General features: G+C 58.1%; 45 protein-coding genes. 34 read left to right on the forward strand and 11 right to left on the reverse strand.

Annotation, left to right across the window (positions count from 1 at the left end):
• Window positions 1-209 precede the first annotated feature (209 nt).
• Both DWX75_RS07610 and DWX75_RS07615 read left to right on the forward strand, forming a co-directional pair.
• Window positions 210-5774 (forward strand): hypothetical protein, encoded by a 5565-nt coding sequence (locus DWX75_RS07610; RefSeq protein ID WP_118015742.1) that lies wholly within the window; start codon window positions 210-212, stop codon window positions 5772-5774.
• A 17-nt stretch (window positions 5775-5791) separates the two neighbouring features.
• A complete protein-coding gene (locus DWX75_RS07615) occupies window positions 5792-6469 on the forward strand; it encodes a hypothetical protein (RefSeq protein WP_147671558.1) in 678 nt (225 codons plus the stop codon).
• Window positions 6470-6520: 51 nt separating this feature from the next.
• Here DWX75_RS07615 and DWX75_RS07620 read toward each other — a convergent pair whose 3' ends face one another.
• Window positions 6521-6808 (reverse strand): hypothetical protein, encoded by a 288-nt coding sequence (locus DWX75_RS07620; RefSeq protein WP_118015744.1) that lies wholly within the window; start codon window positions 6806-6808, stop codon window positions 6521-6523.
• Between the two features lie 235 nt (window positions 6809-7043).
• Between DWX75_RS07620 and DWX75_RS07625 the strand changes: the two genes are divergently transcribed.
• Window positions 7044-7544 (forward strand): hypothetical protein, encoded by a 501-nt coding sequence (locus tag DWX75_RS07625; protein WP_118015745.1) that lies wholly within the window; start codon window positions 7044-7046, stop codon window positions 7542-7544.
• A 126-nt stretch (window positions 7545-7670) separates the two neighbouring features.
• Here DWX75_RS07625 and DWX75_RS07630 read toward each other — a convergent pair whose 3' ends face one another.
• The gene (locus tag DWX75_RS07630) at window positions 7671-8222 is read right to left on the reverse strand and encodes a phosphoribosyltransferase family protein (protein WP_118015746.1); all 552 of its coding nucleotides are present in this window, start codon (window positions 8220-8222) and stop codon (window positions 7671-7673) included.
• A gap of 107 nt (window positions 8223-8329) precedes the next feature.
• Between DWX75_RS07630 and DWX75_RS07635 the strand changes: the two genes are divergently transcribed.
• On the forward strand, window positions 8330-8575 hold the full coding sequence (locus DWX75_RS07635) for a hypothetical protein (RefSeq protein ID WP_118015747.1): 246 nt from the start codon (window positions 8330-8332) through the stop codon (window positions 8573-8575).
• A gap of 83 nt (window positions 8576-8658) precedes the next feature.
• Here the strand turns inward: DWX75_RS07635 and DWX75_RS07640 are convergent, their stop codons facing one another.
• The 3 genes from DWX75_RS07640 to DWX75_RS07650 all read right to left on the reverse strand — a co-directional run bounded on the left by DWX75_RS07640 (window position 8659) and on the right by DWX75_RS07650 (window position 12906).
• Window positions 8659-9897 carry an aspartate aminotransferase family protein gene (locus tag DWX75_RS07640; RefSeq protein ID WP_118015781.1) on the reverse strand — a complete coding sequence of 413 codons (1239 nt, stop codon included), beginning with the start codon at window positions 9895-9897 and terminating at the stop codon, window positions 8659-8661.
• A gap of 112 nt (window positions 9898-10009) precedes the next feature.
• Window positions 10010-11965, reverse strand: a complete 1956-nt coding sequence (locus DWX75_RS07645; protein ID WP_118015748.1) for a peptidase U32 family protein — start codon at window positions 11963-11965, stop codon at window positions 10010-10012.
• Window positions 11966-12099: 134 nt separating this feature from the next.
• Window positions 12100-12906: a LysR family transcriptional regulator substrate-binding protein gene (locus DWX75_RS07650; RefSeq protein ID WP_147671560.1), complete on the reverse strand. Its 807-nt coding sequence runs from the start codon at window positions 12904-12906 to the stop codon at window positions 12100-12102.
• Between the two features lie 92 nt (window positions 12907-12998).
• On the opposite strand from DWX75_RS07650, the gene DWX75_RS07655 reads away from it, so the two are divergent.
• From DWX75_RS07655 to ftsH, 14 genes are all read left to right on the forward strand, one after another.
• Complete coding sequence (locus DWX75_RS07655; protein ID WP_199497551.1) at window positions 12999-13919, forward strand: SLC13 family permease; 921 nt, start codon at window positions 12999-13001, stop codon at window positions 13917-13919.
• A gap of 305 nt (window positions 13920-14224) precedes the next feature.
• Window positions 14225-15616 (forward strand): ethanolamine permease, encoded by a 1392-nt coding sequence (gene eat / locus DWX75_RS07660; protein ID WP_199497552.1) that lies wholly within the window; start codon window positions 14225-14227, stop codon window positions 15614-15616.
• Between the two features lie 2 nt (window positions 15617-15618).
• A complete protein-coding gene (locus DWX75_RS07665; RefSeq protein WP_118015750.1) occupies window positions 15619-17025 on the forward strand; it encodes an ethanolamine ammonia-lyase reactivating factor EutA in 1407 nt (468 codons plus the stop codon).
• 57 nt (window positions 17026-17082) lie between these two features.
• Window positions 17083-18480 (forward strand): ethanolamine ammonia-lyase subunit EutB, encoded by a 1398-nt coding sequence (locus DWX75_RS07670; protein ID WP_118015751.1) that lies wholly within the window; start codon window positions 17083-17085, stop codon window positions 18478-18480.
• Window positions 18477-19265: an ethanolamine ammonia-lyase subunit EutC gene (gene eutC / locus DWX75_RS07675; protein ID WP_118015752.1), complete on the forward strand. Its 789-nt coding sequence runs from the start codon at window positions 18477-18479 to the stop codon at window positions 19263-19265. The genes DWX75_RS07670 and eutC overlap by 4 nt, the downstream gene beginning before the upstream one ends.
• Window positions 19266-19290: 25 nt before the next feature.
• A complete protein-coding gene (locus DWX75_RS07680; RefSeq protein ID WP_118015784.1) occupies window positions 19291-20298 on the forward strand; it encodes a nicotinate-nucleotide--dimethylbenzimidazole phosphoribosyltransferase in 1008 nt (335 codons plus the stop codon).
• Between the two features lie 140 nt (window positions 20299-20438).
• The gene (locus tag DWX75_RS07685) at window positions 20439-22154 is read left to right on the forward strand and encodes a diguanylate cyclase (protein WP_158558778.1); all 1716 of its coding nucleotides are present in this window, start codon (window positions 20439-20441) and stop codon (window positions 22152-22154) included.
• 177 nt (window positions 22155-22331) lie between these two features.
• Window positions 22332-23876, forward strand: coding sequence for a ribonuclease Y (gene rny, locus DWX75_RS07690; RefSeq protein WP_118015754.1), 1545 nt, complete (start codon window positions 22332-22334; stop codon window positions 23874-23876).
• A 75-nt stretch (window positions 23877-23951) separates the two neighbouring features.
• Window positions 23952-24500 carry a hypothetical protein gene (locus DWX75_RS07695; RefSeq protein ID WP_118015755.1) on the forward strand — a complete coding sequence of 183 codons (549 nt, stop codon included), beginning with the start codon at window positions 23952-23954 and terminating at the stop codon, window positions 24498-24500.
• A 35-nt stretch (window positions 24501-24535) separates the two neighbouring features.
• Window positions 24536-25312 carry a TIGR00282 family metallophosphoesterase gene (locus DWX75_RS07700; protein WP_199497553.1) on the forward strand — a complete coding sequence of 259 codons (777 nt, stop codon included), beginning with the start codon at window positions 24536-24538 and terminating at the stop codon, window positions 25310-25312.
• Window positions 25313-25476: 164 nt separating this feature from the next.
• A complete protein-coding gene (locus DWX75_RS07705) occupies window positions 25477-25737 on the forward strand; it encodes a stage V sporulation protein S (protein ID WP_118015757.1) in 261 nt (86 codons plus the stop codon).
• 25 nt (window positions 25738-25762) lie between these two features.
• Complete coding sequence (locus DWX75_RS07710; RefSeq protein WP_118015758.1) at window positions 25763-26593, forward strand: PHP domain-containing protein; 831 nt, start codon at window positions 25763-25765, stop codon at window positions 26591-26593.
• 25 nt (window positions 26594-26618) lie between these two features.
• Window positions 26619-27452, forward strand: coding sequence for an Asp23/Gls24 family envelope stress response protein (locus DWX75_RS07715; RefSeq protein ID WP_118015759.1), 834 nt, complete (start codon window positions 26619-26621; stop codon window positions 27450-27452).
• Between the two features lie 55 nt (window positions 27453-27507).
• Window positions 27508-29496, forward strand: a complete 1989-nt coding sequence (ftsH, locus tag DWX75_RS07720; RefSeq protein WP_233519520.1) for an ATP-dependent zinc metalloprotease FtsH — start codon at window positions 27508-27510, stop codon at window positions 29494-29496.
• A 121-nt stretch (window positions 29497-29617) separates the two neighbouring features.
• On the opposite strand, the gene DWX75_RS07725 is transcribed toward ftsH, so the two are convergent.
• The gene (locus tag DWX75_RS07725) at window positions 29618-30997 is read right to left on the reverse strand and encodes a hemolysin family protein (protein ID WP_118015760.1); all 1380 of its coding nucleotides are present in this window, start codon (window positions 30995-30997) and stop codon (window positions 29618-29620) included.
• A gap of 97 nt (window positions 30998-31094) precedes the next feature.
• Entirely contained in the window at window positions 31095-31682 is a 588-nt protein-coding gene (locus DWX75_RS07730) for a BsuPI-related putative proteinase inhibitor (RefSeq protein WP_118015761.1), read from the reverse strand.
• Between the two features lie 195 nt (window positions 31683-31877).
• On the opposite strand from DWX75_RS07730, the gene ylqF reads away from it, so the two are divergent.
• The 13 genes from ylqF (at window position 31878) to DWX75_RS07795 (ending at window position 45417) form a co-directional block, all read left to right on the forward strand.
• Window positions 31878-32792 carry a ribosome biogenesis GTPase YlqF gene (gene ylqF, locus DWX75_RS07735; RefSeq protein WP_118015762.1) on the forward strand — a complete coding sequence of 305 codons (915 nt, stop codon included), beginning with the start codon at window positions 31878-31880 and terminating at the stop codon, window positions 32790-32792.
• Window positions 32789-33568: a ribonuclease HII gene (locus DWX75_RS07740; RefSeq protein ID WP_118015763.1), complete on the forward strand. Its 780-nt coding sequence runs from the start codon at window positions 32789-32791 to the stop codon at window positions 33566-33568. The genes ylqF and DWX75_RS07740 overlap by 4 nt, the downstream gene beginning before the upstream one ends.
• A 107-nt stretch (window positions 33569-33675) precedes the next feature.
• Entirely contained in the window at window positions 33676-34029 is a 354-nt protein-coding gene (locus tag DWX75_RS07745) for a YraN family protein (protein ID WP_118015764.1), read from the forward strand.
• A gap of 21 nt (window positions 34030-34050) precedes the next feature.
• Window positions 34051-35580 (forward strand): YifB family Mg chelatase-like AAA ATPase, encoded by a 1530-nt coding sequence (locus DWX75_RS07750; RefSeq protein WP_118015765.1) that lies wholly within the window; start codon window positions 34051-34053, stop codon window positions 35578-35580.
• Between the two features lie 57 nt (window positions 35581-35637).
• A complete protein-coding gene (priA, locus tag DWX75_RS07755) occupies window positions 35638-38052 on the forward strand; it encodes a primosomal protein N' (protein ID WP_118015766.1) in 2415 nt (804 codons plus the stop codon).
• Between the two features lie 128 nt (window positions 38053-38180).
• The gene (gatC, locus tag DWX75_RS07760) at window positions 38181-38471 is read left to right on the forward strand and encodes an Asp-tRNA(Asn)/Glu-tRNA(Gln) amidotransferase subunit GatC (RefSeq protein ID WP_118015785.1); all 291 of its coding nucleotides are present in this window, start codon (window positions 38181-38183) and stop codon (window positions 38469-38471) included.
• A 14-nt stretch (window positions 38472-38485) separates the two neighbouring features.
• Window positions 38486-39955, forward strand: a complete 1470-nt coding sequence (gene gatA / locus DWX75_RS07765; protein WP_118015767.1) for an Asp-tRNA(Asn)/Glu-tRNA(Gln) amidotransferase subunit GatA — start codon at window positions 38486-38488, stop codon at window positions 39953-39955.
• Window positions 39955-41397: an Asp-tRNA(Asn)/Glu-tRNA(Gln) amidotransferase subunit GatB gene (gene gatB, locus DWX75_RS07770; protein ID WP_118015768.1), complete on the forward strand. Its 1443-nt coding sequence runs from the start codon at window positions 39955-39957 to the stop codon at window positions 41395-41397. Before gatA ends, gatB begins: the two co-directional genes overlap by 1 nt.
• Window positions 41398-41466: 69 nt before the next feature.
• Window positions 41467-42132: an HAD family hydrolase gene (locus DWX75_RS07775; protein WP_118015769.1), complete on the forward strand. Its 666-nt coding sequence runs from the start codon at window positions 41467-41469 to the stop codon at window positions 42130-42132.
• 5 nt (window positions 42133-42137) lie between these two features.
• Entirely contained in the window at window positions 42138-43529 is a 1392-nt protein-coding gene (rlmD, locus tag DWX75_RS07780) for a 23S rRNA (uracil(1939)-C(5))-methyltransferase RlmD (protein ID WP_118015770.1), read from the forward strand.
• A gap of 269 nt (window positions 43530-43798) precedes the next feature.
• Window positions 43799-44455 carry a DUF3298 and DUF4163 domain-containing protein gene (locus tag DWX75_RS07785; protein ID WP_158558779.1) on the forward strand — a complete coding sequence of 219 codons (657 nt, stop codon included), beginning with the start codon at window positions 43799-43801 and terminating at the stop codon, window positions 44453-44455.
• 54 nt (window positions 44456-44509) lie between these two features.
• Window positions 44510-45007, forward strand: coding sequence for a MazG nucleotide pyrophosphohydrolase domain-containing protein (locus DWX75_RS07790; protein WP_233519521.1), 498 nt, complete (start codon window positions 44510-44512; stop codon window positions 45005-45007).
• Window positions 45004-45417 (forward strand): peptide deformylase, encoded by a 414-nt coding sequence (locus DWX75_RS07795; protein ID WP_118015773.1) that lies wholly within the window; start codon window positions 45004-45006, stop codon window positions 45415-45417. Before DWX75_RS07790 ends, DWX75_RS07795 begins: the two co-directional genes overlap by 4 nt.
• A gap of 117 nt (window positions 45418-45534) precedes the next feature.
• Here DWX75_RS07795 and DWX75_RS07800 read toward each other — a convergent pair whose 3' ends face one another.
• The 3 genes from DWX75_RS07800 to add are packed head-to-tail and all read right to left on the reverse strand — an operon-like array spanning window position 45535 to window position 49729.
• Window positions 45535-47313, reverse strand: coding sequence for an adenine deaminase C-terminal domain-containing protein (locus tag DWX75_RS07800; protein WP_118015774.1), 1779 nt, complete (start codon window positions 47311-47313; stop codon window positions 45535-45537).
• Between the two features lie 11 nt (window positions 47314-47324).
• Entirely contained in the window at window positions 47325-48659 is a 1335-nt protein-coding gene (locus DWX75_RS07805) for an NCS2 family permease (RefSeq protein WP_118015775.1), read from the reverse strand.
• Window positions 48660-48712: 53 nt separating this feature from the next.
• Window positions 48713-49729, reverse strand: a complete 1017-nt coding sequence (gene add, locus DWX75_RS07810) for an adenosine deaminase (RefSeq protein ID WP_118015776.1) — start codon at window positions 49727-49729, stop codon at window positions 48713-48715.
• 324 nt (window positions 49730-50053) lie between these two features.
• On the opposite strand from add, the gene DWX75_RS07815 reads away from it, so the two are divergent.
• Together DWX75_RS07815 and DWX75_RS07820 are read left to right on the forward strand one after the other, a co-directional pair.
• The gene (locus DWX75_RS07815; RefSeq protein WP_118015777.1) at window positions 50054-50608 is read left to right on the forward strand and encodes a flavin reductase family protein; all 555 of its coding nucleotides are present in this window, start codon (window positions 50054-50056) and stop codon (window positions 50606-50608) included.
• A 215-nt stretch (window positions 50609-50823) separates the two neighbouring features.
• The gene (locus DWX75_RS07820; protein ID WP_118015778.1) at window positions 50824-51003 is read left to right on the forward strand and encodes a hypothetical protein; all 180 of its coding nucleotides are present in this window, start codon (window positions 50824-50826) and stop codon (window positions 51001-51003) included.
• 109 nt (window positions 51004-51112) lie between these two features.
• Here DWX75_RS07820 and deoC read toward each other — a convergent pair whose 3' ends face one another.
• Window positions 51113-51802, reverse strand: coding sequence for a deoxyribose-phosphate aldolase (gene deoC, locus DWX75_RS07825; protein WP_118015779.1), 690 nt, complete (start codon window positions 51800-51802; stop codon window positions 51113-51115).
• Window positions 51803-52095: 293 nt separating this feature from the next.
• Here deoC and DWX75_RS07830 point away from each other — a divergent pair, with 293 nt between their 5' ends.
• Window positions 52096-52866, forward strand: coding sequence for a DeoR/GlpR family DNA-binding transcription regulator (locus DWX75_RS07830; RefSeq protein ID WP_118015780.1), 771 nt, complete (start codon window positions 52096-52098; stop codon window positions 52864-52866).
• Window positions 52867-53056 lie beyond the last annotated feature (190 nt).

The raw sequence follows: 53056 nt of genomic DNA on the forward strand, positions 1-53056 counted from the left end.
GCTTGGGGAAATCGTGTAAGACGCCAATTCTTCGGAGGCGGTGCAGTGGTTGTCGAACCAAGAATCTCCTGCCTTCAGGCATGGGGAGTGTCAAGGTCTGGGCTATTATCAAGCGGGCGTGTGGTCAGGACTTGCATTGGCATCGATTTGGGATACATATTGATGTAACATGGAAATGAGAATGTGTTGTATTGACGGGAGGTGATATTATGTGGCGAGCGAAGCTGCAGATTGAAATCTATCGGTTTCAGGATGGTGATGGCAACGTCATCCTGAAAGCTGTGAATCGAAAATATGCTCAATTTATTTTGCATGCGTTCCGTAATGCTGGACTGGATGTGGAAGCTGGTGTGTTCCTGGATGCAGAGAATACGCTGCGCCTGCGCTGCCTGCCGGAGCCTGCCCGCACGTATTTTCAGAAGGAACAGCAGGAACACCGGGTGGACTGGTACAGAGTCCTGATGGCTGATATGAAAGAGCACCTGGCGTCTGACCGTTTTGAGGATGAGGAGACGATGACAGCGGCTTACGAGCGTTTGTTCCCAAAAGAATACTGGCCGTATTTTGAAGTCATGGTGCGTTATGCGTATCGTCGTTTTTATCGCGGCATCACGGCAGGAACGTCATGGCAGCAGGACTTTTATGATATGACGGACGGGCGGTGCCTGCGTATCTGCCGCTGCTATGATGAGGTTTGTCAATCTTTGCTCGAGCAGGCCTGCCAGCGGGAATATCCTCATGGCAGCTTTGCCTGGCTGGATACTTCGACGAATGATACGGCTCTGCAGGACGAGCAGATGCTTGCGCTCATCCTGCCGGGAGAAGATGAGCGGGCGAAGGAGTTTTATCAGGAATTGCTCCGCTGGGTACAGAAAAACAAAAAGAAGTACAATTCAATCTTGTCGCTGCAATCGGCTTTTGATGAGCAGGCAGCTATCCTTGCGTATGATTTGGATTTTCCGGATTTCAACGCTGTTGCTGCGAAAGCCTGGCTGCGGATTTTTGCCTTATATCAGGAAAAACAGAATGAGGAGAAAGTCCATCATGTACATACATCCAAATTACGGGAACAGCTGGAGCATTATTTTAACGTAACGGATTCTGGCATATATCAGCCGGCGAAGACTCCGGATTCTGGAGCCTTGCCTAAGCCAATCGTGAAAAAGGAAAAAGAAAAGGAAGAGGATGCAATGCCGCAAACGTTTGGTCAGCGCCGCTATTATGCCGTGGCACGGGGGAAGGTTTGCGGGATTTTCCTGAATGAGGAATTTTACCAGCAGGCTTTGGGCAAAGATGAAGACTGTGTCAGTGAGATTTTCTATTCGTACAAAGAGGCCAAACGCTGGCTGCGTGAGAAGCGTGAAGAGCTGCGGGCAGACAGAAAAGAAGCTGCTGCCGGGACGCGTGTGCAGCAGTCGCTGCTGGATATCGCGCCGGTTCCCCAAAAAGCGGACGGGGAAGCCGCACTGACGAAGAAGAACATCAGCAGTGACAGGCATCAGTATCTCTTGGATATCCTTGCGGATATGCCGCTGGGCTCCGAGATCCTGCCCGATGATCGGTATTTGCCGAAAAATAGAGCGGCCATGCGGCAGGAGACGTGCGATTTCCTTACGCATGCCCGTCAGCAGGGCGTCGCGGTCATGGCACGGCTTCAATATTTTGCCAGCCAGCATGACGATGCCAGGCATTCTTCCAAGCAGCTGGCGACGGCATTCCGCAAGGAGAAACAGATCCCGGCGAGCTACAAGCTGCTGCTGCAGGATCTCTTTGCGCAGTTGAATCCAGCTCCTGACGGGAAGGGGAAAGCTCCTGCCGTGACTGTGGAGGCTACCGATAAAAACGATGCGGAAGATCAAGCATTCCTTGTACAGCTGGCGGCAGACCGAACATATTTCCTGACACTCGCTGTTGATGCGGATGAAGCGGTGAGCCAGGCGGATGCCATGCGCGCTTATGAAGTGTCGCGTCACTGCCCGCTGCGGACGGCAGCGGATGCGTATCTGTTTGCCGCTTCCTTTTCGCTGCTGTTCGCGTATAACGGGCGGCCGCAGCAGCTCCCGCGCTACATGACCTGCATGCTCAACCGTTTGAAGACGGCGCGCTGTATGCGGACGCATGAAGCTATTTACATGTATCGTCAGGATTTTTGCTACGTGGTGGTCTACGGCCTGCGGTTCTGTATTGCTCCGGTCGATCCGGATGATGCGTTTTCTCCGCTGGCAGATTTGCTGGCGCAGAGCGAGAAGCTGGATGTCAGCGCGTTCCCGCTTCGTGCCTGGCAGCGGGCGTTGGCTTGCCAGAAGGTTTGCGGGAACAGCATGGTGACGCAGAACATCGAAACGGCCCTCATCCGGCTGAACGATTTTATCGCGCAAGGACGCATCAGTTTGAATGAGCGCGGCTTCCAGTATCTCTGGCAGCCGGATCCGCAATTTCGCGCGCGGGCGCAGCAACTGTTGCCGTATCTCGTGTGCGATGCGGCGGACCACTCTGTGCTCGGCTGGTTCCGCTGCCGGCAGGAAGCGGAACTCTTCCGGCAGGTGCTCTTCATCTGTCTGTCCGCAAAGCATTGTGATGTCCTGGATGCGGCGGACCATCGCGTTTCGCGGCCTCCATCTTATGGTGTGTATGAGACGAGGGGTCAAAGACATCTTCTGATGGCTGCAACACTTGGAGAAGATACCGCCCAGCAGATCCGGGCGGCCTTCAAGATACAGCGCAAGAACCGGGGCTATCGTGTGATCCTGCTCGACCAGGAACGCGAAGCGGCGATTGAGGCGTATTATACCTGTTTTTCCAATGACTTCCTGCATTTGCCGGGGTTCCTTGATACGAGCCGCAGCCTTTATGAGGAGCTCTATGATTTCGTGTCCGAGCAGGAGCCGAGGCTGGTGAGTGAGCAGTCTGTGCCGGTACTGACGGAACAGTACCGTTCGTTGCTGACGGCTGCTGATCAGGAGGACTGGCCACAGGAAATCGAGGCACTTCTGACGGCTATTGTAAAGCGTGTCCGCTATGAGCGAAATTATAAGCCTGTCCCGTTCACGCCCGGACTCGCGGAGAAGGAAGCATGGAGAACCCAGGCGCGTGCACGATTCTTTGCCAGCACGGACTCGGCGGATGCGGAGCAGGATGCTGCGGGCGAGCCAAATTCGGCAGCAGAACTTTTGGATGTGCCGGCGGAGCCGGCGCGCGGCAATTCCGAACAGCTCGGACAGATTGAACAGACTGAACAGACTGAACAGGCTGAGCGGCAGGATGAGTCCGTCTCGAATCCCGCTCTGTCCGTTTTTCGCGGCATCCAGTTTGACAAGCATATTTTCCGTCATGTGCCGGCTGCGTATCAGGAGCGGTTCCGGCGAACATTTGCGAAGCGTCTCATCAAGATGCAGAAGATCTTTTCCGGAGAAGCCCGGGCGGCCGGCAACGATTTCAAGTTCGTGGCAGGCAGGAATAAACGGCGTGTCTTCAAGCGGCGCGTCGGAGATCATCGTCTCAGCATGGTCTATAAAGACGGCATCCTGACGCTCCTGGCTTTGAGCAGCCACGACCGGCAGATGGCGGATATCCGCAAGCTTAAGGGCAAGAGCATCGGCTATGTCTACTATGATACGGCGGACTTCCTGCGGCAGCTATCTTCCTGGCCGGAGCAGGGCAGGAAACACCATCTGTCGTTTGGAGATTATCTGGCGACGCCGACACATTTTGTCTTCGACGACGATCAGAAAGCGGCGATGGAGAGCGCCAAACGCGCTGAGAATCTCTCAGTCATCGGCAATGCCGGCGCGGGCAAGTCGGTCATCGGGCTCAAGTGGCTGCGCCAGGAGCTGCGGCAGCCGCATCACGATGCGCTTTATCTGACGATGTCGGAGAATCTCGTCTACACGCTGTCGTTTGAGTTCGAGAAGGAGCAGCTTGAGGACGGCAAGGTCCTGCCTTCCAAGGCTGAGATCCGCACGACGTTTGATTTTCTGCGGGCGGCAGTCAAGGCCATCCATCCGGAAATCCCCGAAACACAGCTCTTGAACGCCGCGCAGAGCTACGCGGCCTTTTCTGCTTTCTGGGCTGAGCATGTCGATTGGACGCAGTTCTGGCATCGCAAGGACCCAGACTTTGCCCGGCAGACGGAAGAGATGACGCGGCTCGCGGCTTGGCGGGAGATTCACGGTATCATCAAGGGGGCCGTGCCGGAGGATATCGATTACGGGCGGCTCCAGAAAATACGGGAGGCCTTGTCTCCTGCGGAGTATCAGGACCGGCTGCGCCGGGAGAAAAAGGCAAGCAGGAGCACGGTGCTCTGGGAGACGGTGCTCTACCGTGTCTATGAGAGGTATCAGCAGTATCTGCACCGCCATCATCTCTTTGACGACAACGACATGGCCCGGCTGCTGCTCAAGAGCACGAAGCATCACGAGTATCCATACGGTGCCGTCTTCGTGGATGAATGCCAGGATCTCACACAGAGGGAGCTGCTGGCCATCTTTCATCTGCTCAGCGGCACGCGCCATAAGCGCATGGCTTCCGACCGCTGCCAGATGGTGCAGCCGACGTATTTTGACGAGGGCTGGATGCGCACGACCTCGAACGCGTATGACCGGGCACAGGGACATCATGTGGAGGCCTCCGGGCTCCGGCCGCGCTTTTTGCATTACAATTATCGCTCGAGCCGCAGCATCATCGACTTCCAGAATTATCTGGTCCGGTATTTCCGTACGGCAGGACTTTTGACGCTGCGTCAGGATGAGATGCATGAAATCACGGTGCCGCCCATGACCATGCAGGGCATGCGGCCCGTCTGGGTGGCCGCCGGCGAGAAGAACCGGCGGCTCCTGATCGATGAGCTCTGGCGCAAGGTCCCGCAGAGCGATCTGCAGACCATCTTTGCCTTTGAGGGAGCCCGCGGCAGGCAGGACTTCCCGCTGACAGAGGAGGATGCCGTGACCGACATCCTCCACTGCAAGGGCATGGAATATCCTTCGGTGCTGCTCTACGATGTGCTTTCGGAGACGGGAGGCAATCCGGCGATGGCCTGGAAGTATTTCTATGTCGGCGCCACGCGCAGCAATGCCTGCCTGATTATCTATGAGGAAGATGCCGTTCCGGGCACGAAAATCTATGAATTCCTCGAAGATGCTGTTTGTGAAGGCCTCATCGATTATGCGGATGACCTCACGGGCAAGGCGGATTATGGTGAAATGACCTGGCTCGGCTATCTGTATCAGGGCGTCCGCGAGAATGTGGCGGAAAACCGGCTGGAGACGGCCGAGCATGCCCTGAATTTCGGTCAGTACGACCTGGCCCTGCGTATTTACGAGGCCGAAGGACGCGACGCCAATATGATTGCCTATTGCCGCGGCCGCCTGCTCGAAAGCCGCGGGGCGTATGCCGCGGCCCTGCGGGCGTATGCGGGGATCGCTGCCGACTGGTCGGATCATGGCCGCACGCGCCGTCATGCACCGGAAACGATGATGGCGCGCCCGGATATCGCTGGTAGTGAATTTCTGGCGGCCTATGCGCTTACCGGCAGGGCCGGCAAAGATTTCATCACCGCAGCGCAGCAGGCCTGGCGCTATAAATACGGCATGGGCGAGGAGCAGGGCAGCAAGGATGCCGCGAACTTCTATGAGGCCCTGTTCGAAGGCCTCCGGGTGTATCCATGGCTGCAGACATCCCTCGCTGGCTGGGCGGCCAATGCCGCGCAGCGGATCCAGTCGGATTACCGGCAGGTGCATCAGGCTGTCTGTCAGTGGCCGCTGCACGAAGCAGAATAAGAGAAAGGAAATGCCATATGTCAATGGATTTGGACAGCAAAGAAGAACTCAGCCGCGTCTGCGAAACGATTATCGGCTATCAGAAGGGGCTGGAGGACATTGAGAAATACATCAGCCGACTCAATCAGTATGTATCTGGACTCGATGCGGATCTCAAGGCATCTGACCCCGCGGGAACATTTGCCGCCTATGGGAAATCGCTTGAAGAACTGCAGAAACAGGTCGAGGCAGTCAAGGCATTGACGGAAGCGATGCGCGACGGCCAGCACGGGCTCATCGCCGAGTCGCGCGTCATCAGCCGTTTCAACGAGCGCGTCGAGCGCTTCGAACTCGCCATGAAATCCTTCAACCAGCGTGTGGACAGCCTGAGCCAGAAGCTCTACAATAAGGATTTCAACAATGCCATCAAGGCAATGCACACCATCGCGGAGGACAGCCGGCAGTCGGCGACATATGAATACCGTCATGTGACCAATCACGACTATGAGATCCTTCGGCATGAATACGAATCGTCGCTGCAAAAATGCCGGCAGAAGGGCGTGGTCATGCGGTATCTCGCCGCGATGACCGAAGCCCTTGTCGATACGCGGCTCAAGCGGGAAGAGTTTGAATCCCTGCAGCGCCTGACCGAAAAAATGCTGCACAGCGACAGCAGGGCATTGAAGGCGTTCCTGCAGGATGTGCAGCAGGAATGAGAAGATAAAATGGCAGCAGCCCGCAGGAAACGCAGGCTGCTGCCATTTTGGTCATCGGTTCTTGTGCATGACGTATTTGTCGGTGGCGATGTCGAGCATCTCCTGCCAGGAGGAGAACTTCGTGCTTTTCCTGACCCAGGCGTCCATCTGCTCTTCGGGCAGGGCTTCGAAGTCGCGCTGGCTTTCAATGCCGAACCTGCCGCCCTGCAGAAATTTCTCGAAGGTGCGGAATTTCGTATAGCGGCGCATGAAGGAGGTGTTGAAGACCTCGTCGAAGTCCACGAGTTCCGGCGTGGTCTGGTGCGGGAGCTTATAGTAACCGGTGATTTTGATTGACATGATGATCCTTCTTTCTGATGTTTGGATGTTCGGATGCAATGCGGAAAACGTTATCGTGATAATTGTATCAGAAGCGGCGCATTTCTGCCATTCGCAGACTATGACGGACTGAAAGAGAGAATGAGTCTCTCAAAAGGATTTGACAGTTGTCCGGAAATCATGTAGGCTTAGATTGTATTACTGGATATTCTGTATCCATACCATTCTATACGATTTGATTTTGGAGGGACAGCTTATGAAAAAATCAGCACTGCTGACGGCGGCAATGCTCCTCGTCAGTTCTTCCTGCGCCTTGGCGGCGCCAATCAATCAGATGGCCAATCATGAGACGGCCGTCGGTGTTGGCACGAAAGAGAGCTACATCGAGCATAAAGTCACGAACAAGGCCACGGTCGGCTTCCAGTATGCAGACCGCGATGAGAAGGGCGACCACAAGGACGCCTATCTGCAGTATGATGTCGTTGGTTCCGAGCTCAAGGTAATCGGTGGTTACCGTTGGAATCTGCCGAACGATAAGGACAATGCCTTTGCCGGTGTTGCAGTCAGCACGCCGAAGATCATGGGCTTTGACGCTTATGCATCGTACGTGTCAGGCAAGGATTTCAATGAGACGCAGGTCGGTATCAACAAGAACTTACTGCTCAACGTTGATCTCAACGTCAATTATCATAACTTCAAGCCCGATGAGGGCAGCCGTGAAAATGGCGTCGGTGTCGGCGTGACGGTGAAGTTCTGAGTACTTTGGCGACCAGGTCCGATCTTCATTCCGTGAGGATGGTGGAGGACGGGAAAAGCCGCCGCGTGAAGCAGAAGGATCTGCTCCACGCGGCGGCTTTTTGCAAGACGGGTCTAAGGTGCCGGCTTACTCGGCATCGAAGAGCGGCAGCGGCTGGAGGTAGATGATGTCCTCGCGCTGGGCGGCATCGCCTTCGGCGAGCACGCAGGCCTGGCCGATGACATGGCCGCCGGCCTTTTCCGTCAGCTCGACGAGGGCTTTCATCGAGCCGCCCGTACTGATGACATCGTCGAGCAGCAGGATGTTGTGACCCTTGACGCGTTCAATGTCGGCGCCGTCGAGGCAAAGCTTCTGTGTGCCCTTGGTCGTGATGGAGACATCCTCGACCCAGAGTGCGTTTTCCATATAGGCTTTGACGGATTTGCGGGCCACGATGTAGCGGTCCATGCCGAGCTCGCGCGCCAGTTCTTCAGCGAGCGGGATGCCTTTTGTTTCGGCCGTCAGGATGTAGTCCGTGCCGGCGGGAACTTTTTTGGCGAGCTCGTGGGCGCAGGCACGCGTCAGGCTCACGTCGCCGAGCATGACAAAGCCGGCGATTGCGAGCTTGTCATTGATGTTGAGTACCGGCAGGTCGCGTTTGCAGCCTGCGATGTTTAACGTATAGAATCTATCTGCCATGTTTGCACCTCTCCATAATGGTATATCTTCATTATACTATGATTAGATGGGAGGTGCAATTGTGTTCAACCGGGCAGGAATGTAGAAATCAGAAAGGAAGAGGAAAAATGGAAACCCATCAGGAAGAATCATTCCGCGAGGAGCAGCGTGCCGTGGAGGAGATCACGCATATGCTGCTGCATGCCCTGACGGAGGACGGCATCGGTGAGCAGCTCGACGCGGCCAGATCCCAGCAGGAGGTCTACGACGTGCTGAAGACCCTGCCGTACTTCACGCTCACGATGGAAGAATTCCGCATCGGCATCGAGGCCCTGCGCCAGCAGCAGGCCGAGATTCATCAGCATGAGGATTGATTCCGGGCATACGAAAGCCGCAGCGATGAGATGCTGCGGCTTTTTCGTATGCAATTGCTCGGGCAAGGGCACCGGCAGACGGCTCAGAGTTTTTTCTCCGTCAGCACGAGCTCGAGGGCGTTGAGCACATCGTCGATGTTCTGTTCGGTGATGACGAGCGGCGGCTGGAAGGCCATGACGTTGCGGGCAACGCCGTTCTTGCCGATGATGAAGCCGCGGTCCTTGAGCGTTTCGAGTACATCGTCGAGTTCCTCGGCGGCCGGGCTCTTGTCCGCGTGGACGAATTCCGCACCGGTCATGAGGCCGAGACCGCGGATGTCGCCGATGATCGGATGCTTCTTCTGAAGCTCGCGCAGGCCGGCGCGCAGCTGCTCGCCGCGAGCTACTGCGTTATCGGCGAGATGGTGGCTCTCGATGTAGTCGAGCACGGCGAGGCCGGCTGCCGTGGAGACGGGGTTGCCGCCGAGCGTCGAGGCACCCGGTTTTGTGTAGGTGTCGGCAATTTCCGCTGTCGAGATGAAGGCCGAGATCGGTGCGCCGTTGCCGAGGGCTTTGGCGACGGCCATGATATCCGGCGCCACATCGAAATTCTCGATGGCGAACATCTTGCCCGTGCGCGCGAAGCCCGTCTGGACTTCGTCGGCGATGAAGAGCGTGCCGTGGGCAGCAAGGATCTCTTTGACGCGCTTATAGTATCCTTTCGGCGGCACGATGATGCCGGCATTGCCCTGGATCGTCTCGGCGATGAACGCGCCGGGGCGGCCGCTCGTGGAGGTCGTGATGACATCCTCGATGGCGTTGGCACAGGCGAGGTCGCATTCCGGATAGCGCTTGTTGAGCGGGCAGCGGTAGCAGTAGGGGTTCGGTGCGAAGTGGATGCCGCCGACAGGCTCCGGATCCGTGCGCCACATGCCGATGCCCGTGACGCTCATGCCGAGCTTCGTGCGGCCGTGCAGGCCGTTGCGCAGCGCGATGATCTCGCTGTTCTTCGTGTAGATGGAAGCGAGCAGCAGGGCACCTTCCGTCGCCTCGGAGCCCGTGGAGCAGAAGAAGGTCTTCTGCAGGTCGCCCGGAGTCACTTCTGCGAGGCGCTCCGCCAGGTTGACGAAATTCTCCGTCAGGTAGATGTTGCAGACATGCTGCAGGGTTTCCACCTGCTCGACGACTTTCTTCGTAATCGCCGGGTTGCAGTGGCCGCAGTTCATGACCGAGACACCGGCGAAGCAGTCGAGGTATTTCCTGCCTTCACTGTCGTACAGATACTGCATGGAGCCTTTGACGAGCTCCATCGGCTTCTTGTAGAAATGGCCGAGGCAGGGCATGATGTACTTCTTCTTTTTCGCGATGATGGCTTCCGGGCCGATGTACGTTTTTTCTCCCAAGATGAAAGACCTCCTTGTAAATTGATGTCGTTATGGAAATCAAGCGCACGGGTCAGATGGAGTTGCGGCTCTGGCGGAACCGGTAGGTGCCGAGGCCGAATTCACGCGGGCTCTTGTCCTTGACCGTCTCAAAGGCGGCGGCATCGAAGGCGTCGGCTGCGGTTTTGCCCGCAGCGAGCTTGTCGAGTGCCTCGCGATAGAGTTTCGTCACGAGCCCCGTGAGTTCCGGCGTGTAGTCCTGTGCTTCGATGCGATAGGAAGCGAGGCCGTTGAATTTTGCGAGATACGGATAGAGGCAGAGGTCCTTGGCAAATTCGATGTGGTTGCGGCCGTACTGGTCGATGCGGATCGGGTGCTTCTCGCCGGCCGTGTCGAGGAAGGCGTAGTGACGGTCGAGGACTTCCGGGTTGTCGAGTTCGTTGAAGGCTGGCAGGCTCATGGCCGGGAAGTCATGGTCGCAGATCATGGACTCGTAGGCGCCGTGGACGACCGTCTCAAGCGGCAGTTCGGCACTCTCGACGATTTCGCGCAGCTGCTCGAAGGAGAGCTCGTACGAGGTCGCTGCCATGACGAGGCCATTTTCCTTGAGGAACTTCGCGGCCAGATGGTTGAAGAGATTGAAGGAGACGTCAGCCTGGACCGGGAAATCCGTGATGCTCTTGGCAAGCTTCAGGGAGCCGAGGTTGCTGACCATGATGCCATCAGGGCGGATGTCCTTGAGGGCCGTGAAGAACTGTTCAAGCTCCCCGCATTCGCGGCGCATCGTCGTGCGCGGCGTATTGACGACGACTTTGGCTTTGCCTTTGGCATAGGCGAGGATGTCTGCATAGTCGCCGAGCTTCCAGGGGCGCAGCGGGCGGAAGGCTTCGCCGCCGACATAGACCGTATCGGCGCCGTTGTCGATGGCGGCTTTGGCAGACGCGGGCGTATTGACGCGGACGCTCAGATGGCGGTGCGGCGCGTTCTCTTTCTCGATGTCGCGTTCCTGCTTGAGCACTTCATCCTGGAAGCCTGCTTCCTTGACGGCATGGCTGAAGAAGCGCGGCTCGCGCTCGCCCGTGAAGCCGATGTCCTTTTTGCCGGGCTGGCCGAAGGCAAACGTCGTCGTGAAATCGCGCGCGCGGTTGTCGTAGAGATTTTTCCAGCCCGCTTCGTCCGTCGTGTAGCCGTTCGGGTCAGCGATGTAGGCATCGATGGCCTTGCGGTACGTCGAGACGATGCGGCGGATGAAGCCGGCGGGACGCATGCGGCCTTCAATCTTGAAGGAGTAGACGCCGGCCTGGATGAGCTGCGGGATGGCGCGGTACATGCACATATCCTTGAGTGCGAGTTTGTAGGCGCCGGGGCCGTCCTGGTCGAGCACTTCGCCCGTCTGCTCGTCGATGAGCTTGTAGGCCCAGCGGCAGGGCTTGAGGCAGCGGCCGCGGTTGCCGCTCTGGCCGAAGAGGACGCCGGAGTGGATGCACTGGCCCGATTCGCTGATGCACATGTCGCCATGCATGAAGTATTCGACTTCGATGCCCGTGCGCTCCCGGAAGAGGCTGAGTTCGGAGAGCGTCATCTCGCGGCCGACGACGATGCGTGTGATGCCGTATTCCTTGAGCTTCTCGATGGCATGTTCATTGTGCGTGTTCATCATGACGGAGGTGTGCAGGGGAATCGAGAGGCCCATGTCATGGATGAGCTCGAGAACGGCAAAGTCCTGTACGAGCAGGGCGTCGGGGTGGATCTCGTTGAGATACGTGAGGTATTGGCGCAGCGCCGGGATCTCTTCATCGCTGATGAGGTTGTTGAGGGTGATATAGAGGCGCACATCGTGTGCGTGGGCGTAATCGATGGCTTTTTTCAGCATTTCGTCGCTGAAGTTGAAATCGCCTTCATGCATGCGCATGTTGAAGTGTTTGCCGCCAAGATAGACGGCGTCGGCACCGGATTCCACACCAGCGACCAGGGCGTCCCAGGTACCGGCTGGTGCCAGCAGTTCTACGGATTTGCGGTTTAAGATCATAGTATTTACTCCTTTTATCGCGATGTCAAATCGTCTAAATATTAATTATAACAGGAATATATCCCGTCAGCAAATACGCAATGGATATTCTTGCACGGGATTATAATAAACATACTTTTGTTCGGCATGAATCGTCAGTGGTCCTGACCGGCATACATGATCTGACGGGCCGTGTCCATGAAGGCTGCGAGGAGGCTCCAGTCATGCAGTTCCCGGCGGTAGCAGAAGGAAATCAGGCGCTCGCCGGTACGCAGCGGGATGCGAGTGAGGCGCTGCCGCTGCTGCTTCGTGAGGTTGCGCGCGATGAGGTTGGCGGGGCAGAACATCAGGCCGCTGCCCGCGGCGCAGAGCTCGAGCAGCAGGCGCAGATTGTCGGATGATACGCGGACGAAGGGCTCGATATCAGCTTCGGCGAGCAGCCGGCGGGCAAGGCGTCCCGGCACGGTGCCGCTCTCGGAGAGCAGGAACGGGGCACGGGCGAGCGGTGCAAGGCAGCCGGCCGTGCCGCTGCTGAGGCGCTTCAGCAGGCTGGCAAATGGCAGCTGCTGCACCTCGGCCAGCCCGATGAGCAGCTGATTGGGGATGAGCAGGACCATTTCCTCCTGATAGAAGGCTTCTTGCGTGATGCCGGCGAGCGGCTGCTCCATATGGACGATGGCAAGGTCGAGCCCGCCTTCGCTGAGCTTTTGGATCAGGTGGCGGTTGATATCCTCCGTCATCTGGATGCGGATGCCGGGATGCTCTCTCGTATAGCGTTCGAGGATGGCGGGCAGGATGGCGTGCTCGCGGTTGGGCGCGATGCCGATGCGCAGGCAGCCCGTTTCCTCCTGGCAGGCATCGGCGAGCGCCTTGCGCATGGCGTCTTCTTCTTTATGGAGTTTCAGCGCGTGCTGGTAGAAGACCTGACCGGTCCAGGTGAAGGTCAGCGGCACGCGGCGCACGACGAGCGGCGAGCCAATCTCGCGTTCGAGCTGGGCGATGTGCGCGGAGAGCGTCTTGTATAATGTATACAGAAAGAGCTGTGGAGGTGCGGATGATGCATTTTGATAAAGAAACGTTGAAGAAGCTGTGGTCGGGGCCGCTGGCGTTTCTGCTAGCCAACCTCATCTTGTCGCCCCTGACGGGCTGGGCGGGTGCACTGGCGGTGGGAACGGCCTTCTGGATGGCACTCTGGTGGATCTTCCGCCCGGTGCACATCGCCGTGACCTCGATGCTGCCCATCGCCGTCAATGCCGTCTGCTCCCTGATCCCGAACAGCCATGTGATTTCCCAGTATTTCACGGATATCGTCGTGCTGCTGCTCGGGGCCGATCTCATCTGCATGGCCTGGAGCACGACGGGGCTCGACCGGCGCATTTCGCTGCGCGCCATCTGCTTCATCGGCACGTCCATGCGCCAGCAGATCTTCGTTTGGCTGGCTGCCTCCGTGCTGATGTCGGCCTTCCTGCCGAATACAGTCGTGGCGGCCATCCTCTGCCCGATTGCAGCCGGCATGCTCAAGGTCACGGGGCAGAAGGACATCAGCACGAGCGCGGCAGCCGTGCCCATTTTGCTTGCCATCGGCTGGGGCAGCGGCATCGGCGGCTTCGGCACGCCCATCGGCAGCCCGGCCAATCTCGTGGCCATCTCGTATATCGAGGACCTGACGGGCCATGAATTCATGTACATCGAATGGATGCGCTGGTTCGTGCCGATTCTCTTGGCCGTCTCCATCTGCCTGCCCCTGACGGTTTCCGTCTGCCAGACGCTCGGCCTGCCGCCTGTGCCGTATGTCATCGGCACGATTGCGGCGAGCTCCTGTGCCTATATCCTGCCCGTGACGACGAGGGCCGTCCCCGTGGGCTACGGCCTCGATGCGAAGGTCCAGATGCATCAGGGCCTCCGGCTGTCGATCCTGACCATGCTGGTCAATACCTGTGTTTGCTGGGCCGCCATGACATTCCTCGCGGGCTGATGGATATGTACAAGAACATGAGTTCACGATGTGAGGATGTTTTTAGTGGATTTGTGTCAGATTTTGTTGTTGACAAGTACATTTTGTCATGCTATATTACAACTATCGTTCAACCAGGCAAAGGCGCCTGATGAGAGGATGGGCCCGTTCTCTCATCAGGCGCCTTTTCATCTGGTGGGAGATGAATTTTATACGTAATCGTAATAATAGAAATACTTCAGGCAAAGAAGCCAGTTGTTCCCGCCGTGCGGTTCGCCGCGCTGTGCAGGGGGACGACTGGCTTTTTGCAACAGGAGGGAATTTGTATGAGCAATCATCACAGCAATGCCATGGCGGTCGCCCGGCCGGCCGAAGCCGCGCAGGATGAAAACCTGACGCGCGTACTCAAGCCGATTCATCTGTGGTCACTGGCCGTGGGCCTTGTCATTTCGGGCAATTATTTCGGCTGGAGCTACGGTTTTGCCGCCGGAGGCGTCATGGGCCTTGCGCTGGCGCTGATCCCCGTCACGATTTTCTACGTGACGTTCATCCTTTCGTACTCGGAGCTCGCGACGGCCATCCCGCATGCGGGCGGTCCTTCCGCCTATGCGCGCCGCGCCATGGGCAAGTTCGGCGGATATCTCAACGGCATCAGCTGCCTCATCGAGTTCGTCTTTGCCCCGCCGGCCATTGCGCTGGCAGTCGGCGGTTACGTTCATGCGCTGATTCCTGCCGTCGATCCGATGGTTGCGACTGTGGCCGCGTTCTTCTTCTTCATCTTCCTCAATTACCTCGGCATGAAGACGTCGGCTACATTCGAGCTTACCGTCACGATCATCGCGCTGGCCGGGCTCGTCGTTTACTGGCTGCTCGCGGCTCCGCATTTCGATGCCTCCCGCGTGCTGACGACGCCGCTTTTGCCGAACGGCTTTGGCGGCGTGATGGCGGCGGTACCGTTTGCCATCTGGTTCTTCCTGGCCATTGAGGGCGGTGCCATGAGCGCCGAAGAGATGGTCGACCCGCAGCACGATATCCCGAAGGGCTTCCTGAGCGGCATGGCAACGCTGCTCATCATGGCTGCCCTGACACTTTTCCTGACGGCCGGCATCGCCGATGTCTCGGCCATCTCCGCCGTGGACTTCCCGCTGCCCATGGCCCTTGCATCTGCTTATGGCGACGGCTCTCTGCCCGTACTGCTCATGAGCGGCATCGGCCTCTTCGGCCTCGTGGCCTCGCTGCACGGCATCATCGTCGGCTATTCCCGCCAGACGTACGCCATGGCCCGCACGGGCTATCTGCCGAAATTCCTCGCGCATCTCGACGAGAAGCACCATACGCCTGTCTGGGCACTCGTGCTGCCGGGCATCGTCTGCCTGTTCACGGCCCTGACGGGACTCACGGACCTCGTCATCACCATTGCCTGCTACGGCTCCGTCGTCATGTATCTGACGAGCCTCGTCTCGTTCTTCATCCTGCGCCATAAGGAGCCGGCGCTCAAGCGCCCGTTCCGCGTGCCGAGCCTCGTCATCCCTGCTGTCAGTGTCATCATGGCCGTCTTCTGCCTCGTGAGCCTCCTGATGGCATCGAGTGCCGTGCTTCCTTACGTCGTCGGCATTTACGCCGTCGCGATTGCCTATTATTTCTTGCATGGCAACAGGCACATCCGTCCGTTCGAGGAGGAATTCGGCGTGCTCGATGATCTCGATGAGGATGCCTGATCATGCAGCAGGAAATCATCAGTGCCGGCATCGATATCGGCACGACGACTTCGCAGGTCATCTTCAGCCGGCTCACGCTCGAGGATCATTCCTATACGGCGGTGCCGGACGTCAAGATCGCGAAGAAGGAAATCCTCTATAAAAGTCCCATCCATTTCACGCCGCTGCGCGCGGACGGCAGCATCGACGAGCAGGCTCTATCCTGCCTGCTCGCCGATGAATACCGCCGGGCGCAGCTTACGCGCGAAGAGGTGACGACGGGTGCCGTCATCATCACGGGAGAGAGCTCCCGCAAGCAGAATGCCCGCCTGGCAGTGAAGAACCTTTCCGCGCTTGCCGGTGATTTCGTCGTGGCGACGGCCGGGCCGGATCTTGAGTCGGTGCTGGCGGGCTACGGTGCAGGTGCTGCAGCGTATTCCAAGCGGATTTCCAAGCCGGTCGCCAATTTCGATATCGGCGGCGGCACGACGAATGTCGCTGTTTTCAGCAATGGCGAGCTGCAGGATGCCTTTGCGCTCGACATCGGCGGACGGCTCGTGCGCCTGACGCCCAATCACCGCGTCTCTTACGTGTCGGAGCGCATCCGCCCGCTCGTGTCGGAGATGGGGCTGACGATACGGGAAGGGGAGGCGGCAGAGCTTGCGGATCTTCGCGCGCTGGCGGACCGCTTTGCGGATATCTGCTGCAGGCTCTGCCTCGGAAAGCCGCTGACGCCGGTGGAAGAGGCGCTTTTCATCAATCATGGGAAGCGGCCGCAGCCCTTGCCTGCCGTCATGTTCTCCGGCGGTGTGGCCGAGTGCATCTATGGGAATCAGCCCGAGACGCTCGGCTGGCAGCAGGTGCTCGCGTACGGCGATATCGGCCCGCTGGTGGGCGCAGCCTTTCGCCGCCGCTTCCGGTCAGAACCGGCTGTGACACTGCTGGAGGCGGAAGAACGCATCCGTGCAACAGTCATTGGCGCGGGCAGCCATGCCATCCATCTGAGTGGCAGCACGGTACTCATGCACGATGACTGGGCCCCGCTCAAGAACATCCCCGTCATCCGTCTCGACCACCCGGAGCGGCCGAGAACGATTGTCAGCGAATATCGCATGAAACGCGCCATCTATCCGAAAAATCAGCAGGTGGCCATCGCGTTTTCCGGTCCCGGACGCAGTGATTATACGGCGCTCAAGCAGCTCGCGCACAGCCTGGTTGCCGCGACGGCCGGCGAGCGCGGCCTGCTGCTCGTCGTTCTCGAGCAGGACCTCGCGAAGGCCCTGGGACTCCTGATGAAGCGTCAGGCCGGCGGGCGGCGCATCATCTGTCTCGACCGCATCCGCGCGCTGCCGGGCGATTACATCGACGTGGGCCATTCGGTGGCCGGCACGGTGCCCGTCATCGTTAAGACGCTGATTTTCAAGAGCTGATACAGTCTTTCCTGTATTTATAAGGAAGGCTTGCTATAAGGAAAGCAGGAAATTTTCATGAAGTTAAAGACAACACTTTTTGGCCAGATCTATGCATTCCGCGATGTCAAGGACGTGCTGGCCAAGGCCAATGAAGAAAAATCCGGCGATATGCTCGCCGGCATCGCGGCGCGCGGCAATGTCGAGCGCGTGGCCGCCAAGGCCGTGCTGGCCGATATGACGCTCCGGGACCTGCGTGAGAATCCCGTCGTGCCTTACGAGGACGACGATGTGACGCGCGCGGACCAGGACGCTGTGGATGAAGATGTTTACCAGAAGATTCAGTCGCTGACGGTCGGGGAATTCCGCGAATTCCTGCTGGCGGCGCAGCCAGAGGAAATCGCTGCAATCCGTCCGGGTCTGACGGCGGAGATGGTGGCGGGCGTCGCCAAGCTCATGTCGAATATGGATCTCGTCTATGCGGCGCAGAAGATGCATGTGGAAGCCACCTGCAACACAACCATCGGCCGGCCGGGCACGCTTTCGGCGCGCCTGCAGCCGAATCATGCGACGGACAACCCCGAAGGCATCATGGCTTCCGTCATGGAGGGCATCAGCTACGGCGTCGGTGATGCCGTGATCGGGCTCAATCCTGCCGTTGATACGATGGACAGCGTGGCGGATATCCTCAAGGAATTCAAGGAATTCATGAACAAGTGGCAGCTGCCGACGCAGAACTGTGTGCTCGCCCATGTCACGACGCAGATGAAGGTGCTCGAGAAGAACCTCGCGCCGATGGATCTGATGTTCCAGAGCCTGGCGGGTTCCGAGAAGGCGAGCCGCGCCTTCGGCATCAATGTCGCACTCATGGATGAAGCGTACGCCATCATGAAGGAGAAGAAGAGCTCGACCGGGCCGAACTTCATGTATTTTGAGACGGGGCAGGGCTCGGAGCTCTCGTCGGACGGCCATCACGGTGCCGATCAGCTCGTCATGGAGGCACGCTGCTACGCCTTCGCGAAGCGCTACCATCCGTTCCTCGTCAATACGGTCGTGGGCTTCATCGGTCCGGAGTACCTCTACGATGGCCGCCAGATGATCCGCGCCGGCCTCGAGGATCACTTCATGGGCAAGCTCACGGGCATCCCGATGGGCTGCGATGTCTGCTACACGAATCATATGCGCGCCGACCAGAATGATCTCGAGAATCTCGCGATGATGCTCGCCATGGCGGACTGCAACTACATCATGGGCATTCCGGGCGGCGATGACGTCATGCTGATGTACCAGACGACGAGCTACCACGATGTGGCATCCCTGCGGCGCCTCACGGGCAAGAAGCCCATCCGCGAATTTGCGCAGCGCCTGCAGGAACTCGGCATTCTCGATGAAGAAGGGCACCTGACCGGATTGGCAGGGGACCCGTCGATATTTTTCCACGTTGATCACATGATGCAGGGAGGCAAAGCCGTATGAATTGCGAACAGACTGTCGGAAATGATTTCGTGCCGGATGTTTCCCTGCCGGAAGTCAAGGACAAGGTGCTCGTCGACCATCCGCGGAATCTGGAGATGATCAGGAGACTCAAGCAGACGACGAATGCACGCCTGGGCATCGGCCGCGCCGGCGACCGGTTCAAGACGGAGACGCTCTTGAAATTCCGCGCCGATCATGCTATTGCCCAGGATGCCGTCTGGACCGATATCGATGAGACGCTCATCGATGAGATGGGCTTCTACAAGGTGCAGACGCTTGTAAAAGACAAGGAGGAATACGTCCGCCGGCCGGACCGTGGCCGCATTTTCTCGGCAGAAACCATGGCGGCCATCGAGAGAGACTGCATCCACGATCCCGATGTGCAGATCATCGTGGCGGACGGGCTCAGCGGTTTTGCCATCAATGCGAACCTTCGCGATATCTACGCCATCATGATGGATGGTTTCGAGGAAAAGGGCTATCGCGTCGGCACGCCGATTTTCGTGCGTTACAGTCGCGTGGCGACGATGGACAAGATCAGCGAAGCACTCGGCGCCAAGGTCACGATCCAGCTCATCGGCGAACGCCCGGGCCTCGCGACGGGCGAGAGCATGAGTGTTTACATGGCGTATGAGGCCAGCAGCGAGAAGCCGGAGTCTCAGCGCACGGTCGTCTCGAATATCTACGCGCATGGCATCCCGCCGCTTGAGGCCGGTGCGCAGGTCGTGCACCTGACGGAAATCCTCATGCGCGAGAAGAAGAGCGGTGTGGAACTCAAGATTTAACATGATTCAGAAGGGAGGGGCCAAGATGCTGATGGATAAAGCACAGCGCCTGACGGCGCGGATGGCCGTGCCGCCTGGCAGCCTGGGGCTCCTGGAAAAAGAGGTGCAGAAGCTCTTCAGCGCCTGGCCGCAGATTGAGTGGGAGCTGCGGCCGCATCATTTCGTGTTTGCGGCCGACAATGGCATCGTCGCGGCCGGTGTCGTGGCACAGGACCAGGATATCACGTATCTGCAGGCAAAGAATATGGTGGAGGGCCGCGCGGCCATCAGCTGCTTCTGCCAGGTCCAGCAGGTACCGCTTTCCGTGGTGGATGTCGGCATCAGGAGCGATGAAGCCGTCGGCATCGACCGCAAGATTGCGAAGGGGACGGAGAACTTTCTCGAGAGCCCGGCCATGAGCGAGCGCAGCTTCTGGCGTGCCTGCGATGTAGGCCGTGAGATGGTCCGGCAGGCACAGAAGGAAGGCTGCAATCTGCTTTCTTTCGGCGAGATGGGCATTGGCAATACGACGACATCGGCTGCCGTGCTGCATGCGCTGACCGGTGCGGACCTTGAGGATATCACGGGCTGCGGCGCCAATCCCGGTCATCCGGAGATCGTGCTGTGCAAGCGCGAGGTCATCGCGGCGGCCACGAAGCACTACCGGCCCCTGATGAAGACGCCGCAGGACATCCTGCGCTGCGTGGGCGGCTTTGACCTCGCCGCGCTCTGCGGAGCCATGCTGGCCTGCGCGGAAGAACGCATCCCGTTCCTGCTCGACGGCTTCATCACGGCCGTGGCCCTGGCCTGCGCCGTCCGGATCAATCCCGAAGTGACGAAGATGGCCATTCCGACACACCTTTCCAAGGAACCCGGCACAGCCGTTGCTTTGCGCGCGGGCGGCATCAGGCCGGATGACGCGCCAATCCATGCGGAGATGTGCCTCGGCGAGGGTACGGGCGCCATCCTGGGCTTCTCGCTGCTGCGCACGATGCTCTACACCGTGCGGCATATGAAGACCATGGAGGAACTGGTCAAAAGTTCCAATCAATAAAAATATTTATCAACAGGCCTCGCTGCGAAGGAATGAGGCCTGTTTTGTGATATTATAAAGAAAGTGGATGGCGATGCGAGGTCGAAAAGGAGCAAATCATGAAGCGGAACGCCAATCGTTATAAAAGAAGACTCATTCCTTTGGCTGTCTTTGTTGTCGGTCTCCTGATCTTCCTGCTGATCGTGAGCCGCCTGGCGAAGAACGAAGAGATGATGATGCGGGACCGCTGCTCCCTCAATGCCCAGATCTATGCCGATGAACTCGAGAAGGATTTCAACCGCAGCAGCATTGCCACGGACATGATGGCCTATATGATCATGGATGAGGGCGGCATGCCGAGGAATTTCGCCAAAGCAGCCGCCGGCATGATGCAGAGGAGTCCCTATATCGACAGCATCCAGCTGGCTCCTGACGGCATCATCGCCGATGTCTATCCGGAATCGGCCCGCATCATCGGCAAGGAGAACCTCTTCGCCCTGCCTGACCGCGTGCAGAGCGTCACGTACAGCCGTGACAACAAGGCCACGATCATCCAGGGGCCGTTTCAGCTCAGCGAGGGCCATGAAGGCCTCGCCGTGCGTCAGCCCATTTTCTTTGAGAACCCGGACGGGACGGAACGCTTCTGGGGCTTTTCCATCGTCGTTCTCAAGGCGCCGGACATCTTTGAGAGCATGGCAAATGATCTCAAGGCCACGCACAACGAGTACCGGCTTTCCAAGACGGAACCAGGAGATGATGAATATCATGTGGTCCTGGCCTCCAGGGAGTACCTGGACCGTCCGGAAGCGCAGACGTTTTTCTACGGCGGCTGTTACTGGAAGCTTGAGGTCATGCCGGAGAGGGGCTGGCAGCCTTCGTTTCCGCTCGTTCTGTCATTTCTGCTGGGCCTCGGGATTGTCCTCCTTCTGACGGGGATGACCATGCTCCTGCTCAAGCTGCAGGAACGGCGCAGTCATCTGCACCGCATGGCCAATACGGATTCCCTGACGGGACTCTACAACCGGCAGGGATTTGATGAAGCCGTTTCAAAATGGCTGCGCAAGCATCCGGAGGAGAAGGCGACGGCCGTCATCATCGATATCGATAATTTCAAGCTCGTCAACGATCTCAACAGCCACCGCGCCGGCGACGAGGCCCTGAAGAATCTCGCCCGCACGATGCAGCAGCATTTCTCGGATGTGGCTTTTGTCGGCCGCAATGGCGGCGATGAATTCTGCGCGCTGTTCCGCGGAATGTCAGCGGCAGAGGCAGGCCCGCTCCTGGACGGCTTTGCCACGCGGCGCCACCTGTTCCGCTATGACGGCAAAGTGCACTCCTATACGATTTCGATGGGGTACGCCGAATACCCGACACAGGCCCGTTCGCGCTCAAGTCTCTTCCAGTGCGCCGATGCCGCGCTCTACGCGGTGAAGCTGCGCGGCAAACAGGGGCTGTCCCAGTACCAGCCGCATGTCGGCGAAGCCGGCCGGAGCCAGCTGGCATTCGGCCTGCAGGATATTGCGATGCATCTGCCGGGAGCCATTCTCATCTACAAGGCCGATGAGCAGGAGGAGATTCTCTTTGCGAATCTCGAGCTCATCCATCTGTTCGACTGCGATACGCTTGAAGAGTTCCTCGCCTATACGAATGGGACGTTCCGCGGCATTGTGCATCCCGATGATTACGACCGCGTGGAAACGAGTATTGACGAGCAGATTGCTGCGTCCGGCAGCACGGGGACGGACGCCGTCGTTTACCGCATTATCACCAAGAAAGGCCGCTTGCGCCGCGTGCTCGACAAGGGCCGTCTCGTCGATACGGATTTCTACGGCAGGATTTTTTACGTCGTGCTGCTCGATGAGAGCAGCTGGGACTGAAAATAATACTCAAAAAGCGGCTTCCGCATGGTTTTTCGACCACAATTCCGGGGGCCGTTTTCTTGACACTGGATATAAAAAACTATAAAATGGAAAGGTATAGTTATGTCACGTATGCCAGGACGTACAACAACCAATACAAAAATAAAAGCATGAAAGCAAAAAAAGAAAAGGGGGGTGAATATTATCGTTACAATAATATTAGCGGTAATAGTAGCAGTATTTGTCGGTTCCGGCATCGGCTACGTGATGCGCAAGCGCACGGCTGAGGCACAGATCGGTTCCGCCGAAGCTGAAGCAAAACGAATTGTAGAAGACGCTGAGAAGAGGGGCGAGACGAAAAAGAAGGAAGCTCTGCTCGAAGCGAAGGAAGATATCCACCGTCTGCGTCAGGAACTCGATCGCGACACGAAAGAGCGCCGTTCGGAGCTCCAGCGTCAGGAGCGCCGTGTCGTGCAGAAGGAAGAGAACCTGGATCGCAAGCTCGAGTCCGTCGAGAAGAAAGAGGAGGCCCTGACCCGCAAGGAAGTCCGCCTCGACAAGAGCCAGGCGGCCATCGATGAGATGCACGAGCAGCAGAAGGCTGAGCTCGAACGCATCTCGAGCCTGACGGCTGAGGAAGCCCGCACGATGCTCATGGCAGAAGCTGAGGAAGAGCTCAAGCACGAGAAGGCCATGAAAATCAAGGAGTACGAGCAGCAGACGAAGGATGAAGCGGACAAGAAGGCCCGCGAGATCCTGTCGATTGCCATCCAGCGCTGTGCAGCCGACCACGTCGCCGAGACGACCGTCTCCGTCGTGGCCCTGCCGAACGACGAGATGAAGGGCCGCATCATCGGCCGCGAGGGCCGCAATATCCGCACGCTCGAAACGCTGACGGGCATCGACCTCATCATCGATGATACGCCGGAAGCCGTCATCCTGTCGGGCTTCGATCCCGTGCGCCGTGAGATCGCGCGCATCGCACTCGAGAAGCTGATCCAGGATGGCCGCATCCATCCGGCACGCATCGAGGAGATGGTCGAGAAGGCCAAGCGCGAAGTCGACCAGCGCATCAAGGAAGCCGGCGAGCAGGCGACGTTCGAGACGGGCGTCCATGGCCTGCATCCGGAGCTCATCAAGCTCCTGGGCCGCCTGCGTTACCGCACGAGTTACGGCCAGAACGTGCTTAACCATTCCGTGGAAGTCTCGCATCTCGCCGGCGTCATGGCAGCCGAGCTCGGCTGCGATGTCATGCTCGCCAAGCGCGCCGGCCTGCTCCACGATATCGGCAAGGCCATCGACCACGAGGTCGAGGGCTCCCATACGTCGATCGGCGGCGATATCGCGCGCAAGTATCGCGAGTCGAAGGATGTCATCAACGCCATCGTTTCCCATCACGGCGATGTGGAACCGACCTGCGTGGAATCCGTCCTCGTCTCAGCGGCTGATGCCGTGTCGGCGGCACGCCCGGGCGCGCGCCGTGAAAGCCTCGAATCGTATCTCAAGCGCCTCAAGAGCCTTGAGGAGATTGCCGAGTCCTTCGATGGCGTTGAGCGCTGCTTTGCCATCCAGGCCGGCCGTGAGATCCGCGTCATGGTCAAGCCGGACAAGGTGGACGATGCCGAAGCTGCTGCACTGGCACACAATATCGTCAAGAAGATCGAGGACGAGCTCGAGTATCCTGGCCAGATCAAGGCCACGGTCATCCGCGAGACGCGCGTCGTCGATTATGCGAAATAAGCAAAAGCAAAAATACCATGTACTGAGGGTGCGGGGCGTCTGCCCCGGACCCTCAGTCGCTTAGAGGGGATAATTATGTTTGGTTTCAATTGGCTGCGCTCCCCAGGCGCGTACAACAAAGTGCAGGACAAGGCCGGCATCCAGTTCCTGGCCTCGCTGCTCGTCTGCTACCCGGAGGTCAGCTCGGTGCAGTATGATCCGAAGATGGGGGACCTCGTCCTCGATTTCATCCTGCAGGGCGAGATTGACTGGGACAAGATCAATCCCTTCACGCATTTCCTGCAGGAAAGTCTCGATACCTACCATGCGCTGGAGGATGGACAGAAGCCATACCTGGCCATCACGGGCGAGGCCGTCGGGGACAAGACGGTGCTCCTGCACATCACGCGCGAAGTGGCGACGCTGCGGCGCGGTGAACTCACGCTCATCACCGAGCTGATGCAGACGACCTTTGGTCAGGCGCTCGTCGTGGACAATCATTCCCTCGACAACCTCGAAAATGATTTCGCGACCGTCCAGAGCGACCTGCTCGACCAGATGCTCGGGCAGGCACAGGAGATGCGTTTCAGGAGCCGCATGGTCGGTGTGCGCGAAGGCGACCGCGTGGTCGTCTACAACCGCTGATCATCACGCGGCAAAAGAGAAAAGAGGAGATCATATTGCGAATCATGCTGGTAGGGGATGTCATCGGCCGTCCGGGCCGCCGCACATTCCAGAATTATACGCCGAAACTCCGTGAGGAGAAGAACATCGATGTCGTCATCGTCAACGGAGAGAACTCCGCAGGCGGCAAAGGCTTTACGCGCAAGGCACTCGATGAACTCTACCGCGCCGGCGCCGACATCGTCACGTCGGGCAACCACGTCTGGGACAAGAAGGACGTGCTCTCGTTCATCGACGATGAGCCCTTCCTCATCCGCCCGGCCAATTATCCGGAGGGGACGCCCGGCAAGGGCTGGTGCTCCTACCCGTTCAAGGCGAAGAACGTCGGCGTCATGAACCTCTCGGGCCGTGCCTTCATGCCGCCGCTCGACTGCCCGTTCCAGAAGGTTGAGGAACTCCTGCGCGAAATGAAACAGGAGTGCGACATCATCTTCCTGGACTTCCATGCGGAAACGACATCGGAGAAGATGGCCATGGGCTTCTATCTCGACGGCCGCGTCAACGGCGTCGTCGGCACGCACACGCACGTGCAGACGGCTGACGAGCGCCTGCTGCCGAAGGGGACAGCCTATATCACGGATCTTGGCATGGTCGGCCCGCGCGACTCGGTGCTCGGTGTGAAGACCGACATCATCCTGCGCAAGTTCACGACGGCGATGCCCGTGCGCTTTGACCTCGCGGAGGGACCGTGCATTTACTGTGCCGTCATCGTCGAGATCGATGATGCGACGAACCGGACGAAGTCCATCGAGCGCATTTTCCTCCACGAATAAGACATGCACAGAAGAATGACCGAGTGCAGAAAATAACAGGAAAAAGAAGGATTTGAGCGGCCTGCGACGAATTATAGACCAGTAGTAGGAATACTGGCTGTAAATATGACAAGTGTTTGTAGTGCAAGAACAAGCATCAGATTGAACAAGGAGGTCGTGCTCATATGGAAATCTTGAAAGTTTCTGCAAAATCCAATCCCAATTCCGTAGCAGGTGCTCTGGCGGGCGTCATCCGCGAGAATGGCAGTGCAGAGATGCAGGCCATCGGCGCAGGAGCCTTGAACCAGGCGGTCAAAGCTGTGGCCATCGCGCGCGGCTTTGTAGCACCTCATGGCGTAGACCTCATCTGTATCCCGGCCTTTACCGACATTAAGATCGATGGGGAAGAACGCACAGCCATCAAGCTCATCGTTGAGCCGCGGTGAAACATAGTATAGGAGTGACTTCAGGATGCCAAGCGATCTGCATACGCATACGACTTATTCGGACGGAAAACTGACGCCCGAAGAACTCGTAGCCGCAGGAAAAGAAGCAGGACTGACCTACATGGCCATCACGGACCATGATACGGTGGAGGGAATCAGCCATCTCTACGAGAACGGCCTGTACCCGGCCCGGGGAATCAAGCTGATTCCTGGAATCGAATTCAGCGCCCATCACCCCCTGCATGAGATTCATATTCTTGGATACAATATTGATATTTACTACGCCAAGCTGGCGGATAAGCTCAACGAGGTCACGGAGGCGCGCTGGACGCGCTTCAGTGAGATGGTCGAGAAGCTCCAGGGCCTCGGCTACGACATCAGTGAGACGGAAGTGCTGACGATTGCCGGCGACAGCCGCTCCATCAGCCGCTCCCACATCGGCCGCGTGCTGGTGGACAAGGGCTATTTCCCAACGGTGCAGGCGGCTTTTGAGGCCGTCCTCCAGAAAGGCAAGCCGGCTTACGTGCCGCACTATCATCTCGAGGTGGAAGAGATCATCAGCCTCATCAAGGAGGCTGGCGGCGTCTCGGTGCTCGCCCATCCGAAGCTCGTTGGCGATGATGAGCTCGTGCGCAGTATCTGCCAGCGTGGCATCGACGGCATCGAGGTCTTCTATCCGCGCCATGACCGGGAAGACACTGCGCGTTACCTGGCAATGGCCCAGGAATACCATTTGCTTCCCTCGGGCGGTTCGGATTATCACGGCTTCCCGACGCGTTACCCCGACAAGCTCGGTGTCTTCACCGTCGAGGATTCGTACGCGGAGAAGTTTTACCGCCCGACGCAGAAACTCTGAACCATGAATGTAAGGAGAACGTAAGATGGACGTGATTGCATTAGTAGGCCCGAGTGGTACGGGCAAGAGCCACCGGGCGCTCATCGTCGCGCACAAGAACCACGCCGATGCGATCATCGATGACGGCATTCTCATCAAGGATGGCAAGATCATCGCCGGTCATTCGGCCAAAAAAGAGAAAAGCAAGATCATGGCCGTGCGGCGCGCCATCTTCATCCTGCCCGGGCATGCCGAAGAGGTCCGACAGGCCATCGATGCGGTCAAGCCGCACCGCATCCTGATTCTTGGCACCTCGGAAAACATGGTGCACAAGATCACGAAGACCTTGCATCTGCCGGCCATCGCGAAGATCATCCACATTGAGGATATTGCGACGCAGTCGGAGATGGAGAAGGCGCGCTTTTACCGCCTGAAGCAGGGCAAGCACATCATCCCCGTGCCGACTATTGAGCTCAAGCCGCATTTTTCCGGCTATCTCATCGATCCGCTGCAGTCCTTTTTCAAGCGTTCCTCGACGAGGCGGCGCCGCCTCGGTGAGAAATCCATCGTGCGGCCCGTATTCAGCTATTACGGCAAACTCAGCATCGAGGATACGGCCATCAAGTCCATCGTGCGCAACGTCATCATGGAGAAGGGACCGTTCAGCAAGGTCAGCAGCATCCATGTTCGGCACTTGCTCGCCGGCGAGGAAGACCAGGGTATCTGCATTTCCTGTGAAGTCGTGCTGACGTATGGGAACCACATCCCGACGCTCATCCAGCAGGCACAGCAGCAGGTCCGTGAAGCGGTGGAGTTCATGACCGGCATGGTCGTGCATGAGGTGGATATCGCCGTTAAAGCGCTTTACATCAAGGCGTGATTCCTGCCCCTGCAGCCGTCGGCGCAGGGGCTTTTTCATACAGGAGGAGATGCTTATGAAAGAGGTAAAATCGCCGAAAAAACCCATGGCGTTTTATTACATCCTGGTTCTGTTCGTCATCCTGATGTTCAATGAGATGGCCAAGCCTTACTTTGAGGAGGCACAGATCCAGCCGGTGGATTACAGTACCTTCATGGAATGTATCGACGACAAGAAGATCGACCATGTGGAGATCCAGTCGAACCAGATTCTCTACACCTTGAAGGACGACAGCAAGAAATACAAGACGGGCATCATGAATGACCCGAATCTCGCCGAACGCCTGCAGGAATCCGGTGCGACCTTCACACAGGATATCAAGGAGGAGACATCGCCTCTCCTGAGCTTCTTCCTGGCCTGGATCCTTCCGCTCCTGATCTTCTTTGCCATCGGCCAGTATATGAGCCGCAAGCTCATGGACCGCGCAGGCGGCAATTCCATGATGTTCGGCGGTTCCGGCAATCAGGCCAAGATTTACGTGCCGTCCTCGGAGGGCATCCACTTCAAGGATGTCGCCGGTGAGGATGAAGCGAAGGAAAACCTTTCGGAGATCGTCGATTACCTGCATAATCCTGAGAAGTACTCGAGCATCGGTGCTTCGATGCCGAAGGGCGTCCTGCTCGTCGGTCCTCCGGGCACTGGTAAGACGATGCTCGCGAAGGCCGTCGCCGGGGAGGCCAACGTGCCGTTCTTCTCGATTGCCGGCTCGGAATTCGTCGAGATGTTCGTCGGCATGGGCGCATCGAAGGTCCGCGACCTCTTCAAACAGGCCAAGGAGAAGGCACCGTGCATCGTCTTCATCGATGAGATCGATGCCATCGGACAGAAGCGTACGGGAGCCGCGATGGGCAACGATGAGCGCGAGCAGACGCTCAACCAGCTGCTGACCGAGATGGACGGCTTCGAGGGCAATACGGGCGTCATCATCCTCGCGGCGACGAACCGTCCGGAATCCCTTGACCCCGCGCTCCTGCGCCCGGGCCGCTTCGACCGCCGCGTGCCGGTTGAGCTGCCGGATCTCCAGGGCCGTGAGGATATCCTCAAGGTCCATGCCCGGAAGGTCCGCATGGCAGCGGATGTCAATTTCCACACCATCGCGCGCATGGCAGCCGGTGCCTCTGGTGCTGAGCTGGCGAACATCATCAATGAAGGTGCGCTGCGCGCCGTGCGCGATGGCCGCCATGAGGTGACGGAGGCCGACCTCGAAGAAAGCGTCGAGGTCGTCATCGCCGGCTATCAGAAGAAGAACGCCATCCTCTCCGACAAGGAGAAGCGCACGGTGGCGTATCACGAGATCGGCCATGCGCTCGTCGCGGCCCTGCAGTCGCATTCGGCGCCGGTCCAGAAAATCACGATCATCCCGCGTACATCGGGTGCTCTCGGCTACACGATGCAGGTCGAGCAGCAGGATAAATACATCCTTTCGAAGGAAGAGCTCGAGAACAAGATTGCGACCTTTACGGCCGGCCGTGCCGCCGAAGAAGTCAAGTTCGGGCTCGTGAGCACGGGTGCGTCGAATGATATCGAACAGGCGACGAAGCTGGCCCGCGCGATGATCACGCGCTACGGCATGAGCGAGGAATTCGACATGGTCGCCATGGAAACGGTCAACAACCGCTATCTCGGGGGCGATACGAGCCTGACCTGCTCGGCTGCGACACAGCAGCAGATCGACAAGCGGGTTGTCGAGCTCGTGCGCAAGCAGCATGAGAAGGCCACCCGCCTGCTCCGGGAGCACATGGATAAGCTCGATGAACTCGCGGCCTTCCTCTATGAAAAGGAAACCATCACCGGCGAGGAATTCATGAAGATCCTCAAGGGCGATGAGAGCGAGGAGCAGCAGGTCGAAGAAGCCGAGAAGCGCCTGCTGGCCGACGAGCAGAAGGACGCATCTGACGAGGCGAAGAAAGCCGCAGAGCTTCAGTCACTCGAGCAGGAAAAACGGGAAAAGTCTCCTGCTGATGCACCTGAGACGCCAGCGGCAGCTCCTGATAAACAGGAATGATTTGCAGGAGAAGCGTCACAAATACAGCATAATAAACGGGAGGGTGACATCCGGATATGATGTCACCCTCCCGTTTTCTATGCCGTCAGGGCAATCGTATGTGATGCTGGTACCATCAGCCTCAGGCCTTGCTGGGCAGGGAGTCTTTTTCCGCTGCCTTGTCGCGAGATGCAGCTTCCCCGCCTTTGGCGTCGTCCTGGCCGTCCGGCGTTTCGTGGCGCGTCACGAGGATCTTGTCGATGCGCGCGCGATCCATATCGACGACTTCAAACGTGAAGCCGTTCCATTCGCATTTCTCGGCGACTTTCGGGATGTAGCCGAACGCTGACGTCAGGAAACCGCCCATCGTCTGGTAATGGTCGTGGTCCTCGTCCGGCAGCTCTGCGATGTCGAAGCGTTCCTTGAACTCGTCGATGGAGCAGAGGCCGTCGACGTACCACGAGTTCTCGTCGCGCGGCGTGAACTGGACCGGATCCGGCTCGACGTTTGACATCGAGTCACCGATGATTTCCTGCATGATGTCGTTGAGCGTGATGAACCCCACGACGCCGCCGTACTCATCGAGCACCATGGCTTCGTGGATGCCCGTGTCGCGGAATTTCTCGAGCACGCGGAACGTTTCCATTGAGCGCGGCACGCACATGGGCTTGCGGATGTACTGTGCGAGATCGAGCGATTTGCGCTCGAGCGAGGCGTTGAGGAGATCCTTGGCGTAGAGGACACCGCAGAAATCATCGAGGTTCTCGCGGCCGACGGGGAAGACATTCTGCGGATGCTCGCGGATGACGCGCAGGTTGTGCTTGAGGGAATCCGTGAGGTCCAGCCAGAGCATCTGCGTGCGCGGCGTCATCAGGGAATAGGCCGTCTGGTCGCTCATGCGGAAGATGCGGTCGACCATGGCCTGCTCGGACTTCTCGAAGGTGCCGTCTTCCGTTCCCTGTTCGATGAGGTCCTTGACTTCATCTTCCGTGACGGTATCTTCGACATGCGGGTTGACGCCGAGCAGCAGCAGGACGCCGTTGGCCGAGGTGGAGAGCACGGAGATGAGGGGGCGTGCCAGGCGGATCATGCGGCGCAGCGTCTTGTGGTATTTGAGCAGGACCTTCTCGGGCTGCTGGAGCGCCGTCTTTTTCGGCAGGAATTCCGAGAACAGCAGCGTGATGTATGTGATGACGACGATGCTCACGACGAGCGAAATGCCCCAGGCGTGCGGCACGAAGGAGATGAGCCCCGCAAGCAGCGGCGCGGCGAGCACGCCCGCCGTGATGCCCGTGAGGATGCCGGTCAGCGTGATGCCGACCTGCATGAGCGACAGGGCTTCCTCGGGGGACTCCAGCAGCTCGAGAGCGGCTTCTGCATCGGCATCGCCGTCCTCGGCCAGTTTTTCGAGACGTCCGCGCCGGCTTTCGGTCACTGCTGTCTCGAGCAGCGAGAAGAAGCCGTCCGTAGCAACTAAGAGTAAGAGTAAGACGAGCAAGAGGCCCGCGTCAGTACTATCCAAGAATTATACACATCCTTTTTGATCGTTTGTCTATCGGCAGATTTCTTTTTATTATAACACGATTTCGCCTTGGCGTCAGTCCGGCCGTTCAAGGCACTCAGTCATCGTACCAGGGGCCGTCGCCAATGATGATGCCGCCGTGCAGCGTCACCGGCGTCGAGCTGCCCACCTTGGTCGGCATGCGCGTCGTGAGCTTGTAGGGTGTATCGACGAGCCAGGCCGTCACGAGCACGGCGTCGTCCTTGATTTCACGGTATTTCTTGCGGTCGAGTTCGGCCGTGTAGACCTCGCTCTTGTGCGCGGACACGGAAGAACTCGTCAGCGCCTGCGTGAAGGCCATGCCGTCCGACCAGCGGTAGAGCGTCTTGCCGTTCTTGTCGAGGATGGCGAAATCGTAGACCTGTCCGTTACGGTGTGCGACGAAATAATCGCTGTCGCTGTCGTTCGTGACCTTGAGCTCCATGACGAGACGGCCATGCTTTTCTTCCACGGTCAGTTCCTCGATGACCTGGTCGAAGCTGAAGGCCGCATAGGAAGGCACGATCTCCGTGCTGTGTCCGCCCGAGGCCGGGAACGATACGCCGATGCCCGTGCCAAAAGAAGCAGAGGCCGTCGGCAGCGAAACAGCGCTGAGGCAGAACGCCAGTGCGGGGATGAATGCGTATGCAGCATGATGCAGTTTCATCGAAATCACTCCTTGAGAAGTAAATGGATTTTCTGTTCAGATGCTTTTATTTTACCATGTTTTCTTATGGATTTCGAATGATGAATGACGAAAATCGAGTAAGTCGTCTGAGCTTTACAAGGCGCGATAAGTCCGATACAATAAAATGAACAATACGTTACGCATCAATTATAAAATGGAAGGGAACAAGAATATATGGATAAAGAAGAACGAAATGATTTGCCAGGGATACAGTGGTTCCCTGGCCACATGAAGAAGGCGCAGCGGCTCATCGAGGAGAATCTGAAGCTTGTCGATGTCGTCATTGAGCTTTTGGATGCGCGCATTCCGGCGAGCAGCGCCAACCCCATGCTGGCGGAGATCATCAAGGATAAGCCGCGGCTCATCGCGCTCAATAAATCGGATCTGGCGGACCCCGCCAGCACAAAGCGCTGGCTGGCATATTTCCGCTCTCAGGGGATTCCGGCCGTGGCCATCGATTCGGTGAAAGGGCGCGGCATGAAGCAGCTCGTCGCGAAGGCAGAAGAACTCGCGCGCCCGAAGACGGACCGTTTCGTCAAGAAGGGCGGGCGCCCGCGCGCGGCGCGCTGCATGATCCTCGGCATCCCGAATGTCGGCAAATCGTCACTCATCAACCGGCTGGCCGGAGCCGTCAAGGCAAAGGCTGCCGATAAGCCGGGCGTGACGCGTGCAAAACAGTGGATCAAGATCGGGGCAGCGCTCGACCTCCTCGATACGCCGGGTATCTTGTGGCCGAAGTTTGAGGATCAGACGGTCGGGCTCAAGCTGGCATTTACGGGGGCCATCAACGATGAGATTTACGACCGGGAGCAGGTGACTGCGCTGCTGCTCTCCGTCATGCGCCGCGATTATCCGGAGCGGCTGATGGAGCGGTTCAAATTCAAGGGCGAGCTGCCGGAGACGGGGCTCGAGCTCCTGGAAGCCGTCGGCCGCAAGCGCGGCTGTCTCGTCAAGGGCGGCTTGGTTGACCTTGAGAAAGCCCAGCAGATTGTCCTCAATGAATTCCGTGCGGGCAAGCTCGGGCTCGTGACGCTCGATGAGGTCCCGGCTGCTGCCGAAGCACCGGCTGAGGAAGGGGCGGACGCATGAAGGACGTCAGGGACTCTACGATTAAAGAATTAACGGCTGTCTTTGCCGCAGGTCAGATCACGGAGGACTTCCTTGCGGCCTGCCGCGCTGATTCGCGCAAGGCTGTGGGGACGCTGGTGCGCCGCTATGAGCGGGCGCAGGCCGAGCACGAACGGCTGCTTGCCATGTACCGGTATGAGCATCTGGCCTGGGCCGAAGGCCGCGAGATTGTCGCCGGTGTCGATGAGGCGGGCCGCGGGCCGCTCGCAGGACCCGTCTCGGTAGCGGCTGTCATTCTGCCGCACGACCTCTGCATCCCGAAGCTCAACGATTCGAAGAAACTCTCGGCCAAGGTCAGGGAGGAGCTCTTTGATGAGATTCAGGCGAAGGCCATAGCTGTGAGCTCGACGCTGGTGGATGCGGCGACCATCGACCGCGTCAATATCTATCAGGCGACGATCAATGGCATGTATGAGGCCATCTTTGCCCTCAAGCCGCAGCCGCAGGAAGTCTTAATCGATGCCGTGCCGCTTGAGAATCTGCCGATGCCGTCGTCATCCATCATCAAGGGCGATGCGAAGTCGGCTTCGATTGCTGCCGCCTCGATCATTGCCAAGGTCACGCGTGACCGGCTCATGGACGAGTACGACAAGCTTTATCCGGAGTACGGTTTTGCGCAGCACAAGGGCTACGGCACGGCTCAGCATATCGAAGCGCTCAGGAAGTACGGGCCCTGCCCGATTCATCGCGTTTCGTTCGAGCCCGTGCGCTCTCTCGTGCAGCAGCTGCGCGGTTGACGTGCTCATGGGGATAGCCTATAATAAAAATAAGAATTGTAAGAAAATATTCGTGTGCATTCGTGTGAGGATCGTCTGCTGAAGCAGAATCCGGTGGAGGGCTTGACATGGACAAGGACGAACTCGGCCGTCAGGGCGAAGCGCTGGCGGCTTCTTATCTGGAAACGCGGGGGTATCGCATTCTCGCACGCAATTTCCGCGTGCGTGGAGCCGAGCTCGACATCGTGGCAGAAAAGAACGGGATGCTTGTCTTTGTGGAAGTCAAGACGCGCCGCACGGGCCGTTATGGTTCGCCGGCGCAGGCCGTCGGCTGCCGGAAGCAGCAGAAAATCATCTTTGCAGCACGCTGTTTCCTGCGGCAGAACGATCGGGAGGATTGCTTCTGCCGCTTTGATGTCATTGAGGTTTACGCTGCGGCGGGATGGCGGCTGCGCCATCTGCCCGGTGCGTTTGAAACGTGATGGCTGGAGGAGGGAAGCGGTTTGTTTGCAAGATCGTTTGGAGGAACTACGCTGGGCGTGGACGGGCTTATCATCGACGTGGAAGTCGATGCGGCTGCCGGCCTGCCTGCTTTTGACATCGTCGGCCTGCCGGATACGGCCGTGCGCGAATCAAAGGAACGCGTGCGCCGGGCCATCCGCAATTCCGGCGTGCAGCTGCGTCAGGAAAACGTGACGATCAATCTGGCGCCGGCTTCCATCCGCAAGGACAGTCCGGGACTTGACCTGCCGATTGCCATGGGGCTCCTGGCTGCCTACGGGCTCATCCCGGCCGAGCGCCTGTCCACGAGCCTTTTTATGGCGGAGCTCTCGCTGGAGGGCGAGTGTCGCGGTGTCCACGGCGTGCTGCCGATGACCATCGCGGCACGCAATCAGGGCCTCCGCGCGGTCTTTGTCGCGGCGGAAAACGCCAACGAAGCCCTGCTGGTCGAAGGGATTGCGGTCTATGTGCTGCACACGCTGAAGGAAGCCGTCGATTTCTTCCTCGGGGAGCGGGAGCTTTCGCCGGCCGTGCCGGAGGAGGCAGAGGCAATGCAGCAGGGGCAGGAGGATTTTGCCGATGTGCAAGGGCAGTTCCAGGCGAAACGGGCACTTGAGATCGCGGCGGCCGGCGGGCACAATGTGCTGATGGTTGGAGTGCCGGGGTCCGGGAAGACCATGCTGGCCCGCCGCATGAGTTCCATCCTGCCGCGGCTCACGCGCGAGGAGGCGCTCGAGGTCACGAAAATCTACAGCATCGCCGGCCTCCTGCCGCCGGGCGGCGGCCTCATCACCGAGCGGCCCTTCCGCAGCCCGCACCATACGACCTCGATGGTCGCGATGATCGGCGGCGGCAGCGTGCCGCGTCCCGGTGAAGTCACGCTCTCGCATCATGGCGTCTTGTTCCTCGACGAGCTGCCGGAATTCTCGAAACGCACGCTTGAGGTACTCCGTCAGCCGCTCGAAGACAGGGCTGTGACCATTGCCAGGATCCATGCGACGCTGACTTTCCCGTCGAACATGATCCTCGTCTGTGCGATGAACCCGTGTCCCTGCGGCTATTACGGCGATGAGGCGGGCGGCCATGTCTGCGACTGCACGCCGACGGAAATCAAGCGCTACACCCGCAAGATTTCAGGCCCCCTGCTCGACCGCATCGACATCCACATCCGCGTGCCGCGCGTCCGCTACGAGGAGCTTTCCGCCACGCGACGGGCGGAATCCTCCGCCGCCATCCGTGCCCGCGTGGAAACGGCGCGCAGGCGTCAGCGCGAGCGCCTGGCGCCGTACCATCTCTTTCACAACGCGCAGATGAACCATGCCGTCATCCGCGAGACCTGCCCGCTCAAGCCGGACGTCCAGAGCCTGCTCGAGCTCGCCTTCCGCAAATTCGACCTCTCGGCGCGCTCGTACGACCGCATCATCAAGGTGGCCCGCACGATTGCAGACCTTGCCGGCACGGACGAAATCGCCCCGGAGCATCTGGCGGAAGCCATAAAGCTCCGGAGCGACACGGAGCTGGATCTCGGATGAGCGCAGCCATGGGATGGCAGCGCGACAGAATTACAGTCAGGGAAGGATTTTATCATTATGAAAACCGCTGATGTTTTCGTGAATATACCCGTCAAGAGCATCGCCAAAGCGTATACGTACCGCGTGCCAGCAGAGCTTGCCTACATCGGGCCCGGCTGGCGCGTTTTTGTGCCCTTCGGCGGACGCAGGGTTGAGGGCTTCGTGCTGCGCACGTCAGAACTCGCCAGAGAGCCGGAACGGCCGCTCAAGGATATCGTATCTGCTGTCGATGAAGAATGCTGGTTCACGCCGCAGATGATCGAGATTGCCCGCTGGCTCGCGGGGTTCTACCTCTGCTCACTGGCCGAGATCATGCGCCTCTTCATGCCGGGAAAGAGCGGCCTGCGCATCACGGCCGTCTACGACGCCGTGGAGGAGGCTGAAGGCCATGTGATGCTCTCGATGCCAGCCTGCCGCGCTATCTACGACTACCTGCTGCGCGAAGGGCCGAAGAAAAAGGGGACCATCGCCAAGGCCCTGCCGGACTGGCAGGCTGACATCGAAGACTGGCTTGCGAAAATGCTGCGCTACCACCTGATCCGCAAGGAATACGAGGCCACGAAGCGCGATGTGGCACAGTACGAGAAGATCGTCTGCCTCAAGACGGAGGTGACTCCGGAGCTTCTCGCATCCTACGAGCGCCGCAGGGCCCAGTGCCACCTGCTGACCGTTCTGCAGGATGAGGGTGAGCAGACGATGCAGGCGCTGAAGGAAAAGAAGATTTCCGCGCAGACGGTCAAGCATCTTGAAGAAGCCGGGCTCGTCAAGGTCTGCAAGCGCCGCGTACTGCGCGACAGCTATCGCGACGCGAAGAGCAGGCGGCGCCATATCGAGCTCACGGACGATCAGGAACATGCTCTCCAGGCGATGATGCCCTTCCTCATGCAGCATCAGTATCACGGCTTCCTGCTCAAGGGCGTCACGGGCAGCGGCAAGACGCAGGTCTACATCGAGATGGCAAGGCGCGTGCGGGCGGCTGGCCGCACCGTCATCGTGCTCGTGCCGGAAATCGCCCTGACGGGACAGGTCGTCCTGGCATTCAAGGCGTATTTCCCCGATGATCTCGTCGTCATGCACAGCCGGCTGAGCCTCGCGGAGCGCAACGACGCCATCATCCGCGTGCGCCGCCAAGAGGCGGGCATCATCATCGGTGCGCGCTCGGCACTCTTTACGCCGGCCGATGACATCGGCCTCATCATCCTTGACGAGGAACAGGATATGAGCTACAAGCAGGATGAATCGCCGCGCTACCATGCGCGCGTGGTCGCAGAAAAGCTCGCCGGGCTCCACGATGCCATCCTGCTGCTCGGCAGCGCGACGCCTTCGATGGAATCGTATTACCGTGCCAGGACAGGGGAGCTCACGCTGCTCACCATGCCGAAGCGCATCGGCGATATGCCGCTGCCGGTCGTTCACTGCGTCGACATGCGGCAGGAGCTGCGCATGGGCAACCGCCACATCATATCGGGAGCGCTGCGCCAGCTCATCGAGCGCACGATTGCGCGCCATCAGCAGGTCATCATCATGCTGAACCGCCGTGGTTTCTCGACGTTCGTCATGTGCCGATCGTGCGGCGAAGTCATCCGCTGCCGTTACTGCGGCTTGCCGCTCGTCTACCACCGCAGCGGCAGGCTGCTCTGCCATCACTGCGATGTGCAGGAGCCCGTGCCCGACGTCTGCCCCAAATGCGGCAGCCGCTACATCAAGTATTTCGGCTCCGGCACGGAAAAGCTCGAGCAGGAGCTGCGCGAGCTCGTGCCATCGGCCCGCGTCATCCGCATGGACCGCGACACGACGACGACAAAATTCGCCCATCAGGATATACTCGCGAGCTTCCGCCGGCAGGAATACGACATTCTGCTCGGCACGCAGATGGTCGCCAAGGGCCACGACATTCCCAATGTCACGGCCGTCGGCGTCATCAGCGCGGATTCGAGCCTCAACATGCCGGATTTTCGCGCGGCCGAGCGCTGCTTCATGCTCATCACGCAGACGGCCGGACGGGCCGGACGCCACGGCCTACGCGGCGAAGTCGTCATCCAGACGTACAATCCCGACCATTACGCCGTCACCTGCGGCATCCGGCAGGACTACGAAGGCTTCTTCGCCAAGGAACTCACGCTGCGCAAGGAGCTTTTCTACCCGCCGTACAGCCGCCTCATCAAGCTGCTCTATCAGTCGGAGGATGAGGAGAAGGCCAGGCAGGAAGCCACAACGCTCATCCATCACTTCGAGCAGTTCTTTGCAGGTGTTTCCGAGCAGAAGATCATCGGGCCGTCGCCGGCGATGATTGCCTGCTTCCGCGGCGTCTACCGCTTCGTCGTGCTCATCAAGACGGGGAATCTTCCCGCCGCTCAGGCCTTCCTGCGTCAGGAGGGGCTGCATCTGCGCACCGATGTCGCCATCGACATCGACCCGCTGACGATGCTCTGAGACAGCCCGACATACTGGCGGCGGCCGCCTCGCAGCAAAAGCGGCAAACCCTCGGTTCTCATTTCCGGGGGTTTTGTGTTATAATGAGGGATGGATTCGCAAACAAGTTGATTTTGGATGGTGAAAACATGAAAGTTACGAAAGAAGATCTGGAAAACGTAGCAGTCCTTTCCCGCCTGTCCGTACCGGAAGGCAAGGCTGAGACGTACATCAAGCAGATGGACTCGATCCTGACGTATATGGACAATCTTTCTCAGGTCAATACGGATGACGTTAAGCCGACGACGTACGCGCTGCCGATGCAGAACGTGTTCCGCGAAGATGTCGTCAAGCCGTCGCTGCCGCGTGAGGCCGCACTCCAGAATGCGCCGCTGCAGGAAGACGGTTATTTCAAGGTGCCGAAGGTACTTGAGGACTGACGGGAGGAACGATTGTGAGATTATATGAGAAACCGGCGCATGTCCTCCACGACATGCTCGTCAATAAAGAAATCACCTCGGTGGAGCTGACGCAGGACGTCCTGCAGCGCATCGATGAGGTCGAAGGCGATGTCGAGGCCTACCTGACGATCACGCGTGAGGAAGCGCTGAAGCAGGCGGCAGCCGTCGACGAGAAGATTGCAAACGGGGAGGAGATCTCCTTCCTCGAAGGCATCCCGGGTGCCATCAAGGACAATATCTGCACGAAGGGCGTCAAGACGACGTGCGCCTCGAAAATCCTCGAGCATTTCGTGCCGCCTTATGATGCCACGGTCATGACGAAGATCAAGGCGGAGAACCCCGTCCTGCTCGGCAAGGTCAACATGGATGAATTTGCCATGGGCGGCTCGACGGAGAACTCCGCTTACCACGTGACGCATAACCCCTGGAACCTCGACTGCGTGCCGGGCGGCTCATCGGGCGGCAGTGCGGCGGCCGTCGCTGCCGGTACGGCCATCTGGGCCCTCGGCTCCGATACGGGCGGATCCATCCGCCAGCCGGCATCTTTCTGCGGCGTCGTCGGCATGAAACCGACATATGGCCGCGTCTCGCGCTACGGCCTCGTCGCCTACGCGTCCTCGCTCGATCAGATCGGACCGCTGACGCGCGATGTCACGGACTGCGCGCACCTGCTCAACATCATCGCCGGCCACGATGAAATGGATTCCACGTCGAGCACGGCAGACGTGCCGGACTACACGAAATCCCTCGTCGAAGACGTCAAGGGCCTCAAGATTGGCCTGCCGAAAGAGTATTTCGTCAAGGGCATGGACCCCGAGGTCGAGCAGGCCGTCCGCGCCGCCATCGAGAAATACAAGGAGCTCGGCGCGGAAGTCGTCGAGATTTCCCTGCCGCATACGGAATATGCGATTTCGACCTACTACCTCATCGCGCCGGCTGAAGCGGCCACGAACCTCGAACGCTATGACGGCGTCAGCTACGGTGAACGCGTCGACGGCGAGGATCTCGTCCAGATGATGACGAATACGCGCGATGAGAAATTCGGTGAGGAAGTCAAGCGCCGCATCATGATCGGCAACTACGCGCTTTCCGCCGGCTATTACGATGCGTATTACCTTAAGGCCCTCAAGGTCCGCACGCTCGTCCAGCAGGATTACATGGAAGCGTTCAAGAAAGTCGATGTCATCATGGCCCCGACCGCACCGACGCCGGCTTTCAAAATCGGCGAGATGATCGCTGACCCCCTGCAGATGTACCTGCAGGATGTCTGCACGGTTCCCTTGAACCTCGCCGGCCTGCCCGGCATCTCCATCCCGTGCGGCAAGAGCAGCAAGGGGCTGCCCATCGGCCTGCAGATCATCGGCAAAGCCCTCGACGAGGCCACGCTGATCCGTGCAGCCTATACGTATGAGCAGAGCCAGGACTACCACAAGGAAATGGCTGATCTGGGAGGGAACAACTGATGAAATACGAAGCAGTCATCGGTCTTGAGATCCACTGCGAGCTCAAGACGAAAACGAAGATTTTCTGCGGCTGCGCGACGGGCTTCGGCGCGGAGCAGAACACGCATGTCTGCCCGGTCTGCCTGGGCCTGCCGGGTGTGCTGCCGTCTGTCAACAAGCGCGTCGTCGAGTTCGGCATCAAGGCCGGTCTCGCCACGAACTGTACGATCAACAAATACAGCAAATTTGACCGCAAGAACTACTATTATCCGGATCTGCCGAAGAACTGGCAGACGTCGCAGTACGACCTGCCAATCGCTGAGCACGGCTGGGTCGACATCGATGTCGACGGTGAGAAGAAGCGCATCCGCCTGACGCGCATCCACATGGAAGAGGATGCCGGCAAGCTCGTGCACTCCGGCACGACAATCAAGGATTCCGCGACGAGCAACGTCGACTACAACCGCACGGGCGTGCCTCTCCTCGAGATTGTCTCGGAGCCGGATCTGCGCTCGGCGGAAGAGGCCCGCGCCTACATGGAGAAGATTAAGGCCATCATGGAGTACATCGATGTGTCGAACTGCCGCATGGAAGAAGGCAATCTGCGCGCCGACATCAACGTTTCCCTGCGTCCGGCCGGAACCGAGGAGCTCGGTACCCGTACGGAGATGAAGAACATCAATTCCTTCAAGAACCTCGAGGACGCCATCAACTATGAGATTGAGCGTCAGGAAGAGGTCCTTGAGGACGGCGGCCATGTCATCCAGGAGACGCGCACGTTCGACCCGGCCCGCGGCATCACGCTTTCCATGCGCAGCAAGGAAAATGCTCACGACTACCGCTACATGCCGGAGCCGGACCTGCCGCCCATCGTCACGAGCGAGGAAACCATCGAGAAGTACCGCAGCGAGCTGCCGGAGCTGCCGGATGCCCGCCGTGCCCGCCTCGAGAAGGAATTCGGCCTGTCTGATTACGATGCCGGCATCATCACGAGCTCGCGCGCCATGGCCGAGTACTTCGACGCCGTCGTGGCGACGGGGGCTGATCCGAAGCTCGCAGCCAACTGGATCATGGGCGACCTCGCCAAGAACCTCAACGAGGATGGCATCGACATCGCGAAATCTCCGGTCAGCGCGGAGCGCCTCGGCAAGATGATTGGCCTCATCATGAAGGATACGATCTCCGGCAAGATTGCCAAGAAGGTCTTCAAGGAGATGTGGACGAACGAGGACGACCCGGAGAAGATTGTCAAGGACAAGGGCCTCGTCCAGATCACGGACACGGGTGCCATCGAGGCAGCCGTCGACGCAGCCATCGCCGCAAACCCGAAGGCTGTCGAAGAGTACAAGGGCGGCAAGAAGAAAGCCATCGGCGCCCTCGTCGGCCAGGTCATGAAGGCCACGCGCGGCAAAGCCAACCCGCAGATGGTCAACAAGATGCTCGCCGAAAAGCTCGCTGACTAAAACAGGATAGACACAAGCAAAGCCTTCCCCTCTGGGGAAGGTTTTTGATAAACAGGAAGGTGAATCGCCATGAAATACAAAGCCGCTATCTTCGACCTCGACGGCACGCTCGTCGATACGCTCGAGGACCTGGCCATCAGTGTCAATGAAATGCTCACTTCGTACGGGTTCCCGACGCACCCGGTCGATGCATACCGCTACTATCTCGGCAACGGTTCGAAAAAACTCATCGAACGCACGCTGCCCAAGGAAAAAGCAGCCGATGAAGCCTTCGTGCTCGAGGCGATGAAGCGCTATCAGGCCATTTACGAGCATCATCGCGACCACACGGGGCCATTCCCCGGCATCCAGGCGATGCTCGACCGGCTCAAGGCACAGGGCATACCCCTTGGCGTCTGCACGAACAAGCATCAGCAGGCAGCTGACGAAATCATCGGCGGCATGTTCCCTGCCGGGACCTTCACGACCGTCATGGGCGACCGCCCGGGCCTGCCCATCAAGCCGGATCCGAAAAAAGTCCTCATGATGGCCAGGGAATATGGTGTGAACCCCGAAGAGGTCGCTTACTTCGGCGACACGAGCGTCGACATGGACACGGCTGTCAATGCCGGCTTCCTGCCCGTCGGCGTCCTCTGGGGCTTCCGCCCGGAGGCAGAGCTCCTCGAACACGGTGCCAGGGTCATCCTCGCCAGCCCAGAGGAACTCTTTGAGAAACTGACATTTGCAAAAGGATAAATATCATGAAACATAAAGTTCCCGTCGAAAAAGGAAAATCATATGAGATCGAGATCCGCACGCTCGGCACGAGCGGCGAAGGAGTAGGGCGTTACGAAGACTTCACGGTCTTCGTGCCGGGAGCCCTGCCTGGAGAGGCCGTGCAGGCCGTCATTGACGAGGTCAAGAAAACGTACGCCAAGGGACATCTCGTCAAGGTCCTGCGCGCGAGCCGCGACCGCGTCACGCCAGTCTGCTCCATCTATGAGCAGTGCGGCGGCTGCCAGCTCCAGCACCTCGACTACATGGCACAACTCAAGGCCAAGCGCCAGCAGGTCATCGACGCCGTCACGCGCATCGGCGGCCAGAAGGATCTCTTTGTCGAGCCGACCATCGGTGCCGAGAGCCCCTGGAATTACCGCAACAAGATGCAGTTCCCCATCGGCCGCGTCAAGGGCAGGACCGTCATCGGCTGCTTTGCCCAGGGCAGCCATGAGATCATCGATACGCGCGACTGCCATATCCAGAAGGAAGGCAACAACGAGATCGTCAACACCGTGCGTGACATCATCACGGAGCTGCGCATCCCCGTTTACGATGAAGATCGCCACACCGGCGTTCTGCGCCACGTCGTCGGGCGCGTCGGCGAAAAAGGGGAGCTCATGGTCGTGCTCGTCACCGCCACGAAGCAGCTGCCGCGCGAAAAGGAATTCGTCAAGGCTCTGCGCAGCCGCCTGCCGCACGTCGTCAGCATCCATCAGAACATCCAGACGTACCGCAACAACGTCATCATGGGACGCGAGACGAAACTTCTCTGGGGCAAGCCGACCATCCTCGACCGCATCGGCCGCCTGCAGTTCCACATTTCGCCGCGTTCCTTCTTCCAGGTCAACACGAAACAGGCCGAAGTCCTCTACGGCAAGGCTCTGGAATTCGCGAACCTCAAAGGCGAAGAAACCGTCATTGATGCCTACTGCGGTACCGGCACGATCACACTGTTCCTTGCCCAGAAAGCGCGCGAGGTCTACGGCATCGAGATCGTCAAGCCCGCCATCCTCGACGCACAGAAAAACGCCCGCGACAACAACGTCCGCAACGCCGAATTCATCGTCGGCGATGCCACCGAAGTCATGCCGCGCCTCTACAAGCAGGGCGTGCGCGCCGATGTCGTCGTCGTCGACCCGCCGCGTGCCGGCTGCACCGAGACGGTCCTCAAGACCTTCGCCAACATGCATCCCGACCGCATTGTCTACGTCTCCTGCAATCCCGCCAGCCTCGCCCGCGACCTCGCCATCCTCGAAAAACTCGGCTATAAAGCCAAAAAAGTCCAGCCCGTCGATATGTTTCCGATGACTTCGCACGTAGAAGTGGTCTCGTTGATCGAAAAGGTATCTGGACATGGAGAGCGGCACATTTGAATCGAGCGAATTTAGCGTGCAGGCTGCGGCGTCTTATGGCCGGGGCCCATTTTGCGCAGGGGCTGTTTTTCTGGCTTTGCCTGACGAATATGACGCAGTATGAAAAAGAGAAGAGCCTGCTGTTCGATTGAGTGCGGATAGAAAAAGCATCGCTTTGGCGGTGCTTTTTGTATCGCGGTCCTAATCGAGCAGGATTCTGCAGAGAGGCAGCGAATTTTAATCTTATAATAATAATAAATTCAAGTTCAAGGAATGAAGGAGTGATGAAGATGAAAGCGTCTTTCTGGTCTGCCATGCTGCTGGCAGCAGCGGTGGGTGTGTCGTCGGCATTTGTTTCCTGTCCGACCGCTTCGGCGAGTATCTCGACGGAGGTGGTGAAGACTGGGAATCAGGACTCGCAGTATCCTGTCGTTCACATCAAGGATAAGGCAGCGGTGGAAGCAGCGATAAATGCGGATATCCGCAGCCAGATCGAAGACATGAGGAACAGGCTTGACTATTCATACGATGAAGAAAAGGTATCGTATAAGCTGAAATATGAGGGAAAGGACTACGTTTCTCTCGTCCTTTGCCTCTGGACGTATAACCGTGGGGCGGCGCACGGGATGCCGTATTACCGCGGCGTCACGTACAGCAGGGTGAATGGTGCGCGCATGAGCATCCGTGATTTCGTGAGGATTGGCTCCGATGATGCCTGGCGGATCTACAATCAGACGGTATTCAGCGGCAGCGGGAAGGTGCTCACGAGGCAGCAGTTGTTCCGGGATTATGCCAGTCAGCCGCTCAGCGGCAATTTCTACCTCGCGGGACGCGGCCAGGTGGCACTCATCTACCAGCCGTATCAGCTGGCAGCATTTGCCTATGGCATGACGAGTATCATCTTGCCGGCCAGCCTGGTCGAGGAACTCAACGAGAAGAATCCGTGACAGGCAGGCTGTTCTGCCGCATGGAATGAAGGAACATGAGAAAGGATGCGTAAATTGGCTGAAGAAAAGAATCCATGGGAGGAAGTTGGGCGGCTCTGTGAAATCGTGGCAAAGCTGCGGGGGCCGGACGGGTGCCCCTGGGACCGGGTGCAGACGCATGAGAGCTTGAAGCCTGCCTGCATAGAGGAAGCGGCGGAGGTGATCGGCGGGATCGATATCTTGAAGGAGACGGGCAGGGCCGAGAATCTCAAGGAAGAACTCGGCGACCTCCTGCTGCAGGTGATTTTTCATGCGCAGCTGGCACAGGAAGAAGGATTCTTTTCACTGGCGGATGTTGCGGCTGCGGCGGCGGATAAGATGGTGCGCCGTCATCCGCATGTCTTCCACGAGCCGATGCTCGATGATGACGGCCAGCCGCTGACGGGGTGGCAGCAGATCAAGGCACAAGAAAAGAAGGGGCGCGAGTGGGAAGAAGCATATCTGCCGGTTGCCTTTGAGGAGGCCGCTGATCTGATTGAACAGGCAAAGAAGAGAAAGGGAATTTCATCATGATCCGTGACATTGTACGCGACACGTTTTTCCTGTCGCAGCCGTCCGTGGCAGCGGAGCGCAAGGATGTGCCGATTGCCGAAGACCTCATTGATACGCTCAAGGCCAATGCCGGCCGCTGCGTCGGTCTGGCGGCGAACATGATTGGCGAGCGCAAGTGCATCATCGCCATCTGCGTCGGCCATGCCTACCTGGCGATGCTGAATCCAGTGGTCGTCCGCCACGCGAAGGAGCAGTATGAGACGAGCGAAGGCTGCCTGTCTCTCGATGGAGAACGGCCAGTGAAACGCTATGCCTGGCTTGAGGTGGAGTACCGCGATCTGAAATTCAAGAAGCAGCGGCAGACATTTCGCGATTTTCCTGCCGAGATTGTCCAGCACGAACTGGACCACTGCGCAGGAATCCTGATTTGATGTGGAAGGGATCTCGATGTATTTCATCTGCTGACAGAACAACTGACAACTGGATACGGAATATAAAAATGGAGCCGTCCTTACTGGATAGCTCCATTTTTGCGAGGGAATCTTGTTTTATTTTTTCAGTTCCAGGATGGGGTCAAAGTAGGACAGCTTCGTGTAGTCCACGTTGCCGCCGTCGGTGATGGCCAGATCCGGGATGGCCGTGATGGGCAGGAACGAGAGATAAAAAATCGGGTCAGGGAGACGGCTGCCGATGGCTTTTGCTGCTTCGTCGAGTTCGTTTTCCTTGGCTGCCAGTTCCTCCGGCGAAAGGTCCGAGGCAATGCCGGCAATCGGCAGGGGCAGGAACGAGACGATCTTGCCGTCGATGACGACAATCTGTCCGCCGCCCTGCTCGATGAGCGTGTTGGCCGCCAGGGCCATGTCCTCGTAGTTGGCGCCGGCGACGACGAGGTTGTTGTCATCCGGTGCCGCCGTCGTGGCAATCGCGCCTTTCTGGAAGGACCAGCCGGAAATGAAGCCCTTGGACATATTGCCGTTCAAGCCATAGCGTTCGATGACCGATACGAGTGCCACATCCTTTTCGGCACTGGGGCGGACAATACCGCCGCGGACTTCGAGTTCGACATCGCGGCGCTTGCGCATGAAGGGGCCGATGCTGTTGATGGTCTCGACGACGGCCGTTCCTTCGTCGAGATCCACGTGATAGGCGAAATCATCCGCCGTCAGCGGTGCATGCTGCACGGTATGAAGCAGATTGTCCGCGCGATCCGGGATGACGTAGTGGAATTTGTTCTCGCCGTTCTCGGTGACCAGCATACCCTTGCTGACGACCGTTTCCACCTGGAAGGTGCCCGGCTGATCGACGAGCAGGATATCGGCATCCTTGCCCGGTGCGATCGAGCCGACATGATCGTCGATCTGGTAGGCTTCGGCAGCGTTGATCGTGGCCATCTGGATGGCTGTCATGGGCTCGACGCCGGCGGCAATGGCCAGATGCACCATGTGATCGATGTGGCCTTCCTTGAGGATGCCGCGGGCATTCACGTCATCGGAGCAGAAGCTCGTATGGCGGGCCATGCCAGGTGCGCCCTCGGTGATGGCGCGGACATTCTCCTTGAGGAATTTCGTGACGGCGGATTCCCGGATGATCGTATGAATACCCTTGCGGGCCTTTTCGAGGAACTCCTCGTGGTCGTAGCTCTCGTGATCGACGCGGACACCGCTCATGAGATATTCGTTGAGAGCCTTGCCGGTTGCCAGCGGGCTGCAGCCGAAAATGGGGCGATGGTATTTCTGTGCGAGCACCAGGGCTTCCATGGTGTCGGGGTCCTTCGTCTGGACGGCTTCGCGCACGAGCTCCCAGATGCCGTAGCAGCGCGGGTCCTGATGGTACTTGGCGTGATCCTTGGCCGTCACGTTATAGGCAATCGTCGAAACCGGGATCGTGTACGGCGTCTTGTACGGCAGCGCCCAGAACACCTTCAGTGGCGAGGCGTCGACCTCGTCGAAAATGGTCTTGAGGCCGTCGACGCCGATGACGGAGATGTATTCATCGAGGCCGCTGACGATGCTCGTCGTGCCGTGCGGGACGACGGCCTGGGCAAAGCGGGTCATGCTCATCTTGCTGCATTCCACATGGATGTGGCAGTCGATGAGTCCCGGCGCCAGATATTTTCCCGTCGCATCGATTTTCTGCGTATGTGCATCGATGTAGTCGGAAATATCGCTTTCTACGGCGACAATCTTTCCTTTGTAGATGGCTACGTCAGCCTTATAATATTCGCTCGTATTGACGTTGATCAGCGTGCCGCCAAGGATGGCCATGTCGGCTTTCCGCTTGGCCGCGCCGGCATCGATGTACTCGGATAACAGTTCTTTCGTAAGCATGTCGATTCTCCTTAGAATTTAAGCATGGTCAAGGTGTACAGCAGGACGAGGAAGAGCACGAACATCACCCAGATGAGGGGATTGAGCTCCTTGCGGCGTCCGGCAATCGTCATCAGGATGGGGTAGAACAGGAAGCCAAAAGCGATACCATAGGAGATGTTGAACGTCAGCGGCATGCCGATGATGACCATGAAGGCCGGGAACGCCACCTCAAACTGATCCCAATGGATCTCGCGCAGGGAAGACGTCATGAGCACGCCGACGATGATCAGGGCCGGAGCCGTGACCTGAGCCGTGACGACGGCCAGGAGCGGGGAGAAGATCATGCTGAAGGCGAAGAGGATGGCGACGACGATGGCCGTCAGTCCCGTGCGAGCGCCGACGGCAATGCCCGCCGAGGATTCGACGTAAGCTGCCGTAGGCGTCGTGCCCATGACGGCACCGCCAAGCATGGACAGGGAATCCGCCATGAGGGCGCGGCCGATGCGCGGCATCTTGCCGTTGCGCATGATGCCAGCCTGCTGGGCAAGACCGATGAGCGTGCCTGCCGTATCGAAGAATGCGACGAGGAAGAAGATGACGACGACGGCCCACATCTGCGGATCCGAAAGGATGGAGGTCATGTTGCTGACGCCAACGCCAAACGTCGGATCAAGGCTCGGTGCCATGGAAATGATGCTTTCCGGTGGTGGGATGATCTGAGTGATGAGGCCCATGATGGCCGTCAGGACGATGCCATAAAAGATGGCACCGGGAACCTTCTTTGCCATGAGGATGGCCGTGACGAACAAGCCGAAGATGGTGAGCCAGGTCGTCGGCACCTTGAACGAACCGATGGCGACCAAGGAGGACGGATCGGCTATGACGATGCCGCCGCCCTGCAGGCCGACGAAGGAGATGAAGATGCCGATACCGGCGGCCATCGCGTACTTCAGGTCCTGCGGGATGGCGTCGATGATGATCTCGCGGATCTTGAACAGGGAAACCAGCGTGAACAGGATGGACGCGACGAAGACGCCGCCCATGGCCTGCTGCCAGGGAATGCCCATGGCCAGCACGACCGAATACGTGAAGAACGCGTTATCGCCGAGGCCCGGTGCGATGGCGATGGGGTAATTCGCGAGGAAGCCCATGAGCAGGCAGCCCATGATGGCCGACAGGGCCGTGGCCGTGAAGACGGCGCCGGCATCCATGCCGGCATCGCCGAGGATGATCGGATTGACAAAGAGAATGTAGGCCATGGAGACAAAGGTCGTCAGACCGGCCAGGCATTCGCGCTTTACCGTGGTGTTGTTTTCCGACAGGTGAAAGAGTCTCTCCAGGACTCCGGTGGATTGGTTAGACATGAAAATAGATACCTCTTGTTTCGTTATGCGTTAAATGGGTTACGGGCGTTTCCTTAGTGAGTCCGCGCATATGCTTCGAGCTCGGCAATATAGATGGCCTTCTGCTCATCGCTGATCCAGGACGTTTCGAACGAGTTGCGGGCCAGCGTCACGACCTGTTCCTTCGTCAGATTGAAGGCGTCGGCCAGTGCGTAGTAGTTGTCGCTGATGTAGCCGCCAAAGTAGGCCGGGTCGTCGGAATGAGCCGAGACCTTGACGCCCTTGGACAAGAGTTCAAGCACTTCCGGTCCCTTCATCTCCGGGCGCACGAACGTGTTGGACAGCGGGCAGGTCGTGAAGCCGATGTGATGCTTGGCCGCATACGCAACAAGGTCCGGGTCCTCGACGATGTTGGTGCCATGGTCGATGCGCTCGACGCCGATGACTTCCAGCAGGTCACGGATGTGCTCGATGGAATCCTTCTGGTCGATGTCCGCATGTGCCGTGAGGTGCAGGCCGTATTGCTCCGCCTGCGTGAACTGGTTGAAGAATTTCATCGGCGGGTTGTTGTGCTCATCGGAATCCAGGCCGACGCCGATGAATTTGTCGCGGTAGGGCAGGGATTCTTCCAGCGTCTTGCGTGCCGACTCACGCGACAGGTCGCGCAGGAAGCACATGATCAGTCTGGCATCGACATGGAGTGCACGGGCGTCGACCGTCGCGCGGTAGAGGCCGTTGATGAACGTCTCAAAGGCGATGCCGCGGCTCGTATGGGCCTGAGGATCAAAGAAGATTTCCGCATGACGGACGTTGTTTTCTGCAGCGTGATGGAGATATTCCATAGCCAGGTCATAGAAATCCTCTTCTGTCTGCAGCACATTCATAGCCGGATAGTAGACGGCCAGGAACGATGCCAGATCGTCGTACTGATAGGAAGCGCGCACTTCCTCAATCGTCGTCTGGCCGATGTCCACATGATTCTTCTGAGCCAGTTTCAGCTTCAATTCCGGCTCCAGCGTGCCTTCGATGTGCAGATGCAGCTCTGCTTTCGGCATGCCTACGATAAACTCTTTCGTGACTTCTGTAGCCATGGATACCCCTCCTGTTAACGAAAAAAATAGACTGCCACACGCCATCAGCGTACAACAGCCACACAGTCCTCCAGTCCTCAGCGCCACTGAAGACCTTCTTATAGAATTGATTCTGTGTTCATTATACTCATATGGTTTTCATCTGTCAATCAGCAAAATTCTCAGCGCAGGAGACGTTTGTTCAATCTAAAATGACAGAATAGAAAATAGTATTATAACGAACGAAAAATTTGCTTAGCAGGATTTTTTATTACTTTATAGAAGAAATAAATCGTATATACATTATGCTTCAGAATGATCGTTATAGAGAAGGGGGTTTTGAATATGAGCGTAGAATTTTCTGGAAAGAAAGCGTGCATTGCGCCGGAGGGCGTGTTTATCATCGGGACGTATGACGAGAACGGCGTGCCGAATGCGATGAACGCGGTCTGGGGAACACAGTCGGACTATGATGAAATCACGTTGTTCCTGGCTAAGCATAAGACGACCGAGAACGTCAAGCATACCAAGGCTTTTACGGTCGCGTTTGCCACGAAGGATACGATGGAGATCGCCGACTATTTTGGCGTGGAGACAGGCAACAAGGTAAACAAGATCGAAAAGGCCAGCTGCCACGTCCATAAGAGCACGCATGTCAATGCACCGATCATCGAAGAGTTCCCGGTAACGCTCGAGTGCGAGTGCGTAAGCTACGACGATGAGACGGGAATTCTCGTCGGCAAGATCATCGCCCAGCAGGCGGATGAATCCGTACTCACGAACGGTGTGGTGGATTACGACAAGCTGCAGCCGATCCTGTTTGACATTGCCACGAGGACGTATCGCCTGGTAGGCCCCGTCGTCGGCAAAGCATTCCACGACGGCCTGAAGTTCAAATAATCGGATACGGTTGACTGCCGAGCCGCTTGGTTCCTTGGGGAGTGTTTTTCCAAGGTATCAAGCAGCTCTTTTATGATTAATGGTAATTACCATAAATAAAAATTATTTATTATAAAAAAGAAAATATTTTACATCGCTTCAAATTCATGTCATAATATACATAAATAATAAACAGATATATTAATAAATATAATAAATAAAAGGGAGCGATACGTATGATGGAGCTTTGGTACAATCATGTAAAGAGTTATACGCAGGATATCTTGGAAGAAAATGCTGACAATCTCAAACGATTTGAAGTTCGTCCCGGCATCTATTCCAATATCAACCCGGATGGCCTGCTTGACGTAAACGCTGCCGATTTCGATATTTCGGGACACGCCGTTTCCAAATAATGCAATCGTCTGTTTGGATGACGGTAAACGGAATACTAAGTATGGAAACATAAAATACCGCATCTCTTGTGACTGTAGTTCATAGAGATGCGGTATTTTTTGCTGTATCTTATGCCTGTGGTTTATAGCCGAGCACGATGGGGGTGGAGCGGAAGCCGACGCCCATGCGATCGATGCCCATATCGATGAGGTGCAGGAAGTGTTCGCGTGTGCGGATGCAGCCGCTGCCCTTCACTTTGATGCGGTCGCCGCAGGTATCGAGCATGACCTGGATGATTTCCGGCGTGGCGCCGTGATTTTCGTGACCGGTCAGGAAGCCCGTGCTCGTCTTGACGAAATCGGCTTTGGCCGCAATGGCGCATTCGCAGGCCTGCCGGACTTCCGGTACCGTCAGGGCATCCGTCTCGAAGATGACCTTGACTTCTGTGCCGTACTGGTGGCAGATGCTGACGACGGCGGCGATATCAGCGGTCACATCATCCCAGCGGTGGCTGCGGATCCAGCCGAAGTTGGCGACGATGTCGAGTTCCTGGATGGGATAGGTGCAGCAGTATTCCTTTGCCTGCAGGACTTTTGATGTCGTGGTGCTGTCGCCAAAGGGGAAGTCGCAGACGACGCAGATGCCGGTCTCTGTACCAGCCGTGAGCTCCTGGGCAATCGGCAGCGAGGAGGGATTGATGCAGACGGTGGCACAACCGAAGTCGACGCCTTCTTTGATGTAGCGGCGGATGTCATCGTCGGTGAATTCCGGTTTGAGGACGGACTGGTCGATGTAGCGGGCAAGTTCTTTCTGGCTCATTTCGCAGGCTTTTTTTTTCGGGATGTTTCATGGTGAGATGCTCCTTTGCAGTTGATTGACAGTTAATCGGCTGATGGTATCTCCCGCTTGACGTCGGGGCAGGGATTCTTGGGAAGCGCTTCGTTGAGTCTTATGATACGCTGCTGATAGCCACTCAGCAAGCAATATGTTTGATATCTAACATAAAATCGCAAAGAAAGTGCCTTTAATGTTATATTACCAACAGAAATATGTTATTATAACAACAGAATAACAATAATCATGCATTTGTTTCTGGGAAAGGGGTTCTTGATATGAAGGCAGGAAAGGCGGCAGAGCGGCGTCAGCGCATTCTGTCGTATCTGGAACGCACGCCGGTTGGTTCGACGGCGGAGCTTTGTGAGAAGCTGCAGGTGTCTGCGATGACCATCCACCGCGATTTCCAGGTGATGGCGGCTCAGGGACTCATTACGATCGTGCGCGGCGGGGCGGTGCGCAATCACGGGACAGCGGCGCTTTACGGGCTGCAGGTGCGCCAGATGAGCATGCCGCTTGAGAAGCGCCGCATCGCCAGGACTTGTGCCGGGCTCGTGCAGGAAGGCATGACGGTGTATCTCGACTGCGGCTCGACGATGGAGCTTATCGCGCGGGAACTGCGGTCGCGCAGGGGCATCACGGTGCTGACGGCTTCGCTGGATGGTGCGCAGATGCTCAGCGGGGCGGACGGGCCTTGCCTCATCATGGTGCCCGGCGTGTACCAGGCGGCAATACGGGGCTTTTCGGGGCAGATGACGACGGATTTCATGGAGCGCTTCCAGGTGGATCTTGCCTTTCTCGGGGCCAATGCTTTGGATATTTCCTGCGGCCTGACCTCACCGGATTATACGGATGCCGAGACGAAGCGCCGTCTCATTCGGCAGGCACGCAGAGTCGTTGTGGCAGCCGACCATACGAAGCTCGGCTGCCAGTGCTTTGAACGCATTGCGTGCTTGTCGGAACTCGATGTGCTCGTGACGGATACGGACGTGGCGCCGGAACTCCTCTCCTCACTGCGCCAGGAACTAAAAGAGGTCATCTGCTGCTGATTTCCTTCCCCAATCTGCCTGCTAGCGGTGTTAATGTAGAATTTATATAGACTTATATTACGCGGTTGATGCTTGTCAGAATGAAGTCACAGAAAGAGGAGAATATAATATACAGGAGGATATTATGATGAATATCGAAAAATTAAAAGGGTTCGTTGTAAAATGAAGTTGAACAGTTGATCAAAAATAA

Origin of the sequence: Mitsuokella sp. AF21-1AC (assembly GCF_003458855.1) — a bacterium.
Lineage (GTDB): Bacteria > Bacillota > Negativicutes > Selenomonadales > Selenomonadaceae > Mitsuokella.

Coding starts and splice junctions, on each gene's coding strand:
- DWX75_RS07670 (WP_118015751.1), top strand. CDS start 17,083: ATGAAGTTAAAGACAACACTTTTTGGCCAGATCTATGCATTCCGCGAT.
- DWX75_RS07625 (WP_118015745.1), top strand. CDS start 7,044: ATGAAAAAATCAGCACTGCTGACGGCGGCAATGCTCCTCGTCAGTTCT.
- DWX75_RS07610 (WP_118015742.1), top strand. CDS start 210: ATGTGGCGAGCGAAGCTGCAGATTGAAATCTATCGGTTTCAGGATGGT.
- DWX75_RS07680 (WP_118015784.1), top strand. CDS start 19,291: ATGCTGATGGATAAAGCACAGCGCCTGACGGCGCGGATGGCCGTGCCG.
- DWX75_RS07615 (WP_147671558.1), top strand. CDS start 5,792: ATGTCAATGGATTTGGACAGCAAAGAAGAACTCAGCCGCGTCTGCGAA.
- DWX75_RS07655 (WP_199497551.1), top strand. CDS start 12,999: ATGATGCATTTTGATAAAGAAACGTTGAAGAAGCTGTGGTCGGGGCCG.
- deoC (WP_118015779.1), bottom strand. CDS start 51,802: ATGAGCCAGAAAGAACTTGCCCGCTACATCGACCAGTCCGTCCTCAAA.
- DWX75_RS07640 (WP_118015781.1), bottom strand. CDS start 9,897: ATGCCCTGCCTCGGCCATTTCTACAAGAAGCCGATGGAGCTCGTCAAA.
- DWX75_RS07795 (WP_118015773.1), top strand. CDS start 45,004: ATGATCCGTGACATTGTACGCGACACGTTTTTCCTGTCGCAGCCGTCC.
- priA (WP_118015766.1), top strand. CDS start 35,638: ATGAAAACCGCTGATGTTTTCGTGAATATACCCGTCAAGAGCATCGCC.
- eat (WP_199497552.1), top strand. CDS start 14,225: ATGAGCAATCATCACAGCAATGCCATGGCGGTCGCCCGGCCGGCCGAA.
- DWX75_RS07710 (WP_118015758.1), top strand. CDS start 25,763: ATGCCAAGCGATCTGCATACGCATACGACTTATTCGGACGGAAAACTG.
- DWX75_RS07645 (WP_118015748.1), bottom strand. CDS start 11,965: ATGATCTTAAACCGCAAATCCGTAGAACTGCTGGCACCAGCCGGTACC.
- DWX75_RS07745 (WP_118015764.1), top strand. CDS start 33,676: ATGGACAAGGACGAACTCGGCCGTCAGGGCGAAGCGCTGGCGGCTTCT.
- DWX75_RS07775 (WP_118015769.1), top strand. CDS start 41,467: ATGAAATACAAAGCCGCTATCTTCGACCTCGACGGCACGCTCGTCGAT.
- DWX75_RS07635 (WP_118015747.1), top strand. CDS start 8,330: ATGGAAACCCATCAGGAAGAATCATTCCGCGAGGAGCAGCGTGCCGTG.
- ylqF (WP_118015762.1), top strand. CDS start 31,878: ATGGATAAAGAAGAACGAAATGATTTGCCAGGGATACAGTGGTTCCCT.
- DWX75_RS07785 (WP_158558779.1), top strand. CDS start 43,799: ATGAAAGCGTCTTTCTGGTCTGCCATGCTGCTGGCAGCAGCGGTGGGT.
- ftsH (WP_233519520.1), top strand. CDS start 27,508: ATGAAAGAGGTAAAATCGCCGAAAAAACCCATGGCGTTTTATTACATC.
- DWX75_RS07800 (WP_118015774.1), bottom strand. CDS start 47,313: ATGCTTACGAAAGAACTGTTATCCGAGTACATCGATGCCGGCGCGGCC.
- DWX75_RS07705 (WP_118015757.1), top strand. CDS start 25,477: ATGGAAATCTTGAAAGTTTCTGCAAAATCCAATCCCAATTCCGTAGCA.
- DWX75_RS07820 (WP_118015778.1), top strand. CDS start 50,824: ATGATGGAGCTTTGGTACAATCATGTAAAGAGTTATACGCAGGATATC.
- DWX75_RS07730 (WP_118015761.1), bottom strand. CDS start 31,682: ATGAAACTGCATCATGCTGCATACGCATTCATCCCCGCACTGGCGTTC.
- gatB (WP_118015768.1), top strand. CDS start 39,955: ATGAAATACGAAGCAGTCATCGGTCTTGAGATCCACTGCGAGCTCAAG.
- DWX75_RS07695 (WP_118015755.1), top strand. CDS start 23,952: ATGTTTGGTTTCAATTGGCTGCGCTCCCCAGGCGCGTACAACAAAGTG.
- DWX75_RS07665 (WP_118015750.1), top strand. CDS start 15,619: ATGCAGCAGGAAATCATCAGTGCCGGCATCGATATCGGCACGACGACT.
- DWX75_RS07805 (WP_118015775.1), bottom strand. CDS start 48,659: ATGTCTAACCAATCCACCGGAGTCCTGGAGAGACTCTTTCACCTGTCG.
- DWX75_RS07630 (WP_118015746.1), bottom strand. CDS start 8,222: ATGGCAGATAGATTCTATACGTTAAACATCGCAGGCTGCAAACGCGAC.
- DWX75_RS07620 (WP_118015744.1), bottom strand. CDS start 6,808: ATGTCAATCAAAATCACCGGTTACTATAAGCTCCCGCACCAGACCACG.
- DWX75_RS07830 (WP_118015780.1), top strand. CDS start 52,096: ATGAAGGCAGGAAAGGCGGCAGAGCGGCGTCAGCGCATTCTGTCGTAT.
- add (WP_118015776.1), bottom strand. CDS start 49,729: ATGGCTACAGAAGTCACGAAAGAGTTTATCGTAGGCATGCCGAAAGCA.
- eutC (WP_118015752.1), top strand. CDS start 18,477: ATGAATTGCGAACAGACTGTCGGAAATGATTTCGTGCCGGATGTTTCC.
- rlmD (WP_118015770.1), top strand. CDS start 42,138: ATGAAACATAAAGTTCCCGTCGAAAAAGGAAAATCATATGAGATCGAG.
- DWX75_RS07815 (WP_118015777.1), top strand. CDS start 50,054: ATGAGCGTAGAATTTTCTGGAAAGAAAGCGTGCATTGCGCCGGAGGGC.
- DWX75_RS07715 (WP_118015759.1), top strand. CDS start 26,619: ATGGACGTGATTGCATTAGTAGGCCCGAGTGGTACGGGCAAGAGCCAC.
- DWX75_RS07740 (WP_118015763.1), top strand. CDS start 32,789: ATGAAGGACGTCAGGGACTCTACGATTAAAGAATTAACGGCTGTCTTT.
- gatC (WP_118015785.1), top strand. CDS start 38,181: ATGAAAGTTACGAAAGAAGATCTGGAAAACGTAGCAGTCCTTTCCCGC.